The 57,671-nt window shown below is 59.0% G+C and carries 41 protein-coding genes and 1 tRNA gene (2 of these 42 running past the window's edge); 17 read left to right on the top strand and 25 right to left on the bottom strand.

The features are described from left to right. From NE637_RS00915 to NE637_RS00985, 15 genes are all read right to left on the bottom strand, one after another. Window positions 1-439, bottom strand: the start of a protein-coding gene (locus tag NE637_RS00915; protein WP_256267556.1) for an SUMF1/EgtB/PvdO family nonheme iron enzyme. The gene continues 1,277 nt to the left of window position 1, outside the view; only the first 439 of its 1,716 coding nucleotides appear in the window; its start codon is at window positions 437-439; the stop codon falls past the left edge of the window. Next, on the bottom strand, window positions 429-1,688 hold the full coding sequence (locus NE637_RS00920) for an ABC transporter permease (RefSeq protein WP_227118326.1): 1,260 nt from the start codon (window positions 1,686-1,688) through the stop codon (window positions 429-431). Before NE637_RS00920 ends, NE637_RS00915 begins: the two co-directional genes overlap by 11 nt. 2 nt (window positions 1,689-1,690) lie before the next feature. After that, the gene (locus tag NE637_RS00925; protein WP_225529801.1) at window positions 1,691-2,506 is read right to left on the bottom strand and encodes an ABC transporter ATP-binding protein; all 816 of its coding nucleotides are present in this window, start codon (window positions 2,504-2,506) and stop codon (window positions 1,691-1,693) included. A 211-nt stretch (window positions 2,507-2,717) separates the two neighbouring features. Continuing rightward, window positions 2,718-4,697 (bottom strand): vWA domain-containing protein, encoded by a 1,980-nt coding sequence (locus NE637_RS00930; RefSeq protein ID WP_227118327.1) that lies wholly within the window; start codon window positions 4,695-4,697, stop codon window positions 2,718-2,720. 54 nt (window positions 4,698-4,751) lie between these two features. After that, window positions 4,752-5,849 (bottom strand): SEL1-like repeat protein, encoded by a 1,098-nt coding sequence (locus NE637_RS00935; RefSeq protein ID WP_227118328.1) that lies wholly within the window; start codon window positions 5,847-5,849, stop codon window positions 4,752-4,754. Window positions 5,850-5,852: 3 nt separating this feature from the next. Then, a complete protein-coding gene (locus tag NE637_RS00940; protein ID WP_227118329.1) occupies window positions 5,853-8,462 on the bottom strand; it encodes a virulence factor SrfC family protein in 2,610 nt (869 codons plus the stop codon). Window positions 8,463-8,489: 27 nt separating this feature from the next. Beyond that, entirely contained in the window at window positions 8,490-11,639 is a 3,150-nt protein-coding gene (locus NE637_RS00945) for a virulence factor SrfB (RefSeq protein ID WP_227123229.1), read from the bottom strand. 2 nt (window positions 11,640-11,641) lie between these two features. Further along, window positions 11,642-12,997 carry an SrfA family protein gene (locus tag NE637_RS00950; RefSeq protein ID WP_227118331.1) on the bottom strand — a complete coding sequence of 452 codons (1,356 nt, stop codon included), beginning with the start codon at window positions 12,995-12,997 and terminating at the stop codon, window positions 11,642-11,644. Next, window positions 12,994-14,130 carry a S1C family serine protease gene (locus NE637_RS00955; RefSeq protein WP_227118332.1) on the bottom strand — a complete coding sequence of 379 codons (1,137 nt, stop codon included), beginning with the start codon at window positions 14,128-14,130 and terminating at the stop codon, window positions 12,994-12,996. The genes NE637_RS00950 and NE637_RS00955 overlap by 4 nt, the downstream gene beginning before the upstream one ends. A gap of 80 nt (window positions 14,131-14,210) precedes the next feature. Continuing rightward, on the bottom strand, window positions 14,211-15,065 hold the full coding sequence (locus NE637_RS00960; RefSeq protein ID WP_192112080.1) for a YMGG-like glycine zipper-containing protein: 855 nt from the start codon (window positions 15,063-15,065) through the stop codon (window positions 14,211-14,213). 335 nt (window positions 15,066-15,400) lie between these two features. After that, window positions 15,401-15,976: a TetR/AcrR family transcriptional regulator gene (locus tag NE637_RS00965; protein ID WP_192112081.1), complete on the bottom strand. Its 576-nt coding sequence runs from the start codon at window positions 15,974-15,976 to the stop codon at window positions 15,401-15,403. A 268-nt stretch (window positions 15,977-16,244) separates the two neighbouring features. After that, window positions 16,245-18,677: a Lon protease family protein gene (locus NE637_RS00970; protein ID WP_227118333.1), complete on the bottom strand. Its 2,433-nt coding sequence runs from the start codon at window positions 18,675-18,677 to the stop codon at window positions 16,245-16,247. Between the two features lie 9 nt (window positions 18,678-18,686). Beyond that, complete coding sequence (gene hemC / locus NE637_RS00975; protein WP_227118334.1) at window positions 18,687-19,616, bottom strand: hydroxymethylbilane synthase; 930 nt, start codon at window positions 19,614-19,616, stop codon at window positions 18,687-18,689. Window positions 19,617-19,625: 9 nt separating this feature from the next. Then, complete coding sequence (locus NE637_RS00980; RefSeq protein WP_227118335.1) at window positions 19,626-19,859, bottom strand: FmdB family zinc ribbon protein; 234 nt, start codon at window positions 19,857-19,859, stop codon at window positions 19,626-19,628. A 2-nt stretch (window positions 19,860-19,861) separates the two neighbouring features. Further along, window positions 19,862-20,491, bottom strand: a complete 630-nt coding sequence (locus NE637_RS00985) for an SIS domain-containing protein (RefSeq protein WP_192111754.1) — start codon at window positions 20,489-20,491, stop codon at window positions 19,862-19,864. A gap of 117 nt (window positions 20,492-20,608) precedes the next feature. On the opposite strand from NE637_RS00985, the gene NE637_RS00990 reads away from it, so the two are divergent. From NE637_RS00990 to gatB, 3 genes are all read left to right on the top strand, one after another. Further along, window positions 20,609-21,484, top strand: coding sequence for an NAD(+)/NADH kinase (locus NE637_RS00990; protein WP_227118336.1), 876 nt, complete (start codon window positions 20,609-20,611; stop codon window positions 21,482-21,484). After that, window positions 21,481-23,223, top strand: coding sequence for an ARMT1-like domain-containing protein (locus NE637_RS00995; protein WP_192111756.1), 1,743 nt, complete (start codon window positions 21,481-21,483; stop codon window positions 23,221-23,223). Before NE637_RS00990 ends, NE637_RS00995 begins: the two co-directional genes overlap by 4 nt. 125 nt (window positions 23,224-23,348) lie before the next feature. Further along, the gene (gene gatB / locus NE637_RS01000) at window positions 23,349-24,782 is read left to right on the top strand and encodes an Asp-tRNA(Asn)/Glu-tRNA(Gln) amidotransferase subunit GatB (RefSeq protein ID WP_215647646.1); all 1,434 of its coding nucleotides are present in this window, start codon (window positions 23,349-23,351) and stop codon (window positions 24,780-24,782) included. 159 nt (window positions 24,783-24,941) lie between these two features. Here the strand turns inward: gatB and NE637_RS01005 are convergent, their stop codons facing one another. Further along, entirely contained in the window at window positions 24,942-25,895 is a 954-nt protein-coding gene (locus tag NE637_RS01005; protein ID WP_215647645.1) for a hypothetical protein, read from the bottom strand. Between the two features lie 182 nt (window positions 25,896-26,077). On the opposite strand from NE637_RS01005, the gene NE637_RS01010 reads away from it, so the two are divergent. From NE637_RS01010 to ybeY, 3 genes are read left to right on the top strand one after another with little or no spacing between them, the layout of a single operon-like run. Further along, on the top strand, window positions 26,078-27,076 hold the full coding sequence (locus tag NE637_RS01010; protein ID WP_192111759.1) for a PhoH family protein: 999 nt from the start codon (window positions 26,078-26,080) through the stop codon (window positions 27,074-27,076). Between the two features lie 19 nt (window positions 27,077-27,095). Next, window positions 27,096-29,477, top strand: a complete 2,382-nt coding sequence (locus tag NE637_RS01015) for an HD family phosphohydrolase (protein WP_227118337.1) — start codon at window positions 27,096-27,098, stop codon at window positions 29,475-29,477. A gap of 5 nt (window positions 29,478-29,482) precedes the next feature. Beyond that, entirely contained in the window at window positions 29,483-29,944 is a 462-nt protein-coding gene (gene ybeY / locus NE637_RS01020; protein ID WP_192111760.1) for an rRNA maturation RNase YbeY, read from the top strand. Between the two features lie 35 nt (window positions 29,945-29,979). On the opposite strand, the gene NE637_RS01025 is transcribed toward ybeY, so the two are convergent. Beyond that, on the bottom strand, window positions 29,980-31,095 hold the full coding sequence (locus NE637_RS01025) for a tRNA nucleotidyltransferase/poly(A) polymerase-related protein (RefSeq protein WP_215647644.1): 1,116 nt from the start codon (window positions 31,093-31,095) through the stop codon (window positions 29,980-29,982). Between NE637_RS01025 and NE637_RS01030 the strand changes: the two genes are divergently transcribed. The 4 genes from NE637_RS01030 to NE637_RS01045 all read left to right on the top strand — a co-directional run bounded on the left by NE637_RS01030 (window position 31,094) and on the right by NE637_RS01045 (window position 39,910). Next, on the top strand, window positions 31,094-31,912 hold the full coding sequence (locus tag NE637_RS01030; RefSeq protein WP_227118338.1) for a biotin--[acetyl-CoA-carboxylase] ligase: 819 nt from the start codon (window positions 31,094-31,096) through the stop codon (window positions 31,910-31,912). The genes NE637_RS01025 and NE637_RS01030 overlap by 2 nt on opposite strands. Before the next feature lie 133 nt (window positions 31,913-32,045). Beyond that, entirely contained in the window at window positions 32,046-35,747 is a 3,702-nt protein-coding gene (locus NE637_RS01035) for a pyruvate carboxylase (protein ID WP_227118339.1), read from the top strand. Between the two features lie 97 nt (window positions 35,748-35,844). Then, window positions 35,845-39,420 carry a PEP/pyruvate-binding domain-containing protein gene (locus NE637_RS01040; RefSeq protein ID WP_192111764.1) on the top strand — a complete coding sequence of 1,192 codons (3,576 nt, stop codon included), beginning with the start codon at window positions 35,845-35,847 and terminating at the stop codon, window positions 39,418-39,420. Window positions 39,421-39,532: 112 nt separating this feature from the next. Further along, complete coding sequence (locus NE637_RS01045) at window positions 39,533-39,910, top strand: pyrimidine dimer DNA glycosylase/endonuclease V (protein WP_227118340.1); 378 nt, start codon at window positions 39,533-39,535, stop codon at window positions 39,908-39,910. 114 nt (window positions 39,911-40,024) lie between these two features. Here NE637_RS01045 and NE637_RS01050 read toward each other — a convergent pair whose 3' ends face one another. The 5 genes from NE637_RS01050 to NE637_RS01070 all read right to left on the bottom strand — a co-directional run bounded on the left by NE637_RS01050 (window position 40,025) and on the right by NE637_RS01070 (window position 49,527). Beyond that, entirely contained in the window at window positions 40,025-41,179 is a 1,155-nt protein-coding gene (locus tag NE637_RS01050) for an NAD(P)H-dependent flavin oxidoreductase (RefSeq protein WP_192111766.1), read from the bottom strand. 142 nt (window positions 41,180-41,321) lie between these two features. Then, entirely contained in the window at window positions 41,322-44,309 is a 2,988-nt protein-coding gene (locus NE637_RS01055) for a PD-(D/E)XK nuclease family protein (protein ID WP_227118341.1), read from the bottom strand. Further along, entirely contained in the window at window positions 44,306-47,629 is a 3,324-nt protein-coding gene (locus NE637_RS01060) for a UvrD-helicase domain-containing protein (protein WP_227118342.1), read from the bottom strand. Before NE637_RS01060 ends, NE637_RS01055 begins: the two co-directional genes overlap by 4 nt. Before the next feature lie 8 nt (window positions 47,630-47,637). Next, window positions 47,638-48,942 (bottom strand): ATP-dependent 6-phosphofructokinase, encoded by a 1,305-nt coding sequence (locus NE637_RS01065; protein WP_192111769.1) that lies wholly within the window; start codon window positions 48,940-48,942, stop codon window positions 47,638-47,640. Between the two features lie 24 nt (window positions 48,943-48,966). After that, window positions 48,967-49,527 carry an HD domain-containing protein gene (locus tag NE637_RS01070; protein ID WP_227118343.1) on the bottom strand — a complete coding sequence of 187 codons (561 nt, stop codon included), beginning with the start codon at window positions 49,525-49,527 and terminating at the stop codon, window positions 48,967-48,969. A gap of 182 nt (window positions 49,528-49,709) precedes the next feature. Between NE637_RS01070 and NE637_RS01075 the strand changes: the two genes are divergently transcribed. Together NE637_RS01075 and metG are read left to right on the top strand one after the other, a co-directional pair. Continuing rightward, window positions 49,710-50,780 (top strand): PSP1 domain-containing protein, encoded by a 1,071-nt coding sequence (locus NE637_RS01075; protein WP_227118344.1) that lies wholly within the window; start codon window positions 49,710-49,712, stop codon window positions 50,778-50,780. Window positions 50,781-50,803: 23 nt separating this feature from the next. Beyond that, window positions 50,804-52,801 (top strand): methionine--tRNA ligase, encoded by a 1,998-nt coding sequence (metG, locus tag NE637_RS01080; RefSeq protein ID WP_227118345.1) that lies wholly within the window; start codon window positions 50,804-50,806, stop codon window positions 52,799-52,801. A gap of 100 nt (window positions 52,802-52,901) precedes the next feature. On the opposite strand, the gene NE637_RS01085 is transcribed toward metG, so the two are convergent. Beyond that, window positions 52,902-53,093, bottom strand: a complete 192-nt coding sequence (locus NE637_RS01085) for a hypothetical protein (RefSeq protein WP_192111773.1) — start codon at window positions 53,091-53,093, stop codon at window positions 52,902-52,904. 113 nt (window positions 53,094-53,206) lie between these two features. Here NE637_RS01085 and NE637_RS01090 point away from each other — a divergent pair, with 113 nt between their 5' ends. The 5 genes from NE637_RS01090 (at window position 53,207) to NE637_RS01110 (ending at window position 56,287) form a co-directional block, all read left to right on the top strand. Further along, a complete protein-coding gene (locus NE637_RS01090) occupies window positions 53,207-54,004 on the top strand; it encodes an undecaprenyl-diphosphate phosphatase (protein WP_192111774.1) in 798 nt (265 codons plus the stop codon). 66 nt (window positions 54,005-54,070) lie between these two features. After that, window positions 54,071-54,147: transfer RNA gene (locus NE637_RS01095), tRNA-Met, on the top strand. 250 nt (window positions 54,148-54,397) lie between these two features. Continuing rightward, the gene (locus NE637_RS01100) at window positions 54,398-54,799 is read left to right on the top strand and encodes a RidA family protein (RefSeq protein ID WP_227118346.1); all 402 of its coding nucleotides are present in this window, start codon (window positions 54,398-54,400) and stop codon (window positions 54,797-54,799) included. Between the two features lie 139 nt (window positions 54,800-54,938). After that, window positions 54,939-55,139 (top strand): hypothetical protein, encoded by a 201-nt coding sequence (locus NE637_RS01105; RefSeq protein WP_215647636.1) that lies wholly within the window; start codon window positions 54,939-54,941, stop codon window positions 55,137-55,139. A 146-nt stretch (window positions 55,140-55,285) separates the two neighbouring features. Beyond that, a complete protein-coding gene (locus NE637_RS01110; protein ID WP_215647635.1) occupies window positions 55,286-56,287 on the top strand; it encodes a GNAT family N-acetyltransferase in 1,002 nt (333 codons plus the stop codon). A gap of 48 nt (window positions 56,288-56,335) precedes the next feature. On the opposite strand, the gene NE637_RS01115 is transcribed toward NE637_RS01110, so the two are convergent. Both NE637_RS01115 and NE637_RS01120 read right to left on the bottom strand, forming a co-directional pair. Continuing rightward, entirely contained in the window at window positions 56,336-57,163 is an 828-nt protein-coding gene (locus NE637_RS01115) for a class I SAM-dependent methyltransferase (protein WP_227118347.1), read from the bottom strand. A gap of 213 nt (window positions 57,164-57,376) precedes the next feature. Next, window positions 57,377-57,671 carry the 3' portion of a dicarboxylate/amino acid:cation symporter gene (locus NE637_RS01120; RefSeq protein WP_227118348.1) on the bottom strand. Its footprint extends 992 nt past the window's final position, so the window shows 295 of its 1,287 coding nt (coding positions 993-1,287); its start codon lies off the right edge, out of view — the gene reads right to left on this strand; it ends in the stop codon at window positions 57,377-57,379.

The following is a 57,671-nucleotide window of genomic DNA, read 5'->3' on the forward strand; positions in this document are numbered from 1 at the left end:
GCAGGTTGCTGACTTCGTACTTTGCCACAAGGTAAAAGTAGTTCTGCCCCTGCGGAGCCTGTTTGCGCCACGCGGCGGGCAGGTCTTCAAGCGTAAAAGCGCCGGAAAGCGCGGTGTTGTAGCGCCGGTCGTAAAAGGCCCTGTCCTGATGGGCGCTGTCGTCCACACCGGGGCGCATGGGCATATCCCACAGCAGGCCCTTGGCAGGCACTGCCACCAGCTTGAAAACCATGCTCAGGCCGCATGGCATGGGCAGGATGATGTCGTTATCCGCCGGTTTGGGATTATAGGCGTCAGCCGTGCTCACATCGGCCTTGCGGGCCAGAGCAGCCAAAGCGGATTGCGAGGCGCAGGGGGCAAGGAGCAGAGCGCAGCACAGGGCGGCGGCAAAAAACCACTGCATAGGCGCGAGATTGCGGATGCGCAGATCAGATTTCACGGATAACCTCCGAGGGTTCAACGCGGGCAGCCCGCAAGGCAGGGGCAAGGGCGGCCAGCAGGGCAAGCCCGGAAACTGCGGCAAAGGCCAGCACAAAATGCTCCGGCAGCAGAAGGCATACCTGCTCCATGCCGGTAACGCTGGCGCTGAAAAGTTTGTTGATGGCAAAGGCCGCCACCCCGTACACGCCGGAAGCCAGCGCCGTGCCCGCAAGGGCTGTGAGCAACGATTGCACCAGCGGAAACAGCATCAGCTTGCCAGTGGTGAAGCCGTGAAGCCGCAGCAGGCCGAGGACGCGTTCCTTGCGTTTGATGCCAGCCAGAACGCTGCTGGCGGTGGATGCCAGAAAGCCAATGGCCGTTGCCGCACAAATGAGGGCAAATATCAGGTTGAGGGCGCGGGCAAGGGCTGTGACCTGCTCGATTTCTTCCGCATGGGTGTACACATCAAGCTTTTGGGCGGCAAAGGCCTCCCGCAGTGGCATCACATGGTCAAGGCCGCGGGCGTACAGGCGGAATCCGGGGTAGAGGCGCTCGCCCTGAGGGCGGGGTTCGCCTGTCCAGCCGTTCTGCGCTCCCAGTTCGGGCACGGCGCGGCCATCGCGGTAGTCTTCCGTGGCTTCCATGAGGGCCAGCGGCACGTAGGCCACATCCTTCTGTTGGGCCGCCAGAGGCAGCACTGCCGCCACACGCAGGGCCACGCGGGCAGTCTGCACCTTGCCCTGAAAGCGCCGTTCAACCTTTCCATTAAGGGTGTCGCCCTGTTTGAGGTGCAGCTTTTCCGCCGCTGAGGAAGACAGGGTTACGCCAATGGCTTCTGTGTCTGGCGATTGCGGCATGTTTGGCACCGCAGCGCCAAAGCGCTGCAACAGGGGATCGCCCTCGGCTGTTGGCTCCAGCGAGGCCACAAGCACAGAACGCGCATCGCCATTGCCCGCGCTCAGGTCCATGGTGGCGGCAATGGAGCGCGTGCGCGGCAGCACAAAGGCCACATCCGGGTGGGCTGCCAGTTTGGCAAGATATTCTGGCGTGTATCTGCCGCTTATGACGGGGGAAATTTCAAGATTGCGGGGATCGTTGCGCAGGCGCTCGGTGAGGGTTTGCACCACGCCGAATTTTACGCCGTAGAGCACCAGCAGGGGAGTAAGCACCGCTGCCAGCCCGAGCACGGCGCAGGCCGAGAGCAAAAATTCGTGCCAGTAGTCCTTGCAGGCCAGCCGCAGCATGGTTGTCCAGGTATTCGCCGTCATAATCAGGCCGCCCTCCCTGTCCAGTGGAGGATAGACGCGCTACCGCCCTTGTCCTGTTCCACACGTACCGGCGCGAGCACAAAGCCAGCCTGACGCGCCTGCTCAAGGTTGTGCGTGACCATGACCACAGTGATGCTCAACTGGCGCGCCAACTCCGCAAAAAGCCGCAGCACGTTGGCCGCATGGCCGGGATCAAGCGCGGCTGTGGGTTCGTCCGCCAGCACGACAGATGGCCCGTGCGCCAGCGCCGAGGCTATGGCGACCCGCTGGCGTTCACCTACGGAGAGCGTTGCCGGGTAATGCCCCAGTAAATGCCCAATGCCAAGCCGATCAACAATGGTTGTGATGGCCTCCTGCCGCTTGGCAAGGGTGCCAAGGCTCTTGCAGCGAAGCACAATATTTTCGCGCGCGCTCAGGAAGGGCAGCAGACCGCCTGTTTGCAGCACATAGCCAAGGTGGTGCAGGCGCAGCAGGGCCAGGGCGTCGGTGCCGCCGCTACGCCACGCGGCCAGAATATCCGTGGAGGCCCCGGCCTGCGGGCTGAACGCAAAACTGGCGGCGGCACTGGCGGGATGGGGTAGGTCGCCTTGCCCTGATCCGGTGGGTTTGTGCGGCAGGGCAAAGCCCTCAGGCGTCATATCCGGGCTGAGGGCGCAGGCCAGCATATCCAGCGCGGTGCTTTTGCCGCAACCGCTGGGGCCAACCAGAGCCAGCAGACTGCCGCGAGGCACGTCAAGCTGCTCTATGCGCAGGCGAAAGCCCTCGTCACCGGGTCGGGTTTTGCCAATATTACGCAGGCTGAAAACCATGTCGGACATTAAAACTCCCAGCATTACGCGGGCCGCAGGCTCGTGCTGTTGACCGTTTCCTGCCCCGCTGCCGCGCCCGTTTGGGCCAAGATCTTGAAAAATCCTGTTCCCTGCCAGGGAAGGGGCCTATTTATGAAGGAAGCGCACGCTTCTTGGTACTCGACCTGAATAAAAAGGCTAGCTGGCGCAGGCAGGGAACAAAAAAACATAGTGAACAGCCCTAGGGCAGCATGCTCAGCGGCACACGGTAAACCCAGTCGCCGGGGTTAGGCTGACCGAAGCTTTCCCAGTTGGCGCGGTCGCGGTCATATTCCTCATAGCGGGCAAGCCGGGATTTGAGGCGGTTGATAAAGGCCGTCTGCTCGCCCACGCTCATGCGGTACCAGTCTTCCTCGCGCAGCAGCATGACGTCGCTCTTGTAGGGCAGGCCGTCCAGAAATTCTGAAAGCACGCCAAGCTCGGCCAGATTCTTGCCCTGCGTGGGCATGTTGGGGTCGCGGGCCATGCGAGTGGAGGCAGAAAGCACACCCTGGAAAAAGTCGCGCGCGTCAGTCTTTTTTGTGCGCTCGGCATTGTCGATAATGGCCTTGAGCTGGGCGCTCAGGTCGTTGAGCTGGTTCTTGGTCAGCAGCACGGCCACGTCAACGCAGGGTGTCTGCCTGCTTTTGGCAAGCTGGTTCAGATCCATGTCTGCAATCCAGGAATTTACCACGGACGGCGCGGCATTTTCACGCGCCTTGCCAAGGTATTCAAGCTGCATGGCATAGCCGAGGGTCGCTGCCAGATTGGCGGCCTGATCTTCCGCAGAGGCAGTCTGCGGCTTCTCGTCCTTGGGTTTGGTCATGATCTTGCCTTCGGCGGTGTTCTTGACCATATCGAGCATGCCGGTGGCGAGGGTCTTGGTGATGGCGGCAAACTGCTCCGCGCCCTTGGCGGGCGTGGGTGCAGACACAACCAGATAGTTGGAGCGGTTGCCCGAAAGCTTGCTCAGCGCACGGTAGCTCTGCTCCGCATAGGCGTGGTTGGCGTTGCCGCCGGGGCTTTTGAGGTGCAGGGCGGTAATCCAGATGCCCTTTTGCCGGGCAAAGTCGTTGACTTCGCTCGGGCCCATGGCCACTGAGGCGAACTTGTCGCCGCTCTTGAGCGGGCCTGCATCGGTGATCAGCAGGATAAGGCGCGAGGAATAGTCGCCCCAGTTCAGGCCTTCAACGGCCTTGTACACGCCAGCCAGCGAATCCTCGTTGAAATCGTGGCTGGAAACCTTGGCTTCCTGCACTTTTGAGAGCTTGTCTTCAAGGCTTTTGCGGTCTTTTGCCGTGGCAAAATCGCTCACAACCTCGGTGGTGTATTCCAGACCGGGCGTTGCCTTGGTGCTGCTGCGAAAGGCCACAACGGCAAAGCCCACGTTGTCTGTCATGTGGTCTTTTTCAATCTTGTCGTATATCTGCCGAACCACGTTCAGGCTCTGGTCGATATAGGGCTTCATGGAAATGGTGGTGTCGATGACAAGGGCAATGCCGGTCTTGGGCGGGCCGTTCTTGCCGTCCTTGTTCTTGCCGTTGCCGGGGTCTATGGAGGCCACCCGCAGAAACTTGACGCCGTCAAAGGGGTCTTTCATGTCCAGTATGGGCATGAGGTAAAAGCGCTTTTCTGACACTGCGCCCTGCGCGTCCGACGGCTCACTGGCAAGGATGGGCATGGTTTCCGGCGCGGGCTGGTTGCTCTGCCGCAGGCTTGCTGCCTGCGCTTCAAGGGCATCGAGCCTTTTTTCCATGTCTGGCGCGGCGCACAGTTCGTTCAGCCCGGTTTCCGTCTTGAAAAACAGCACAGGATCACGCCCGGTGCGGGGCGTGAACAGCAGGGTGAGCGACTGGTTCCAGTCCGTAGCCTTGGCGGCTTCCATCCAGCCCTCGGGCTGCGCGGTGGAAGCGCCAACCTGAATGTACGCATCCTTGCGGTCATAGACGTACATAACCGTAAAGGGCACCACGCTTTTGCGCACCACTGCGCCATCGGCCTTTGGCTCGGCCAGCAGGGCCGCTCCGGGATGGCTGACCACCCGCTGGAACAGCGTTTTTTTGCCCTGCTGCAACAGGGGCGCGGCAAAAGCGGTGGAAACAGTGCCAGCAAGGCAGACGCCAAGGCCCAGCACCAGCAGGGCTACAAGGCAGCAACGGCGAAACAGGGGCATGCAGTGCATAGTGAACTCCTCGCGGAATACAGCAATTCCAGGTCAAACTGCTCGGGGCCGCGTTTATTGCCAGTTTTGCAGCAGGGAGCGCGCCTCGGCATCACCCTTGGCCTCAAGAGCGCGGGCGTGTTCTTTCAGCGTATCCAGTGCCGCCTTGGCCTGAGGCTGGCCCTTTTGCAGGGCCTGATCGTACCAGCGCTTGGCCTGCGTGAGGTCGGCGGGGATGCTGCCGCGCGGCAGGGTGCTGGCGGGGTCGTAAAACTGACCCACAAGGAACATGGCTTCGGCATCGCCTTTCTGCGCGGCGTCTTCCAGCAGCAAAAATGCGGCGTCGCTTTCTTCCGGCTTGGCGTCGGCCTTGCGCAAAGGCTTTGCCATGGCAAGGCTCACGTCGGGCAGTGCCTGCCCGCGCAACTGTTCGCGCGCCGAGGCCAGGGGAGAAAGCGGCTGCTTGGCGGCATCCGCCCCTTGCTGCCCGGCGTCTCCGGGCTTGGGCTGGGCCTGATCAGCGCTTTGGGGCTTGTCCGCATTCTGCGTCTGCTCAGGGGGCGTGGGCAGGGGGGCTTTTTCCGGCTCGCGCAGCAGGAACCACCACGCGGCAACGCCTGCAGCAATGGCTGCAAGCACGAGCAGGAGCACAAGCCCGGCCTTGCCGCCGGATTTGCCTTCTTCCTTGCTTGCCATTTCAAGCGGAGCTTCCTGCTGCTGGGGCGCTTGCGGCTCCTCAAAAGCCAGAGGCGGCTCCGGCGATTCCAGCACTGGTTCCGGCTCCGGTTCGGGAGCGGGCGGCGCGACAGGCGGGGGAGTTTGCGGAGCGCCAGCGCCCATGCCATGCCCGCCCGCAATGTTGGAATATACGAGCGATTTTACGGCAAGAGCGCAACTGCCCACGCCGCGCAGGCTGATACGGTAGGCATCGAGGTTGTCCACCTCGTCCACCACCGCAGGGCCAACGGCCAGCCGCAGGCTGCCGCCGTCATTGTCCCAGGCATCGGGGGTGAGCAGGGTTTCGCTTTCCTGCCAGCCACGGGGGCCAAGGCATTTGCCGTCAGATGCCCGCAGCAGGGTAAAGCCGGGCTCGCTCACATCACCTGCGTCAAAAATCTCGATGATGCCGTTGCCGGGGCCGCGCCCGGTATCGGCTGAAATGCTGGCGCGCATGATTTATCCTTTGAAGGCCTGCAAAAGTTCGCGCAGGCGGTTGTTCTGTTCAGGGTTGACGCTCTGCTGGCCGTCAAAATCCACATTGGCCATAACGCTATAGGCCATGGCGCGCAGCCAGTCAGTATACCACAGGCGGTCATAGGGCGATTCTTCCTCGCCGATGCGGGGTTCTCCCTTGATTTCCTGCGGTGGGTTAAACAGGGGCACGCTTTTGCCGCCAAAAACAACGGTGCGCCGCGTCTGATCCTTGAAGCGTGGGTCAAAGCCCCACCAGTCCACAAAGGCGTTGATGGCGTCCGCAGCAAGGCTCACCTGCTTCCACACGAGGCGCTCGCGGGCCATATTGCTGAATGCCGAAGAACGGCGCAGCTCAGCCTCCAGATTTTCGCGCAGCTTGCAGCGCGCTGCGGCCTGCACAAGCTCATGGCAGAACTGGTCAAGTTCCTTGGCTGGCAGGCCAAGCTGGCCTCTCACTTCCACATCGTTGCAGAGGTCACGCAGCCGCCCTGTCCAGTGGTCCATGACCATTCCGGCAAAGACCTGGGCGCTGTCCTTTGCTTCCGCATCGGCGGCGTCTGCCGCTGGCGCGGACACGGGAGCGTCGTCGCCAAAGATGTCGCCCAAAATGTCGTTGGCGGAAACACGCGCACCCACAACCTGAGCTGGCGCGGCGGCCTGGCCTTCATCCGGGCTTTGGCGGGCGTTGAGGCAGATTTCGTAGAGGTCAAAGTCGCGTACCTGAAGGCGGCGCAAAAACTCGCCAAAGAGCTGCCTTTCCGCAACCTTGGCCATCTGCGAGACCAGCAGGCGCGAGAGCTGCTCCTTTTGTCTGCGCAGTTCTTCCCTGTCGTCCGTGCGGTAGAAGGGCGCAAGCCCGGTGCGCAGGCGTTCGCATTTTTCGGCAAGGCTGCCGCTGATCTGCTGCCGCTTGAGTTCGGGGTTGCACAGGGGCCGCAGGCTCTGGCGCAGCAGGCCCACGCCGCCGTCGTTGAGCGTCATGGCTGCCTGCCAGGCCCGTTCCGGGTCAGCCACATGCTTCTGCACCAGTGGCGATTGCATGAAGGACTGGCGCACTTCTTCCACAAAGGCCTGCTGTTCCTGCCGGATGCCGGTTTCGCGCCTGTCGGCGTAATCGAAAATGGCTTCGCACAAAAAGTTGGGATTGCGCAGCAAAAAGACATTGTTGAAGGGGTGCGTGCCGTCCCAGTTTTGCGGCCAGTCGTGTACCTGACCAAAAAAGTTCACCAGCGAAGATTCCAGCCGGGTTGTCCAGCGGGTTTCCACAGAGGGCGATCCGGCCTTTTTTTCAAACTCCATGTCCATCTTGGTGAGCACAAAAAAGAGCGCTGGCGCTTTGCTGGCGCGCATTTCAGGCGTTTCGCCGTGGGTGGAGCATATCCATTCATACACGGCCTGCGGCAGATCCTGCACTTCCTGGGTGCTGGGTCCGATGCAGAGCAGCATGCTGGTGAGCTCTTTTTCCTCGCGGTAGCGCTCAAAAAGATAGGCCACCTTGCCGCGCAAAAAGAGTTCCTTGAGCATGTCCTTGCGACTGTCCAGCGCGGTGCGCAGATCGCTGAATTTGTAGCGCGCGCGGTAGCCGGGAAAGTCCAGCAGGTCGGTGTGGTCAAAGAAATCATCGGGCTTTTCACGCATGTAAATGGTGATTTCTGCCGTGAGGGCCGTCACCAGCGCGCGCGGCAGGTCAGCCTTGCGGCCCTCCGCGCCCACAAGGGTCAGCATGTCTGTGGGCGGCTCGTTAAGGCCCTGCAACCGCGCCACGTCAATAATGCTGTTGCTGCGGGGGATGAGCGCGTCAATGGCGCAGCATGCTTCGGCAGCGTTGCCAAGCTGACGCAGGGCCGCGCCAAGCTGAATATACACTGCCTGAAATTCCGGCACGCTGTCCCAGATCAGGCCCACAAGGCGGGCACGGTCTTCCAGCTCCAGACGGGGGGCCAGTTCCATGGCCCGCACCCAGTAGCCGTTCTGGAGCATCTGCACTCTGGGGCGCGAAATGAAGTTTTTGTTCACATAATCGCGCAGCTCTTCCACATCGTCCACGCTCATGCCGCCGGGTACGGGCGCAGACTGGGCGCGGCCCTGGAGGCTCTCCAGCTCCTTGGCGAGGGCCTCGGCATTGGGGGCGTCCTTGTGGTCGCAGTCCGCATAGTACGTATTGGCGAGCACGCGGGCCACGTCAGTTTCTGAAAGCAGACGCAGGCGGATGGGGTAGGCCTCGGTAACACCCTCGGGCGGCGTAGTGGTAAAGCGCGTAACCAGCCCCGTGGATTCCTTGCCGCCCTCGGGGTTGATATCCTTGATGAAATTGAAGGTCTGACCGCAAAAATCGGCCAGAAGCACCTTGTCCGCATCGCTGGCAAGAGCCGAAATAAGGTAGGACTTGCCCGACTGGCTGGGGCCAAACACACCCACGCACATCTTGCGGCGGGCCGCCTGCTCGCACTTGCCGAAAAAGCGGGCCGCATGGCGCAGATCCTTTTGCAGGGCTGCGCGCTCGTTGCCCACAAGCTCGGCATTGTCCTGAAGCCATGCCCCTGCGGAACGCGAAGTTTCCGCCAGTTCGCGGCAGTGCCGCGCTAAATCCATATCCTGCTGCTGCATAACCATCCTCAATTATCCGGCGTCGGTGACAATGCCCGTATCCAGCCAGTAGCCTTCGTCCAGTTTCAGGGTTTGCAGGCGGATTTCAAGATCGCGGCGGTCAACGCTGCGCTCCTGGCAATCCACGATGGAATCAATGCGGAACTCGCCCTCGCTGCGGCGATCCTTGTCCGTCTCGCTGCGGATATCTTCTTCATCCAGAGCATCGGCAACGCTCAGGCTGACCTCAACCCGGTAGGGCAGACGGCCCGAAGCGCGGGAGCGGGCTTCCTCCGTGGCAAAGGTCAGCAGATGGTAGCGGGTGGTGGGCCAGCGCTCGGCATCCAGTTGTCTGTAGCCTATGGAAAGCGGCCCGCTGAAGGCCACGGCGCGGGTTTTGTCCGTACCGTCCTTGCTGTCCACATCCACGGTAAACCAGACCTTGGGACGCTTGAGCTGGCTGTTTATGTCCATCTCGCCAATATAGCGCGCGGTGGACGTAAGCTTGAGCGCGCCGGAATCAAAGGAAAAGCCTTCCAGATGCCCATCGGCCAGCGCACAGAGGATGGCCCCCACCACAACCGTGGTTTTGGGGTCGGTAATGCGGCCCTGCGCATCGGCAAAGGGATACCACGAGCCAGCATGATAGCGCCGCATGGGAATGATCCTGTCTGGCGGTACGGGCAGTTTGGCAAGCACTGTGGCGATAACGCCGTTCCACGAACTGGGCCGCCCGGTGAGCAGCAGCACATCGCAATCGTACATGTGCACCACTTCGCACAGGGCGGAAAGCGTTGAGCCAAGCGTGCTGCGGATGGTTTCTTCCACAGCGGCCTGATTGACGCTGATGGGCACATCAAGAATGTTAAAGTTCTGGATGAAGGATGCGGAGCGCCGCACCATTGCCTTAACATCCCGCAGTGTTGCAGGCTGAGGCCGTGGCGCGAGTGCTGCCGGGCTGAAGCGGGGCGAATCCGCTGCGGGCTTTGCCGCAGATGGTGCGGCGTCCGCCGCCGTGTCTGCCGCAGCATCAGCCGTTTCGCCACTGCCCACCGGGTCAGGCTCAAAAAAGTCGCCCAGTGTACAGTTAAAGACGCTGCCGCGCAGGTCGGGATTTTCGCAGGTTGCCAGCAGCCCCAGGGCAACGGGCACGGCAATCTGCCGCACCAGCCGCACCCTTGTATTGCGGTCTTCCTGCGACATACCGATGGAGTCGCGCCCAAAAAGCTGCCCCAGAAGCGACCTCGGTTCTGCAAGGCCTTCGCGCGCCAGCGCCTGACCAATGGCCGGGATCACATGGTTGGCCACAACCTCGCGAAGCACTTCATCGCCCGCAATGTTGAAGCCGTCCCTGAATTCCGTATGCGGCTTGATGCGCGCGGTGTCGCCCTCGCCGCTGGCAAGTTCGAAGGTGGTGATGGAAAGGTCGGTTGTGCCGCCGCCAATATCAATGGAAGCCATGCGGATGCACGGATGGTTGGCGCAGGCCTCGCGCGGCTTGCCCATGAGGCGGAACAGATGGTGCGCATCTCCGTGCTGCTTGACCGCAAGCTCGTTGTAGAGCAGCACAAGCTGCGAGCAACTGGCTTCGTCCCAGTCGCAGCGCACCTGCGGGCTTTGGCGGTAATCGCCCGTGAGGCTGCGGGTCTGTAGCCGGGGGGCGTACCACTGGCTCCAGCCAAGGGCGTCCCACACCACGCGCACGGCCCACGTGACCCAGCGGCGGAAAATACGTTTTTCCGCAACGGGCATGGCCGTAGGCACCGTAAAAATGAGCCTTCTGAGTCTGCGTGGCAGGTTGGGCAGTTCACGGCGGGCGCGCGTGGCAGGCGAATTGATGGTTACAAGGGCCTGAGTCAGGATTTCGCCCAGCATGAAGAGCATGAGCGACGAACGCGTAAACAGCGATTCAAAAATCGGCTCCGGCTGCTGCTTTTGCAGGGCGGGACTCTTTTTGAACATGGGGTCGTCAAAGCACGAAAGCGGCGTGCCCTGCGGGTTCAACTGGCGTGGAAACAACCCACGGCTGACCATGGGTTCTGACTTGCCGCCAGTGTTGTAGCGCCAGCTCTGCTGCCAGGGGCGTTCGTCCCACAGGTAGCGCTTGGGGCTGGACATGCCTGTCGTGCCCTCTGCGCACACGGCCTGCGTGGCAAGGCGGGCGGCTTCCGGCCCGATGCGCACGGCAGAAGGCCAGGCAAAGGCCGGAGTCTGGCGGCCCGAACGGCGCGAAAGCGCATCGTTGCCAAAGGCCGCATCCACAAATTCCACACGCGTTTCAAAGGGGTCGGAATAGATGTGTTCCGGCTGGCTCAGATCGCGCAGTTCAAGCAGGTAACTGTCGTTGAGATTGGTGATGCGCTGGGGCAGGGTTTCCACCAGAATGCCCGTGGTGCGCGAATTGCCGATATCCAGCACAAGATCCACATCCACAGGAGTGTCGCGGTCGGGATTGATGACCTGAGCCGCCAGATCGTTGAGCGCAAGGCGCACCACGTCAAGCCATGTGAGGTAGGAGGCCAGATGCTCCAGCACGTAGGGGTAGCCATCGTGCCATGCACCGCGCCCTCTGTGCTGCGACTGCTTCCACGCATCATAGAGGCCGTTGAGCCATTCATCCACCCAGGCCGCGTTGAGAAACCACGAATTGTCGCGCACAAGGTGGGCCAGCATGAAATGCCCGTGGGCCGTCACATCCTGAGGCGAAAGGGCATGGTACTGTTCGCCCTGAGCGGGGCGGTTTTCCACATTGGTGTCAAACATGAGCACCACGCGGAGCTGGCCGGGGTGCCTTTCTGACCGCATAACCCGCGCCCGCGCCCAGTTGGAAGGGCCGCATTCAAAGCGCTTGCCGCCGTCCGGCCAGGGCTGGTCGAGCGTGCGCAAAAAGGGAATGGGCAGCCAGTGCCCTTCCCAGGCATCCAGCGCGCGGCGGGCCTCAATGCTGTAGTCCTCATCGCAGGGCAGGCCGCTCAACTGGTCGATAAAGCCGTTTTCCGTTTCTGTCAGGCAGCGCAGATAGTGGGTGTAGCGCGTCTGCTCGTCGGATTCTTTCTTTTTTTCTTCGCGAAAATACCGCCGCAGTCTTTTGACGGCATCTTCGGGTATGGAGAAATCAAGAAACTGCGGGCAGCCGCCGGGAATAATGCTGACCGGCGAAAGGTAACGGGGTATGACATCCATCATTATTTCCTTTTAAAACGGGCATCCCACTTGAGATTGGCCCCGCCAAGCTCTCTGCCCTTGCACTGGGTGGTGTTTTCCTGTCCGGTACATTCAACCTTTTGCGGAACATAGGTGCCGCCACGCGGGCAACGGGCCTGACTGGAATCAAACTGCAACTGGTTGCCCTGAAAGCGCGCCGAAGCCGAACCACTGCACACCTGGCCATTACGCTCGCGCACAAGGCGGCGTCCCTTGCCGCTCTTGTCAAAGCAGTATTCTGCAATGATCGGCTCGTTGGAGGGGTGCGAATACAGGCCGGTTTCGCTTGTCCAGCAGCCTTCAAGGAAGCTCAGATCGTTCTTTTTGGCCGCATCTTCAGGAATGGCAAGGTTGTCATTCTTCTTGGGCGCGGGCTTGGGCGGCTCCTGCGGTTTGGGTTCTTCCTTGGGCAGGGGCTTGGGTTCCTGTTTGGGTTCAGGCTTCGGCTTGGGCTTGGGAGCTTCCGCCACCTTGGGCGGCTCCACGGGCGTTTCGCCAAGGAAGGGTTCCACCACTTCCGGATCGGGCTTGGGTTCTTCCTTCTTTTCCTCAACCTTGGGGGGCGTTACCGGCGGCGCAACAGGCTTGCACAGGGCCGCGCGCTCCTGCAACTGACGCCACAGGAGGGCAAGCTGATCTTCGTTGGCGGCGGCCTTCTGCTTTTCGGCCTCCAGAGCGCTGCGGTCAACGGGCATGCAGCCCGAAGGCAGAGGAGAAGGCAAAAGCCCCAGCGCCGCGCCCAAAAGCCAGAGCAGGAGCAGCAAGAGCAGGAGCGGCAGCAGCCATGGCAGGCACCCGCTGCGCGGCGGCACAGCCACAGGTACAGCAGCTACAGGCGCAGGCGGCTGGGGAGGCGGCAGCACGCCGCCAAGACGGGTGAGATCCTGCGGTTGCGCGCCAACGCTACCGGGGGCAAAACCCCAGTTGATAAGAACAGGGCGGCCATCCACAGACCATATGTCTTCGTCTGCCGGGTGTTGCAGGGCAAGCCGCAGCAACTGGCCCGAAAGGGCCTGCCGCGCCTGCGCGTCTGCAGTGAGGTCGCTGGACAATCCGGCAATATCAGAGGCCAACGTGCCCGCACGGGCGCGCAGGGCCTGCGCATCCTGCTCCGAAAGTTCCGCAAGAGGAACCGCCGGGCCGTTGCCTTCGGCATACCAGTCAACGCTGTTGCCCTCGGCATTGTGCTGCGGCTCGGCGAGCAGGGCGGCATGCTCCGGCCCGAGCTTTTGCAGCAGGATGGATTTCAACTGTTCATAGCAGTCGGTGGCAAATATGCCCTGGCTGGCAAGCGCGCGCATCTGACCGCGCAGACTGACCGCAATGCGGGTACTCATGGCTTGCCTCCGGCGGATTCACTGCTCTGGGCCATGGTGACGGGAACGCCCGCCGAGCGTAAAAACGCTGCCAGGCTTGTGCTGACAATGGCGAGGCTGGATTGTCTGTAGGAGGCATCGTCCAATTTGATAAAGGTGTTGATGCCCACCACATCGCCCTTGTCGTTGACCAGCGGCCCGCCGCTGTTGCCCTGCGAAACTGTGGCCGTGTGCACAATAAGCGGCGGCTTGCGCTCAAGGATAACGCTCACAACGCCCTCAGTGTACACCACTTCGGGTGCTGCGGCTTCATCGCCCTTGAGCAGGGCCGCAAATTTGGGATCGTCAGTAGTGACGGCGCCGGGGAAGCCCCAGGCGCTCACGCGCTCGGTACGGCTTACGCCCGATGCGAACTTGAGCGGCATAACACCCGATGCGCCGTTAACGCCAAGCACGGCAAAATCCTGCCCGTTGTCGTGGGTTACCTGACGCACGGTTGCCTCAAAAGGTCTGCCCAGGGCTTTGTTCACAACGACCGCCTGCGTAGCGTTACCAACCACATGGGCATTCGTAACCACGTAGCCCGGGGCCACAAAAAAGCCGGACCCCATGGAAAGGCCTTCTTCCCGCATGGCAAGCACAAGCACTGTGCCCTGTTCCATCAGCTCGGAAACATTTTTGGGCGTCTGCTGCTGCATGGGAGTGGGCGGCACCTGCGTTTTGGCGTCTGCCGTGGGCGGCAGGGTGGCTGCATCCGCGCGGGCAGAATTGGGACTCGCAGCGCCAGAGCCTGAACCCAAAGGAGGCCACATGACACCCGCAGGCGGGGTGATGAGTCCAAGCCCCTGCTTTACTTCGCAAGGCTCCTTGGCAAGCAGGGCGCGCAATTGCTGCATGAATGTTTCAAGCGCCGCGTTGTGCTCGCGCCACTGCTCTGTCTGCGCGGCAACAGCAGCCTTGGAAGCCTCGGCCTGCTGCCATTCTTTCCAGAACAGCCATGCGGCCAGCAGCAAAAGCCCCAGAAACAGCAACACGCCCCAGAAAAGAGGGCGGCGATACCAGGGCAGGACAACCGTTCCAGCAGGCGCGGCACCTTCGGCAGGAGCGGCGCTTGGCGGTGTTTCAGGCGGTACAGGGTGTTGGCTTTCGTTCATCTATGGCTCCGCGCGGTATTTGCGGCGCAGTAAAAAAGCCGCGCAACCGCCACTGGAGTAGCGGCTGCGCGGCAGCATAGTTATCCCAGCAGGTTATTGACGGTTTCTTCGTAGCTGGACATGCGCGCGTTCACATCGCGGCGCGTGTTTTCAAGATCTTCGCGCGAAGATTTCCACTCCGCGGCCTGCGCGGCAACATTGTTCTGTTCCGGCGTACGCGAAGCGCTGGCCGCAGGGGTGCTCTTGGGCTGAGCAGCAGCGCCCTTTTTGAACTTGGTAGCGCCAGAGCTGGAAGACGAAGCCGCCGCAGTGGTGGGCTGCGCAGAAGTGTACGGTTCGGCCAGAGCCTGCTGATATTCGCTGTCCTTCTTGGCCATGGTGGTGGCGGTATCATTCAGGATAAACGAGGTTTCTTCAAGGCCGCTGCGGATTTCATTATATCTGTCCTGAAATTCCATGCGCGTGATCTGCCCGGCCTTGAACTGCCCGGCGGCAAGCTTGAACTGTTCGTCATAGCACTTGGCCGCAACCTTGGCTGCTGCGGTGGAGCGGTTCATGCTGGCAGCCTCGCTGCCAAGCTGCTGGCTGTACTGGTGCAGGTATGCGGCATCGCGATCCTGAGCTTTGGACTTGCCGTAGACGTTGCCCGCCACAGCGCCCGCAGCGCCGCCTGCCACAGCGCCCGCCACAGCGCCGCTGGCCTTGCCCGTGGCAAGACCGCCAATGAGCGCGCCAAGCAGAGCGCCGCCAACCGCGCCAGCGGCAGTGCTTTTACCCGTGCTGTTTTCGTCCTGCCGCAACTGGTTAACAGGCTGATAGCACTGCGGATAATAATTGACCTTGGTTTTCTGGTCGCCATACTTACTGGTGCAGCCCGAGATCAACAATCCTGCAGCAAGAAAAAGGCACAGGGGTATGCTGGCAAGCCTTTGCATAAAAACCGTCTCCTCAATAAGGGTTGAGTCTACGAGCGCCACGGCATGTCTGCCCAGAGCTCCCGGCAATCCGCACAAAATAATGGAGCGGATAGGACTGTTCACTCGCGATAATGCACCCTGAACATTTTGAATTTACTTCAAAGCGCTGTGGCTCGGCAAGCCCTATTGCTCTGCTGGAGCATCAAGCATGCACAAGATTGCCGCGCAAATGCGGGTCCGGGCGCAGAACGTTCATGTTTTCCATTGCTGCTCAGGCCGACAGGGCAACAAAAGATGCAAAAAAGCCGCCGATCTTTACGACCGACGGCCCGACTGTGTGTTGCAAACAAGCTCTATGCCTTGATGGAGCGGGAAATGAAGTCAAGAACATCTTCGTACAGCGTGGGCATCGCATAGGGGGTCAGCACCCGAGTACGGTTGGAACCGACCATGAGGGAAATGATCACCTGGGCGGTGCTTTTGCTGTCGACCTTCACAATGCTGCCGTCTTCCACGCCCTTGGCGATAACGCGCTCAAGCTCGCTGTGTACCTGCGAAAACATGGAATCCATAATATCGCGGTCGGTCTTGGTTTTCATGTCGCTGTAAGGCGAACAGCGCACAAGTACCAGCCAGTTGGAATCCTTGTCGATCGAAAAGTCAAGGTATGCCTTGCAAAAACGCATGACGCCATCGTAACCACAGGTGGCTTCGGCGGTGGCTGCGCGCAGTCTTACGAGAAAGCGCTCCAGAACATCAAGCCCCGAGGCAAGAAACAGCTTTTCCTTGTTGCCATAGTGGTGGGTCAGCAACCCTAGGGCAACACCTGCTTTGTCGGATATTTTTTTGAATGTGGTTTCCACATACCCGCATTCGCCAAAAAGTTCTTTGGCGGCCTGAAGCAACGCTTCTTTCTTGTTTTTGTTCATCACGGCTTTTGCTGGGTTAGAGTGAGGCATAAGGTTTTTCCTTGCGTTGACCCCATTACACATAAAACCCGTAAAGTCAAGGTATGCGTGAGGTTATTGCTTGTTCTCGTGAGCAGAAAGGCAGTAAACTGTTTGCCTGCCCAACGCGGATTTTTGTAAAAAAACCGCACCCCAAAGCGCCTTTGCGGCAAGTTTGCGCCGCCTTAAGGCAAACTTTCAATATGAAAATACTCAGTGGGTATTATGTCGCTGCCACGGGTAGCGCCCATTATCCCTCTTTGGATTTTCTGGTGCGGCGAAAGGCATTCTGCGCGTAATCGCCCAGACGCTCCAGCCTGCGGTCAACCATGTCGTACAGGCTGTTTTTCGTAAAGCCGCCCTGTTTCAGTCTGCGACCGATTGAAAGACCAGTCAAGAGGGCGAGGGCTTCTTCTATGCGCCGCACAGGGTAAATGGAGAACTGGCCTTTCTCTACAGCTTCAATAACATTGGGCGCGAGCATGAGGTGATCCACGTTGTCAAAGGGCATGATAACCCCTTGCGTGCCCGTGAGGCCCTGGCTGGCGCAAACATTATAAAAGCCCTCGATCTTGCGGGTAACGCCGCCAACGGCCATGATCTGCCCCGTCTGGCTCACAGCCCCGGTAAAAGCCAGATCAAGGCGCACCGGCACGTCGGCAAGGGCCGAGAGCAGGGCGGCCAGTTCCGCGCCAGAGGCGCTGTCGCCCTCAATTCCTGCGTAGCTCTGCTCAAAGTAGAGCGAGCCGGAGAGCACCAGGGGCTTTTTGCGCGCAAAAAGATCCGTGAGGTAGCTCTTCAGGATCATCATGGCCTTGGTGTGGATGGGGCCACCCAGCTCGGCCTCGCGCTCAAGGTCGATGATGCCCTCGTGCCCCACGCCCACAGTACATGAAATCCTGTGCGGCAGACCGAATTCAAAGTCGCCGTGCCACGTGACGGAAAGACCGTTAACCTGACCAATGGCCTGACCCGAGGTCTGCACCTTGATCATGTTGCGGTCGTATTCTTCCATATAGATTTCTTCTACCAGATTGGCCCGGTAGATGCGCGCAGCGTGAGCTTCTTCCAGCACTGGCGCGGTGACCACATCCTGCTTGCGCATGCGTGTCAGGGCCGAAGCCTCGATCATCAGCTCTCGCAGTTCGGGGAAACGCAGAGAAAGGCGGCGCTGGTCTTCGCAGATGTGCGACCCGAGGTCGATGAGCCACGCCAGAGCCGTACGGTCAAAACAGGGGAGTTCTGTTTCCTTGATGATGGTGGCAATGTGCCCGAGGTAGGCGCGCACATTGGCGGCATTGCGCTCTGTGGTGTCGGCCATGTGGGCCTTGATGCGGAAGAGCTTGGAGAACCTGTCGTCATTGACGAGCAGACCTTCGTACAGTTCTTCATCGCCGATCAGCACAACCTTGAGGTTCAGGGGCAGAGGCTCGGGATTGATGCCCTTGGTGCGGATGGGCGTATCCGGGCCTTCGCCGGAATCTTCAATGCGGGCCATATTGGAGCGCAGGGCGCGCAACAGGCCCTCCCAGGCATTGGGATGTTGCAGAAGATCCTCAATATGCAGCACCAGAAAACCACCGTTGGCCTTGTGGATGCTGCCCGCGCGGATAAGGGTGAAATCCGTGACCAGCGCGCCCATTTCAGATTCGCGCTCCACGCAGCCGAGCAGGTTCACGGCTGTGGGGTGGTCTTCCACAATGATGGGGGCGCCATCAAGGCCGCTGTTGTCCACCAGCAGATTAACCTCATAGCGGTAGAGCACAGCCTCCACCGGCGCGCCGTGCGGGTCGCCCAGAGGGCCGCCGTCCCTTTGCAGAAAGGCATCGGTATTTTTAAGGATGTCTTCGCGCAGGGCCGTAAAGTAGGCATCCAGCCCCTTGACCGGGCAGGCCTTGAGCATGCGCTGCTCAATGGGGTTGAAGAAGGTGGTCAGCACCTGGGTCATGGCTTCGCGTTCCAGGCCGCGCTCGTCGTCCTGAAAGCTTTCTTCAGCCTTGTTCAGTTGCCGCATGTAGCCCGACATGGCCTGCACGAGGTTGTCGCCCCGGCTTTTGAGGCTGAGGCGCAGGGTTGTGTCCAGCCTGTCGAACTCTTCCTCGCTCAGGCGCTTGCCTTCCACCAGCGGATACAGGGTCAGGCCGCCGCTTTCGTCCATATCAAGGTTGAATCCCTTGTCTACGGCAACGGAATTCATCTTGCGCAGCAGGCCCATGCGCGCGTTCTGGAAGTTGTCCACAATCTTGGCGCGGCGCTTTACGTAGGTGCTGGCCTCAAAACGGCGCGGCAGCTCATCGCGGATATGCTCGATCAGTTCCTTAAGGTTCTGCTTTAACTTCTTGCCCATGCCTGTGGGCAGGGCAAAAAGGCAGGGCCGGTCAGGATCGGCAAAATTATGCACGTATACCAGATCTTCAGGCGTCTGGGCCTTTTTGGCCTGAGGGCCAAGGTAGCTCAGCAGCATGTGGCTGCGGCCAAGATCGGCCTCGCCAGACAGGTAGACGTTGTAGCCCTGATTTTTGATTTGCAGGGCAAGGTCCAGCGCCTGCATGGCACGGGGCTGGAATGGATTCTGGCGACCGTTGCGCGGCAGCGGGATGTCCCTGCTCGTTTCCCAGGGAATACGGGCAGGATCTAACGTGGCGTGCAGGCGGGACGCGGGCAGGGGAGCGATAGTTGGCATAGGGAATCGTTATTGTTGGTAAAGTTTTTCCAGAATGGCGCGGCCGCCTCTGGCAAGAAGTGTTTCAGCAAGCTCAAGCCCAATCTGGCGGGCCTTGGAGGTATGGCCCCGCTGCGCCTCGCGCAGAATCTGGCTGCCATCAACCTCTGCCACCAGCCCTTCGAGTACGAAGGTCTCGTCATCCTCAAGGCGGGCATGCCCGGCAATGGGCACCTGGCACCCGCCCTCAAGCCCGGCAAGAAAGCCCCGTTCGGCTTCTACGCATACGCGGGTGGGGGTGTCTTCAATCTCTGCAAGCAGGGCAAAAAGATCGTAATCGTCTTCGCGGCATTCAATGCCGATGGCGCCCTGGCCCACAGCGGGCAAAAAGGTCTGCGGATCAAGAGCATGCATGTAGGGCGCGCTCAAGCCCAGGCGGTTCATGCCTGCGGATGCAAGAATAATGGCATCGTACACGCCTTCACGCAGTTTGCGCAGGCGCGTGTCCACATTGCCGCGCAGGCTTTCAATGCGCAGATCGGGGCGCAGGGCCAGCAACTGGGCCTGACGCCGCAGGCTGCTGGTGCCAACGCATGCGCCCTGGGGCAGGGCCGCAAGGTCGGCATACTTGCACGAAAGCATGCAATCCGTAGGCGCTTCGCGCTTGGGAATGCAACCCAGTATGAGCCCGTCGGGCAATTCCATGGGCACGTCCTTGATGCTGTGCACGGCAAGGTCGGCCCGGTTATCAAGCAGGGCTTCTTCAATTTCTTTTACAAAAAGGCCCTTGCCGCCCACCTGGGCCAGGGGAACATCCTGAATGATGTCGCCCTTGGTCTTGATGATGACAAGATCAACGGCCAGTTCCGGGTCAAGCGACTGCAAACGGCTTTTGACGTGTTCTGCCTGCCAGAGGGCCAACTGACTGCCACGGGTAGCGATAACTAAGGATTTACGCATGCCTGCCGCCTAATGTCCGCAGCTCGCGCAGTTGCCGCCAGAACATCCGGCGCAGCCGCCGCCACCGCCAGTTGAAGCAGCGTAATCGCCGCCTTCTGCGCCGTTTTTGCGCCGGGCGCAGCAGGACATGAGCTTCTGGGTATCGTTGGAGCCGCAATACGGGCAAGTGGGCGGGGTTTCGTCAAACACCAGTTCTTCAAAATCCCGACCGCATTTCTGGCAAGAATACTCGTAGATGGGCATGGTCAAACCTCGGTTGTGTGTCGCCCTTGCAAATAGGGGGTCAGTGCGACAGCATTTTCAAAAAGATAGTAATCCGTCAGCCGGCAAAATAGGTGCCCGGCTGCAAGGTGCAGTTCCTGAACAAGCGCGGGTTCAGCCTGCGGCGTTTCAAGAACCATGTCGCTGTATCGGGCCATTTCGCCGCCGTGCCCGCACAGGCACACGGCAAACTGCCCTCCGCGACGTGCTGCCTCAAGAGCGGCGATGATATTGGCGCTGCTGCCGGTGGAAAAAATCGCCACCAGCATGTCGCCTGGCCGCCCCAGAGCTTCAATCTGGCGCGAAAATATCTGGCTGAAATCAAGGTCGCTGCCAATGGCCGTAAGCGAAGTCGCATCGGCAGACAGCGCCAGAGCGGGCAGGGCGGGCCTGTCCATAAAAAACCTGTTCACAAACTCGGCAGCCATGTGCTGGGCCAGAGCAGCACTGCCGCCATTGCCGCAGAGCAGTATTTTGCCGCCGCCCGCAAGGCACGTGGCCGCGCGCAAGGCCGCCTGACGAAGAAAATCTGCCTGCGAGCGAAAAAAATCTTCGCGCAGGCGCGCGCCTTCGCTGGCGTGCTGTTCAATAATATCAAGGGCTGTATCGTGCATGGCGCTCACAATTGCCGAAACGTGACATGGAAGCCTTCTTATTTAAGGCAAAGCCCTGCAACTGACAAGCGCCCTCAGGCTTGCGGTAACAGACTTGATAACGTAACTTGCGCAGGTATGCAAAACGCAACAAGCCGACACATACTTCTGGTTTACAAGGCCCGGCACGAAAAGGCTGCGGCTCTTGCCCAAGAAGCCGCCCAATGGCTGCGCCAAAATGGGCACGACGTTGCGGGTGTGATCTGCGCTGGCACGGACACCCCGGCCTACGCAACTACTCCCCTTGACTTTGTGGTTGTTTTTGGCGGCGACGGTACCATGCTCGGCGTGGCCCGCCGCCTGGTGGGGCGCAATGTGCCTGTGCTGGGCATCAATTTTGGCCGGATCGGTTTTTTGACAGATGCCCAGCCGGAGCAGTGGCGCGAAAAACTCGAAGAATCCCTCACCGGCATGGAACCTGTGCGCTCCTGTATGGCCTTGCAGTGGACGCTCACCCGCAAGGGCGAGCAGATTGCCAGCGGCTGTGCGGTCAACGATGTTGTCCTGAGCCGGGGGTCCTTGTCGCGCCTTGTTCTGTTTGATGTCTATATTGCCGGCGAGCGCCTTGGCTCATTACGCGGCGATGGAATGATCATTGCCACGCCCGTAGGCAGCTCCGGCTACAGTGTTTCCGCTGGCGGCTCGCTGCTGCATCCTTCAATGGAAGCCGTAGCCATCACGCCCATCTGTCCTTTCCTTAATACAATTTCGCCCATGGTTTTCCCCGGCGATACCGAGTGCCGGTTCCAGATTTTGCAGGGTTCCACAGATTGCTACCTTACTGTCGATGGGCAGGAAGGGCAACAGCTGGAGCTGGGCGACACCGTGACCGTCAACGGCTTGCCCGATGCCGTGCATTTTCTTGGCAAAGGAACAACTTTCTTTGAGCGTTTGCGTTCGCGCGGCTTTGCCCTGCAAGGCACTGAATGCATCAGGTGCGGGGAAAACGCATGAGCAACGCGATTTCTGTGGATTCTGTTCGCGAGTTTCATTTTGGGGAGAGTGTCCGCTTTGACGCATGGCTTTACAGCATGCTGATGGACAACAACATAGCCTACGGCATGAACCCCGACATTGTGGCCAGTCAGGAACAGATGGCCTTTATGGTCAGCCTTGCGCGCGATCAGGTGTATTTGCCCTGTTCTGACGATACGTTCAAGCTGTTGTGCCAGCAGACCGCTCCCGAAGAACTTCGCCGCCAGTATAACCGCTCCTGGCGCATCATCATGCGTCTTGTGCGCTCCTTCACGCCCGAAGGCCAGAAACGCAGGCGCATTTTGCAGTTCTGCCGGTTCCGCTTCAAGCAGTATGTTGCCCAGCATACCCTGATACCTTCACGGCTGGTCAAGCGCATGACTGATCTTGTGCTCGCCCAGGGCAACCAGCTGGACGACCCCTGGCGGCAATTGCGCAGAATTTCCACCAAACGCCAGCTTGAAATGCTGGATGAAGCCCCGGTGCGCGACAATCTTGCCGCAGTGCCTGCGGATGCCTTGGCGGCCAATTCCATCGCTTCTGTCAGGCGTATGCTCAACTACGTGGAACTTTCGCGCCTGCTGTGCCTTTCGGCCATGTCCCGCCCCTGGGTGGAGACGCCGCCAGACGCCGAAACCGTGCGTCAGGCCATGGATACCGCGCGCGAAACCTGCGCCCACTTGCGGCACTATTTTGAGGCCAGCGCGGTCAGATCGGGCACGGTGCTTTTTTTGTGCGACGCTGACGGCGGCGTTGTGTTTGATCTGGCTGTTGCCAACAGCCTCATCCGCATGGGGCATAAGGTCATTTTTGCGGTCAAATCAGGCTTTTTCTTTTATTCGCCCACGCTGGAAGACATGGAGATTGACCCCTCCATCCGGCAGATGATCGGCGGCGGCACAGTGCAGCACGAGCCGCGCATGAGCAAGAACGAACTGTTGCGCCACCTGCGCGAGTACCGCCTGATGGTTATTGGCGATGGAACGCGGGAGCGGCTCAATCTGTACAGGGTATCGGTGACGTTCTCCCGCGCGTGGAAGGAAGCCGACCTTATTCTGGGCAAGGGCTGGCGCGTGGCCGATGTGCTCATGGGCAGCAGCCACCAGTATACGAGGGATGTGGTCTGCTACTGGCATGATGATCAGGGCTTTCACATCAAACTGCGCCAGCATGCCGAGAGCGCCCATAAATTCAGCGAGAACGACATTGCCGCCCAGTCGGCAAATATTATCGCAGGCATGCGCGAGGCCCGCATGCAGGGCCGCACGGTCATGTTCTACAGTTGCGTGATCGGCAGCATCCCCGGCGAGACGGGTACCGCTATCGAGATTGTGCGCGCCTTTGTAGACAATCTGCGTAAAAAAATGGATAATATTCTGATAATTAATCCTGCCGAGCATTTTATTGAAGGCATGGACGGCGACGACCTCATGTATATGTGGGAGCAGGTGCAGCGCAGCGGTTTTATTGATGTGTGGCGGTTTCAGACCGTTGAAGACATTGAGGAAAGCTTTGCCCTGCTTGGCCGCAAGGTACCGCCGCAATGGTCGGGCAAGGATTCCACCTTTTCCACCGGCTGCACCAAGGAAATGCGTATCGCGCTGGACGTGCAGGCCAAAAACAGGGAAATGCAGATCATCGGCCCCGACCCTCGGCGGTTTTTCCGCAGGGGAGAGTACGGTGTGGGCAAATATTTCGATGCCAGCATCCCCCATTGATGCTTTTGCGTCAAAATGGGCGGCGGTAACCCGCCGGATGCCAGGTTTTGCGGGCGCTTATGCGCAAAGCGGCGCTTTTGCCGCGCAACTACGGGGTGAACCCCGTTGAGGGAGTAATCTGATCTATGGCCGCCTATGAAGCCGTGATTGGCCTTGAAGTGCATGTGCAACTTGCCACGGCCTCCAAACTGTTCTGTTCCTGCCCCACGACCTTTGGGCAGCCTGCCAACGCCAATGTGTGCGAAGTGTGCTCTGGCATGCCCGGTGCTTTGCCCGTGCCCAACCGTCAGGCTGTTCACTTTGCCGCTCTGGTTGGCCTTGCCACCAATTGCGCCATAAATACCCGTTCCATTTTTGCCCGCAAAAACTATTTTTATCCTGATCTGCCCTCCGGCTATCAGATTTCTCAGTTCGAGCTGCCCATCTGCGAACACGGGCACCTTGAAGTGGACGTGGACGGGCGGCGCAAGCGCGTGGGCATTACGCGCATCCACATGGAAAACGATGCTGGCAAGAACATTCACGCCCAGGGCGAAAACCTGAGCTATGTGGACCTCAACCGCGCGGGCACGCCCCTGGTGGAAATAGTTTCCGAGCCGGATATGCGTTCAGCCGCCGAGGCTGTGGCCTACCTCAAGGCCCTCTACAATATTGTGACCTATCTTGGCGTGTGCGACGGCAACATGGAAGAGGGCAGCTTCAGGTGCGACGCCAACGTCTCGTTGCGCCCTGTGGGAACCGAACCTTTCGGCACCCGCACCGAGTTGAAGAACCTCAACTCCTTCCGCAATGTGCAGCGCGCCATTGAGTATGAAATTGCCCGCCAGCAGGACGTGCTGGACGATGGCGACAAGGTCGTGCAGGAAACCCGCCTGTACGATGCCGTTAAAAATACCACGGCCTCCATGCGCAGCAAGGAAGAAGCGCACGATTACCGCTACTTCCCCGACCCGGACATTCTGCCCGTAGATATTACGGAAGAAGAAATGACCCGCTGGCGCGCCGAAATGCCGGAGCTGCCCCATGTTCGCATGGCCCGTTTTGTGGCTATGGCGGGTCTGCCCGAAGCCGAGGCGGAAGTGCTTGTGCAGAGCAGGGGACTGGCCGACTTTTTTGAAGCAGCAGCCGCCAAGGCCGACCCCAAGAAGGTTGCCAACTTTGTGCTTGGGCCGCTGCTGCGCGAATGCAACGCCCGTGGGCTTTCCGCCGCTGACCCCTCCGCCTGGGCCATGAAGCCCGAGGCTCTGGCAGAACTGGTGCGGCTGGTTGACGGCGGCACCATCAGCGCCAAGATCGCCAACGATATTTTTGGCGACATCTTTGAGCAGGGCGTCATGCCCGAAGCCTACGTGAAGGAAAAAGGCCTTGTGCAGATTTCCGACACCTCGGCGCTTGAAGCCGCCGTGGATGAAGTCATTGCGGCCAATCCCGCAGAGGTGGAGGCCTATCGCGGCGGCAAGACCAAACTGATCAGTTTCTTTGTGGGGCAGATCATGCGCGCCACCAAGGGCAAGGCCAATCCTGCTCTGGTGAACGAACTGCTTGCCAAAAAGCTGTAAACTCTCGTCAGCAAACAAACGCCCAAGCGGGGATTCCGGTCATGCCGGGATCCCCGCTTTTTATACTGTTCAAGACAGGTTGCATTTCGAATTTCAAACGCATAAGGGGCCTCGCGGCCCCTAAGGTGCTGACACATCAGCACAGCATATGCGTAAAAGCTAGACGCTCATGTTCAGGCCAGAAAGCATGGAAAGACTGCTGTCGGAATAACTGCCAAAAGAATTTGTGGCGTTGCCCGAGCCGGACCACCATGCGGCCATGGATTCCACCTCAATGCGCTTGCGCAGGTCAGAAGGCGAAACCTGCAATGACTTGCGCGCGTCATCAAGGCCGGAAAGGGCCTGAATCTGGCCGAACTTTTTGACCAAAGCGGGATTGTTGTCAAAGAACTTCTGCACGGCTGCCTTGGTGGCGGCATCGCTGCTTTCAACCACAATGCTGCCATCAGACTTGGTTTGCAGGGTAAATTTTGCATCGCTGCTCACAGCAAGGCTGCTCATGCCGCTGTTCAGCGTCTGACCGAGTTTGGAATTATCCAGCACGGCCTGAATGGCAGCCTTGTTGGCGCTGTCCGTGCTGCTGGCAGCGGTCAGCTTGCCGCTGCTGTCAACAGTCATGGACACAGAAGTACTGGAACTGACGCCAGCAGCGGTAAGGGACGAACGCAGATCCTTGCCGATGGTCGTGTTGCTCTTAAGCCAGGCCTGCACATTGGCCTGATCCGTGGCATTGGCGCTGGTAGCCGTGAGGGAGCCGTCAGCAGCTAAAGTAAAAGTGACACTTGAAGGATCGGTAACCCCAAGTTTTGACAGGCCATCCTTGACGGCAGTGTTGAATTCATTGTTCAACTGGTCGCGATACTTGGTGATCTGGCTGAACGTGACACGGCTGCCGCTTTCAAGGCCCATGGCGTCCATGGCGTACTTTGTAAGTTCCACCATGCTGGAAAGCTGGCTGGAAATACTATTTCCACTGAGCATCTGGTTCAATGAGCTTGAAGAACTTTTGGAACCCGAAGACGATGAGCTGCCGGAAGTGGAGGTACTCAGCTTCTGGTTCTGCCACTGGTACAGCCCGCTTGTGTAGCTGTTTACACCCGATACGTTGCTCATGATGACTCCTCGGCAGTTTTTTCCCTTTCTGGGGGCTTGGGGTGCCGTACTGCTCATTAATGCATATTCCAGGCCAGCTATATTTTTATTGTGGTTCTGACGGGGTCGGCCCACCCATAAAAAATATACAGGTTCCGAATCCAGTAATGGACAGGCTAACTGAAATAGGCTAGAGAGCGGCTATGGCAGTACATTCCTCCATGCTTGAGACCGTCGAATTCGACGATCCCGCCTTAGCCAATCAGCTATTTGGCCCTCACAATGCGCATCTTGAGCTGTTGGCCGCAGCCAGCGGGGCCTCCATAGGCAGCCGTGGCGCCAGCATTCTTATTGAAAGCCCAGACATGAACACGCGGCAGGTTCTGTGCAATGTTTTTGTGCAGTTGTACGAGCTGCTGCGCGGCGGATTGTCGCTGAGCCAGCAGGATATCGCCCGCAGTTACGAGATGCTGCGCACGGATCCTGGCCTGAATCTGGAAAAAATTTTCAAGGATGCTGTTTTCGTCAACACTCCGCGCAAAACGGTCACAGCACGCAATGTTGCCCAGCGCACCTACCTTGACTTGCTGCGGCGCAATGAGCTTGTTTTTGCGGTTGGGCCGGCCGGTACTGGCAAAACCTATCTCGCTGTCGCCATGGCGCTGTCCATGTTTCAGCAGCACAGGGTTAAACGCATTGTGCTGACGCGCCCGGCGGTGGAAGCGGGCGAACGCCTTGGCTTTCTGCCCGGCGATCTGGCCGACAAGGTCAATCCTTATCTGCGCCCGCTCTATGACGCCCTGCACGACATGATGCCCCAACCCAAGGTGGCGTCCATGCTTGAAGTGGGCTCCATTGAAGTTGCGCCCCTGGCCTTCATGCGCGGGCGCACCCTTAACGATGCCTTTATCATTCTTGACGAAGCGCAGAATACCACGCAGGAACAGATGAAGATGTTCCTCACCCGCATGGGCTTTGGCTCGCGCATGGTTGTAACTGGCGACACCACCCAGATCGACCTGCCCATGCAGCCCGGCGGCCAGCGCCCACGCTCTGGCCTTATCCACGCGCTGAATATCCTTGCCAAAGTTCCAACCATCGCAGTGCATCACTTCACCAAGGCCGACGTAGTGCGGCACCCCTTGGTGGGAGCAATCGTAAACGCCTATGATAATGCAGAAAAAAGCGACACGTCCAGCTAGCATCCTCGCACTCTTTCGCATGTTGCGGGCCCGCCACCATTGTGGTCTGGGGCTTTCGGTACTTGTGCTCACCCTGCTTTTCATCAGCCTGCTTGCAGGGGCCAATTTTGAGGCTGTGCCTCGCGTGTACGTTGCCGGGCAAGTGGCGGATTCTGACGTCATTGCCGACCGCGACATCCTTGTTGAAGATGTGCAGGCCACCAAGGCCCGGCGCAAACAGGTGCAGCTTCTGCAACCGCCGGTCTATGATCTGAGTCTTGAACCCTTTACGGCTTTTCAGAACCGTATTGTGGAGATCATGCGCAGCCTGAACAACGGTATTGATTACCATGTTGGGGTCGAAGGCCCGCTGCACAGGCTGGTGGAAGAACTGACACCCACTGTTGCTGACGAAATCTTGCCGGAACTCGCCCAGCCCGAGGCGCAGACATATCTGCTCAAGGTTCTGCTGCCCCAGATTCGCGACCATATGGCAGAAGGCCTTGTGGGCGACATACGCTCGGCCAGGGTTGACCGTTCTGGCGTTATTGTGCGCAATCTGGATACGAATACAGAAATATTGCGCCCGGATGTGGTCAATCTGCCCGATGTGCAATCGTATCTGGCGGAAATTTCTGCCCAGATACGGCAGGTTTCCACCCTGAACCCGCAGTCGCGGCGCGCCATCAACATTCTGCTTTCCGCAACCATGCCTTCCTCGCTGACGCTGAACCGGGAATCTACCCAAAAGCGCAGCTCTGCCGTCATGTCCATGGTTGAGCCCGTGTATTATCAGATACAGAAGGGTGAAATTGTGTTGCGCAAGGGCGAGAGGGTCAGCCGCGAGCAGCAGATCAAGCTGCAAACGCTTTATAAATCCGCTTCTGACCCCATGCACTGGGATATTGCCGCTGGCGCCTTTTTGTGCTCGCTGGTGCTCTCCATCGGCTTTTTTGTAGCCCCCAGCGGCAAACCCGGCACCCCCCTGCGCTGCAAGGACATGCTGCTCATTTCCTTGCTTCTGCTGCTATTCAGCGCCGGGGCAAAGGCTGTGTACGTGCTTGGCATGCGCATCGACAGTCATTCGTTCATCAATACGCTTGCCGTGGGCTACCCTGTGGCCGGGGCAGTGGGGCTGGTCGCCATGGTTTTTGCGGCCCGGCGCTATTGCACCATGGCCCTGCTGATCTCGTTCTTTACCATGCTCATGTTTCAGGCGCAGTTTTCGCTGTTCCTGCTCCATTTTCTCGGCGGCATGCTGGCCACATGGCTTGTAACCAATGCCCAGAGCCGGCAGGACGTGGTGTGGAGCATTGTGCCGCTGACCATCGGCCAGTCCATCATCTGGTTTGGCGCAACCCTGCTGGCCCAAAGCGCCCCCGGCGTCATGCCCACGCAGTTGCTGGCCGTCTTTATCAACAGCGTGCTTTCGCTCATTCTGCTCTTTGCCGTGAGCCCTGTGCTTGAAATCAGTTTTGGGTACAGTACGCGCTTCCGCCTCATGGAACTTATGAGCCTTGAGCAACCCCTCATGCAGGAGCTCATGGTAACTGTGCCCGGCACCTACCATCACTCCCTTGTGGTCGCCAACATGGTTGAAGCCGGGGCCAAGGCCATTGGCGCCAACAGCCTGTTGTGCAAGGTGGCGGCACTGTATCATGACGTGGGCAAGCTCTCGTATCCCGAATATTTCATTGAAAACCAGTTTGGCGGGCCCAACAAGCACGACAAGCTGGCCCCGTCCATGAGTGCGCTCATCCTGCTTTCGCATGTCAAAAAAGGCACGGAACTGGCCGAGCGGTACAAGCTCGGGCAGGATATTGCCGACATTATCAGTCAGCACCACGGCACAAGGCTGATACGCTTTTTCTACCAGAAGGCCCTGAACCAGGGCGAAAAGCCGCGTGAATCCGATTTCAGCTATGTGGGGCCGCGCCCGCAAACCAAGGAAGCCGCCATCCTCATGCTGGCCGACTCCGTTGAGGCATCCAGCCGCACGCTCAACGATCCTACGCCCGCGCGCATCAAGTCGCACATTGACACCATCATCAAGGGCATCTTCTCGGAAGGGCAGCTGGACGAATCGGAACTGACATTTAAGGATCTGCACTTCCTGAGCGAAAACTTCCAGCGCATTCTGACGGGTATTTTCCATCAGCGCATTGCCTATCCTGACGCCAGAATCAATGACGCCGCCCGGGCTGAAAACAAGCCCAACGGCAAAAACGGCTCTGCCCCCGCAACACATGGTGCAACTGCCCTTACTCCTACCGGGCAGGGCAAACCGTGCGGCGACAAGCCTTGCAACGGAGACAAACCCGCTGCGGCGCAATCGCCCGAAGTCAAAGCCCTGACGAGCCAGCCTGAGAGCGCCAAACAGGCTGGCATACCTGCCATCCCTGAAGAAAAGGGGCAGGCATAGGAATCATGGGCGCTGTCAGGGGTAATCAGCCACAGGCAACCGTGCGCATTTTCTGCCGCTATCCGGCCACAGCATGGATTCTGCCGCTTGACCGCAGGCAGCAGCGCGCTGCCCTTGCGGCCATGCTTGCCGCTGCAGAGCAGGCCAACGTGCCTGTTGTGCCCCCGGCTGTGGAACTGCATCTGGTCGATGATGCCGTCATGAGCGCAGCCAACAGGCGCAGTATGGGCTGTCAGGGGCCTACCAATGTGCTTTCCTTCCCCGGTGGCTGCGACAGCCCCGGCACTCTTCTGTTTTCACTGGATACGCTGCGCAGGGAATGCCTGCTGTACGGGCAGGAGCCGGGCGAACACGCGCTACGCCTGCTGGCCCACGGAATGGCCCACCTGTGCGGGCTTGACCACAGCGAGCAGATGGATGCGGTGAGCGACTATTTTATGGTAGTCGCCGCCGAAGCAGTGGCTTGATGCGCCGAAGTCGCGGTCTGATTGTACAAAATCGGCTAGGCGGCCCGCTTTCTGCTCAGCGCCGCCAGGGCCATGCATTGCATTTCACGCAGCTTGCGGGCTGATTCTTCACCCCGGTTGTGCCACTCTTCAGGCAGACGCACGGCGTTTATGGCCTTCAGGCCGGGGTAGGCCATGCTGCTCACAGGTGAATTGCTGTCGGCATCCGCCAGCTTCCAGAAAGGGCGCGAAAGCCCGAGCTGGTTGACCCGCCACAGCAGGTCACGGCGTGTACCGGTGCGCAGGGTAGCAAACATGCCCGCCTTCATGTGTTCTTCTGCAGCAAGCGCCCCAGCCCTGGCATAGACAGCCGGCAGCCGCAGCCTTTTGGCAAGGGTCAGTGCAAGCGGCACGCCGCGTACTTCGTGCCCATAATGATGGGGCAGCAGGGCAGGGTCAGTGCCAATTTTCCCGAGGTCATGGCACAAGGCCATCCACACGGCCATGGCATCGCCCGCGAGTTCGTCCATCAGTCGCAGGCTGTGCCCCAACACGCTGTTGGCATGCCACTTTACCGGGCCTGCCGGGATGTAACGCGCGCGCTCGTGTTCTTCAAACCAGGGCGACAAACAGTCCCCCTGCGCCAGAACGCGAAAAAATCGCGCCGGGCGCGGCAAGGCCAGAGCCTTGAGCATTTCCTTGGCCACACGCTCCGCCGGAATGGCCGCCAGCAAAGTCTTGGGCGTGGCGCGCATCTGCTCAAAAGCCTCGCGGGCTATGCGCCAGTCGGGCCAGCGGGAAGCAAAGCGCGCCAGACGAAAAATTCTTGTGGGATCATCCGCAAAGGCCGTGGGCGAAGCCGGGCGCATCATTTTGTTGCGCAGGTCGTCAACCGCCTTGGGGTGCATGTGCAGTCGCCCTGCGCTGTCGAGCGCAAGGGCATTGATGGTGAGATCCCGCGCTGCAAGGTCAGACGCCAGGGTGCCGCCCCGGAGGGGCATGCATTCGCGCCCGTGCCACAGGCAGACATTGACGCTTTTACCCACGCAGACCGCATCTGGATGCGCGGCCAAAAAGTCGTCCATGCTTCCTGAAAAGGAAAAGTCCAGCTCCGTGGGCATACGCCCAAGCAAAAGGTCGCGCATTGCGCCGCCGACGAGGTAGAGTTCCATGCCCCCAGTATGTCACAGCCAACCGTTTGAGGGAAGCTCCCCCACTGGCGCTGACAAAAATTTTGTTCCGCGTATCTGGCGCTTTGGCGAGGTAGGCTCCTGCCTTGATACAGCAGCAAACCTTGCGGCGCGCGCCTGGCTTGCCCCGTGGGACAGCGTTCAGGTTGTCAGCCAGACAGCGGGGCGCGGGCAGTTGCGGCGTCAGTGGCATTCGCCTGCGGGCAATGTGTACGCGGCCCTGCGCCTGCCGCTTGTGCCCCCGTTTGACGGCACGGCGGCGGCACCGGCAGTGGGTGCCCTGCTGGCCGAAGCACTGGCAGTGGACGGTTGGCAGGTGCGTTTGAAATGGCCCAATGACCTTGTGCTGTGCACGTCGGAAGCCGAACCGAGAAAACTGGCAGGCATCCTGCTGGAGGAGCGTGGCGGGGTGCTGCTGGCTGGCATTGGCATAAATGTTCGCTGGTCGCCACCGGCGGAGCAGATGAGGGCAGATGCCGCTCTGGAGGCAACCAGCCTTGCCGCCCAGTATAAATCCACCACTTTTGCACCTCCAATGGCCGAAGCCTTGTGGCAAACCCTTGTAAAGCGCATGTTTTCAGCTTATATTAACTGCCACTCTTTTCCCGAGGGGTGGAGAGCCCGTGCGGAGTCTCTTTTGCTCTGGCGCGGCGAGAACGTGGAGCTGCGTGACGATGACCGCATCGTACGCGGCTGGCTGGCGGGCCTAGGAACGTCAGGCGGCCTGTGTCTTAACATCAACGGACGGCTTGAGGAATTCATTTGCGGTAGTCTCCGGTTGAGCCCTGCGCGGGAATGACGCGGGATTATGGTCATTCCGGCATGGTTGGGCCTGGGGGCATCGCCGCCCAATGCGAAGCACGTAAGCGTGTTTTCGCCGTCTAACGCCGGTGCGTGGGCAGAAATGCGCCGGTAGAAAAGGGCTGAAAGGCATGGCCAACAAGACATTCTCGGAAGTTCAGGATTTTTTGAAGGGCAAGGTAATACTGGTAGCTAACCGCGGTATTCCGGCCCGTCGCATTTGTCGTTCCATCCGCGAACGTTTTGACGCGGTAGCGGCAATGACTGCGACTGATGTGGACAAAACGGCCCCTGCGGCCTCAACGGCGCAGGAACTGATGCTGCTCGGGACAGACCCCCGCGCGTATCTGGATATTGACCGCATTATCGACAAAGCCAAACAACGTGGCGTAGTCGGCATTCACCCCGGCTGGGGGTTTGCTTCCGAGGACACGCGCTTTCCGCAGCGCTGCAAAGAGGCGGGCATCACCTTTATCGGCGCTACAGCCGAGGCCATGAACCTGTTGGGCAACAAGGTTCAGGCTCGAGAAGTGGCTCGCAAATTGGGCATTCCTGTTGTGCCCGGCTCTGAAGGAGCCGTGGATATTCCTACCGCCCGCCAGCTTATCAACGAGATCGGGCTGCCCATCATGCTCAAGGCAGAAGGCGGCGGCGGCGGACGCGGTATTTTTGCCATCCATAACGAGGCTGACCTGGAAGACGCCTTTTTCAAGGCTTCCACCATGGCTCAGGCTTCTTTTGGCAATCCGCGCCTGTTTGTGGAAAAGTTCCTTGCCGATGTGCGCCACATTGAAATTCAGGTCATTGCCGACATGTACGGCAACGTGTTCGCCTTTGACGAACGCGATTGCACCGTGCAGCGCAACCACCAGAAGCTCATTGAAATCACGCCTTCGCCCTGGCCGGGCATGACCAAGAACCTGCGCGACAGGCTCAAGGATTATTCCCGCCGCCTGGTGCGCGCCGTGGGCTACCATTCGCTTGCCACGGTCGAATTCCTCGTTACACCCGACGGTACGCCGTATCTTATTGAAGTTAATACCCGTTTGCAGGTTGAACACGGCATCACCGAATGCCGCTACGGCATTGACCTTGTGGAAGAGCAGATCGCCGTGGCCTTTGGCGCGGAACTGCGCTACCGCGAAGAAAGCCAGCGTCCTTCGTACTGGGCCATGCAGGTGCGCATCAACTGCGAAAACCCGCAGGACAACTTCGCCCCCAATTCCGGCCTCATTTCGCGTTATGTGTCGCCCGGCGGCCCCGGCGTGCGCCTTGATTCCAATATCAGCGCAGGCTACGAATTCCCCGCCAACTACGACTCTGCTGGCGCTCTGCTCATTTCGTACGCCACTGACTGGGAAAAGGTGCTTGGCATCACGGAACGCGCCCTGAGCGAATATGTGATCGGCGGCATCAAGACCACCATTCCTTTCTTCCGTCAGGTCATCAAGCACCCCCTGTTCAAGCAGGGCGGCATCAATACCAACTTCATCGCCACGCATCCCGAGCTCATGGTCTATACCGACCTTGCGCCCGAAGGCGAGCGCCTTGCCAAGCTGGTGGCCGAAATTTCGGCCAAGGGCTTCAACCCCTACGTGCAGCTTGGCGAATACCGTTCAAGCTCCACCCCCTGTCTTGGACCCTTTGAACCTGTGCTGCCGCCCATAAGCACGGCTGCGCGCCGCCAGCCTTCGCCCTATCCGCAGGGCGACCGCATGTCCACGCTGGACTATATCCGTGATTCCGGGCTGGTGCACTTTACCGACACCACAACCCGCGACCTCACGCAGTCCAACTCCGGCAACCGCCTGCGCCTTGCCGAAGACAGGCTCATGGGGCCCTACCTTGACAATGCGGGCTTTTTCTCGCTCGAAAACGGCGGCGGGGCGCACTTCCATGTGGCCATGCTGGCCAACATGACCTACCCCTTCACCGAAGCCAAGGAATGGAACCGCTTTGCGCCCAAAACCCTCAAGCAGCTGCTGGTGCGCTCCACCAACGTGCTTGGGTATACGCCGCAGCCGCGCAACCTCATGCTCAAAACAGGCGAAATGATTTGCGACCACTATCAGGTCGTACGTTGCTTCGACTTTTTAAACCATGTGGAAAACATGCGCCCCATTGCCGAAGTGGTCATGGACCGCAAGGACGTTATCTTCCAGCCCGCCATTTCCATGTCGTGGGCCAAGGGCTTTGACGTCAAGCACTACCTGGGCGTTACCGAAGCCATGCTGCGCATGGTGGGCGACATCATGGGCGCAAGCCCCAAGGAAGCCTCGCGCCACATCATTCTGGGCCTCAAGGACATGGCCGGCGTTTGCCCGCCGCGCTTCATGGACGAGCTGGTCAAAGCCCTGCGCAAAGCCTGGCCCGAACTTGTGCTGCACTACCACAGGCACTATACAGATGGCCTGTTCGTGCCCTCGTGCGGCGCTGCGGCCAAGGCCGGTGCGCACATCATCGACGTGGGCCTCGGCTCATCGGTACGTTCTTATGGTCAGGGCGATGTGCTTGCCACCATGGCCTATATTGAAGACGAACTGGGCCTCAAGTGCAACCTTGATAAAAACGCCATCCGCGACGCCAACTTCGTCTGCAAGCAGATCATGCCCTATTACGACCGCTACTGCGCGCCGTACTTCCAGGGCATTGACTATGACGTAACGCGCCACGGCATGCCCGGCGGGGCCACTTCCTCCTCGCAGGAAGGCGCCATGAAGCAGGGGTACATTCACCTGCTGCCCTATATGCTCAAGTTCCTTGAAGGCACCCGCCAGATCGTGCGCTATCACGATGTTACGCCCGGCTCGCAGATCACCTGGAATACGGCGTTTCTGGCCGTTACAGGCGCATGGAAGCGGGGCGGCGAAGACGAAGTGCGCTACCTGCTGGAAGTGCTGGGTCAGGTCACCCGCACCCCCGAAAAAGAGCTTACGGACGAAATGCGCCGCGCGCGCCTGAACATCTATCAGGACTGCAACGACGCCTTCCGTAACCTGCTTCAGGGCAAGTTCGGCAAACTGCCGCTCGGCTTCCCTGCTGACTGGGTCTACCAGAGCGCCTTTGGCTCTGACTGGAAGAGCGCCATGGCGGCCCGCACCGAGGCTTCGCCCCTTGAATCGCTGGCAGAAGTGAACCTTGCAGCCGAAGAAAAGGCCTGCGCCGAAATTCTGAAGCGCAAGCCCAACGATGAAGAGTTCGTGCTGTACCTTAACCATCCGGCAGACGCGCTCAAGACCATCCAGTTCAAGTCCAAGTTCGGCGATCCCAACAACCTGCCTTTGCATGTATGGTTCGAGGGTCTGAAAGTCGGCCAGGATCTGTACTTCAACGACAGCAGCGGCAAGCCCCATCATCTCTTGCTGCTCAGCATCTCCACCCCCAACGATGCGGGCATCTCCATCTGCCGTTATGTGCTCGACTCCGAATTCATGAGCTGCGAGGTTCAGGTTCGGCAGCCTTCGGGCAACGGCGCAAAGAGCACGCTTATGGCCGACACGGCCAACAAGTATCATGTGGCCGCGCCGAGCAACGGCGACTTGTGGGTCATGTATGTGCATCCCGGTGATGTGGTTAAAGCGGGCGAAGAGCTCTTTAACGTTTCCATCATGAAGCAGGAAAAGGCGGTTCTGGCCCCCATTGACGGCATGGTGAAGCGTGTGCTCAAAACCGCCGACTTCAAAGAAAACAAGCAAATGGTTTCGGTCAGAGAAGGTGAGCTTATTGTGGAGCTGGGGCCTGTGCCGCGCGTGTGCGGCAATGAGGCCTGCGGCCAGCCCATTCCTATGGATAACATCGCATTCTGCCCCTATTGCGGTGTGCGCGTAAGTTAATTACTACGCTCACTACTGGAATTTGTGGACAGTTCCTTAATGGCGATATACAATTTCCAAGGTTGTTAAGCTTCTGTTTCCCAAACCGGAGGAAGACATGGCTAAGATTCCCGCCGCCAAACCTGCGCAGAACAAACCCAAGGGCGCAGCGCCCGAGGCAGTTCAGAAAAAACTGGTGCTTGATGGCGCCGAAATTGTGCAGATTGGTCCCGAAGCGGAGTTGCTTGTTGGTGGTAAGAACTACAACACTGCCCTGATCAGTCAGATTCAGGGCATTCAGGCGCCCCATTTTCGCGCCATCTCATCCATTGCCTTTCATCATCTGCTTGATGAAACAAAGGTTAATGGGCGTGTGGTACGCAGCGTGGTGGACCGTGAATACGGGCGCATTGACTGGAACGACCCCGAAATCAACCAGGATCCGGACTTCTTGCAGAAGTTCGTGCGTCAACTCGGCAAGCAGATTCATCAGGCCGCGCTGGCGGAAGGCGAGCAGACCAATACCAAGCTGCGCACCTTTATCAACAATATAGTCGAAGGGTTCGCCACCTCCCCCGAGGGCATCGACCAGTTGCGCAAGCGCTCGGTCATGGTGCAGGCGGCCATTTTGTCTGTTGAAGTGCCGCACGACGTTGCGGAAGCCGTGCGCGGCGCATACCGCGACATCTGCCGCGAAAACGAAGACGACATGACCCCCGTGGCCGTGCGTTCTTCCGCTGCGGGCGAAGACTCGCGCAAGAAGGCCTTTGCCGGTCTGCAGGATACCTACCTGAACATGGTGGGTGAAGACAGAGTGGTGGAAGCCTACCATTGGGACTGCTCCTCCGCCTACAATCTGCGCTCCATGACCTACCGCCGCGAGGCCATCCTTGACGCTCTGGCCAAGGCCGAAGAAACCGGCGACGAGAGCATTGCTGAAAACGCCAAGCTTGAGTGGGCCATCGAGCACACCTCGCTTTCTGTCTGCATGATGCAGATGATCAATCCCGTGATTTCCGGTACGGCCTTTTCTGCCGATACCGCCACGGGTTGCCGCGGCACGGACCGCCGCGAACTGGTCAGCATCGATGCCAGCTACGGCCTCGGCGAGGCTGTGGTGGGCGGCAAGGTGACGCCTGACAAACTTTATGTCTTCCAGCGCGACGACGGTGGCGAAGTAGTCATCCGTCAGATGGGTTGCAAGGACATGAAGATCGTCTATGACGAACGTGGCGGCACCCGCGAAGTGGAAGTGTCCGAGCTTGAGGCTCTGCGCTGGGCGCTTTCGCTCAGCCAGGCCGAACGCGTTGCCCAGGGCGTACGCGCTGTTAGCAAGGCGTACGGTGGCATCATCATGGACACGGAATTCTGCATTGACGCCAACGACAAGCTCTGGTTCGTCCAGGCGCGGCCCGAAACCCGCTGGAACGACGACCTTGAGCTGCACCCCCATACCATCTTCATGCGCCGCCGCGAGGTGGACGCCAAAGCCGCCGCCGAAGCCGAAGTGCTGGTGGAAGGCAACGGCGCTTCACGCGGTGCTGGGCAGGGCACGGTGCGCTTTTTGCGCTCCGCCCTTGAACTGAACAAGATCGCCAAGGGCGATGTGCTTGCCGCCGAACGCACCGACCCGGACATGGTGCCGGGCATGCGCGTAGCCTCGGCCATCATGGCCGACGTGGGCGGTGACACGAGCCACGCGGCCATTACCTCCCGCGAGCTTGGCATTGCCGCTGTTATCGGCATTCAGCGTCTCGACATCCTGCGTGCGCTCGACGGCGCGGAAGTGACCGTTGACGGCACGCGCGGTAAAGTCTACCGCGGCCTTTTGCCCCTGCACCTTGTGGGCGGCGAAATGGATCTCTCCAAGCTGCCCCTTACCAAAACCAAGGTCGGCCTTGTGCTGGCCGATGTGGGTCAGGCGCTGTTCCTCTCCCGTCTGCGCAACTTCCCCCAGTTTGAAGTGGGCCTGCTGCGTGCGGAATTCATGCTTGGCAACATCAGCATCCATCCGCAGGCGCTGGAAGCCTTTGACAACGGCGAGCTTGAAAATGTGGTGCACAGCAAGCTGAAAGAGCTTGAGAACCGCCTTTCCAAGGTGCTGCGCGAGCAGATGGCAGCCGGGCTGATCGTATTCAACTTCAACCTGCGCGAATACGTGGGCGAAGTGACCGGCCTTGCCGCAGAGGTTGAAGCCTTTGCCGAAGCGAGCAAGAGCCTGAATGCGGAAGAAGTGCTGATGCAGCACCGCAAGATGCGCGAACTGGATCACAAGGTTGACCAGCACCTCGAAATGGCCTCGCGCCGCATTGAAGTGCTCAAAACTTCCAATGATCTGTCCGATCATGTGCGCATCATCATGGGCTATGACGACGCTCTGGCCCTGCTGAATCCGGCTGACCCAGAATCCGCCAAACGCGTTGCCGAAATTGAAGCCACGGTTGAAGAACATGTGCGCCGCATCAAGGATCTGCCCGCAGTCACCAAGCTGATGGACAACATCAACCATCTGCGTGAAGAAGTAAGCCTGCGTTCGGGCCTGAAAAAGGAAATGGACGACCTGCGCAACCTGACGGACAAAATTCGCGGCATCATCAAGGCCCGCGGTTTCCGTACCGGCAAGGAGCACTACGTTCAGACCCTGGCCCAGAACCTTGCCCTCTTTGCCATGGCCTTCTACGGCAAGCCCATCACGTACCGCACAACCGACTTCAAGAGCAACGAATACCGCAACCTGCTGGGCGGCAGCCTCTTTGAACATACCGAAGACAACCCCATGCTTGGCTATCGCGGCGTTTCGCGTAATATCCATGACTGGGAAGTTGAAGCCTTCAAGCTGGCCCGCGGCGTATACGGCGGCTCCAACCTGCGCATGATGCTGCCCTTTGTGCGCACTCTGGAAGAAGCCCGCTCCATGCGTAGCTACCTTGAGCAGGTTCACAAGCTCAAGAGCGGTCAGGACGGCCTGAAGATCATCCTCATGTCCGAGCTGCCTTCCAACGCCATTTTGGCCAAGCAGTTCATCACTGAGTTTGACGGCTTCTCCATCGGCTCCAACGACATGACCCAGATGGTGCTGGCGACAGACCGCGACAATTCGCGCCTGTCCCATATCTATGACGAGGAAGATCCGGCGGTTGTCTGGGCTATCCTTGTCAGCATCTTCACCGGCCAGAAGTACGCCAAAAAGGTGGGCTTCTGCGGTCAGGGCGTGTCAAACAGCATCATCCTGCGCGGCCTGGTTGCCATCGCGGGCATCACCTCCGCCTCTGTGGTGCCGGATACCTACTACCAGACCGTGTTTGATATCGCCTCTGTGGAAGGGGAAAACCATTCTGCTGCTGACCTCGGCAAATGGCTTGCCGCGCAACACCACAAGCGCCTTGCCGACCTGATGGAAAAGACCGGCTACGGTCATATCCTCAAGAAGTACAAGGAACCGCAGGATATTCAGGAATGGTACGAGGGCGAGTTGCAGCGTCGGCACGAACAGTTCCGCGATCACCTCGACACGCCCAAGGAAGCCTTCTACCGCGCCGAATTGCAGAGCTTCCGCTCCACCTTCCACAAGCCTGTGATCTACGCCACCTGGAACTGGGACGAAACGGTTGAGGATGCCCTGCATCACTCCGGCTTCCAGAACTTCGAGGAGCAGGCCAAGGCTCTGGAATACTCCCGCACGGTCAACGACTAGCGCAAGCCGGTCAACCGACTGATACACCAAGGCCCGGATCTCAGGATTCGGGCCTTTTCGTATACAGAGCGGGTTAGCTGCAAAAAACTTTTTCTGCTTACAGGAGACGCGTATGCGCATGTGGATGTTGCCCCCGGAAGGCATGTGCCGCAAACATTTGCTGGGCGAACATGTGGAACTGCATATGCTCCTTGGCAGCATGCGGCGCGGCAAAAATATGGATGGCTTTCTTTCCGGCGGATTGGTTGACCCGCAGCTTGTCTTTGCCCGGCATGAGGAACTTGTGGCAGAGATGATCCGGCGTAGATTCAAACACACATCGCCCATTGATGCGAGTGAATGTGCTTCTTTGGCTGCCCGTTATGCAGGCCGCACCTTCATCAACATTGCCGCCAATGCTGCTGAATTGCAGCGCAGGTGCCCAGACTGCGCCCACTTGATGTTAGCGAAAAACACCACAGCGCAATCAGGCACCACAAATGCAAACTGATGCCCATGCGACAATAACATGCGCAACATCGATACGATATTTGACTATCGCGCACAAAAAAAGCCGGGCCTGGAAATCCAGACCCGGCTTTGCATGTTCAGGCAGGGTAGAGCGTTAGCTCTTGATGCTGAAGTTGAGCTTGCTCTGCATGTTCTGCACGCTCTTGCTCAATGTGCTCATGGCATCGTCAAATTCCTTTTGCAGGCTGTCCATGAGTTCATGCACCGAGATAATCTTGTTCACACGGGCCACATTGGCGCCGCAAAAGGCAAAGCCGCGTTCAAGATTGCCCTTCATGGCGTTAATGAGCGCCTGGGCGATGCAGTAGGGCGTTTTTTCCTGTTCGCAGGTGTGTACGCAGTGGAACACGCATTTGAAAGGCTTTTTCTTGCCTTCGCGCGATGCCGTGATGAATTCATTGCCAAGAGCGCGGCCAGGCATGCCCACCGGGCTTTTAATAATGGTGATGTCTTCATCGCGCGCAGAAAGGTAGCTCTGCTTGAAGCGGTCATCGGCATCGCATTCGTGGGTAGCCACAAAGCGGGTGCCCATCTGCACGCCGGAAGCGCCAAGATCGAGGAACTTCATGATGTCTGCGCCGGAGTACACCCCGCCGGCGGCGATAACAGGCACCGCGCGACCGCACTTGTCTTCCATGGCCTTGGCGGCCTCAACCACCTGCGGCACCAGAACTTCAAGCGAATGGTTGGGATCCTGCAATTCTTCGGCCTTGAAACCGAGGTGGCCGCCAGCCTTGGGGCCTTCAACCACAAAGGCGTCAGGCGTGTAACCAAAACGCGAGGCCCATTTTTTGGCGATTACCGTGGCCGCTCGGGCCGAAGAAACAATGGGAACCAGCTTGGTTTTGAATTCTTCCTTCTTTTCTTCGCACACCTGCAAGAGGTGATGCGGCATGTCGAGGGGAAGGCCAGCGCCGGAAAAGATGATGTCCACCTTGTTTTCAACGGCGGTGCGCACCATCTGGCTGAACGTGGTAAGCGCCACCATCAGGTTGACGCCGATAATACCGTTGCTGAGTTCACGTGCTTTCAATATTTCATTGCGCAGGGCGCGCAGATTGGCTGTAAGAGGATCCTTGGCCACATCGGGTTCTTTCATGCCGATCATGGCCCCGGCGATGACGCCGATACCACCCTGATTGGCAACAGCCGACGCAAGCCCGGCAAGCGAAATACCCACGCCCATGCCACCCTGAACTACAGGGATTTTAGCCGTGAGATCACCTATCTTGAGTGCGGGGAAAGACATTGCAAGACCTCCGTCCTGTCCGTAAGCAGCATGCCACTTTGCATCGTTTCGATTACAAACGACATGCCTATGTTTGCCGGGAAGCATAGCTGGTAATTTCACAAGACGCAACAATCATCTTTAATATATGTATTCCGGCCCGTTATCCTGCGCATAGTGACGCATAGGGGCACCAGTCGCAATGGCGGTCCGGACGCGCCGTAAAGGACGGCGCATGGCGCATGTGCAGCAATACAAGAGAAAGCGCCGCGTGGCAGTATCCAATGGCCTCCGCCAGGTCTTCATCCACCAGCCCTCCAAAAAGAGGATACTCCCTGCCAGCGTTGCGCAGCTCAACCAAGGCTGCATCGCCGACCGGGCCAAGGCCGCTGCCCACAGCCATGCTCACATAGCAGGGCAGTTGCAGGCTGGGCAGCCGGGGCCGCAACTCTTCAAACAGGGCATCCATATCTTCAAGCATCTGGGCGTCAGGCTCGTACCCCCCGCCAGTTTGCGTCTGGCGCAGGGCCGCAAAAAGGCTTTCAATACGCCTGAAATAAAGAATGTCGCCCCACAGGCTTCCATCATGTAATTTAAGGCTGCCGGTCTTGTAGTCAAGGATGTGCAGCAGGTCATCCCGCCGGTCAATGCGATCCATTATGCCCGTAAAGGAATATTCGCCGCCTGCCAGTGACAGCGTGGCCTTGAGTTCTTCCTCCAGCGCCACAATGATTGTGCTGTCGGGCTGATTATCCAGAAATCGTTGCAAGCGTACAGGGGCGGCTTCTTCCAGCATGAGGCAACTGTCCGGCGGCAAAATGCGGCGCAGGTCGGCCTTTTCAAGCTCCTCATGAAACCGCGCCAGCATGGTCTCGCGGCTGATATCACCCCGGCGCACCTCTTTATTGAGATACGGTTCGTACAGCGCGTGCAGCGTATCGTGAATGCAGGTGCCCACGGCTGCGGGGTCGTCCCCTTCGTTGACCTCCTGCGGCGGTTGCAGCCTGCAGAGGTATTGCCAGGCAAAGCGCAGTGGGCACTGCTGGTAAACATCCAGCCTTGTGGGCGAAAGCGGTTTTTGGAGCAGGGCCAGCATGGCCTCGTGCAAGGCCTCTGTGCGGGGCAGGCTTTTGGGCGCGGCAGGGGTGCTGCGCACCACGCAACGGGCCATGCCCAACGGCCCCTGACCGGGCACAAGCAGCTCGCCACGGCGTTGTTCTTCTTCCCACAGCAGTTGCTCAACAAAGCGGCTGCGGCTTTTTTTGCCGTCAAAGAGCGCAGAGCGGCTGATCCCCTCCTGCCAGAAAAAGCGCACCTCCTGCGCTCCGGCGCAGAGCCGGTACAACGTGTGGGCTGTCGCCCGTTCGCGCCTGCGGGCATCGGGCAGGCCAAGCACCTGCCGCAATGAATCGGGCAGCAGAGGATCCTGCGCAGGGTTGCCGGGCAGTTTGTCGTCCGTGGCATCCACAATAAGCACCCTGTCAAAGTGCAGCAGGCGCGTTTCAAGCATGCCGAGCACCTGCAAGCCCGTGAGCGGCTCCGCCTCAAAAGGCACGCGCTCCTGCTGCAGCACTTCGCGCACTATGCCGTGCAACACGCTGGTGGGAAAGGGCGTCTGCGCAAGACAATTTTGCCGCAACACAGGGGCCGCATGGCGGGCAAGCCGGTACATGGCCTCCGCATCCAGCGGAAAATGCCGCCACATGTCGCCGCCGTTGCGCAGCAGAAAATCGCAGATATTTTGCAGGCACAGGGCCATGCCCTCGGTGGTGTCCACCTGCCCTGGCTGGCGCACCAGCACATTGAGCGTGGCTTCAAAAAGCTCAAAAAGCGCAGGATGCATGCCCGGGGCGCACTCCCGCGCAACCTCGTCCATATTCACAAACCGCGCTCCGCCGCGGATCATGCCCTCAATGCGGCGCAAGACCTCGCGCAAATAAAGGGGCGTCGCGCTGCCATCATCCACGCGTAGCAGGTTCAGATAGGGGTGCCGCAGGCACTGGAGCAGGTTGCGCCAGTAGTAGCGGCCATCTTCCGTCCTGTTTTCCTGCAATTGCAGCAGGGCCTCAAGCAGTCGGTTAAGGGGCGAACGCTCCAGCGGGTAGCCCATGGAGACGTTGACGTCCTTGTTGGGCAGATGGTGCAGCACAGGCATGAGCAGGGCGCTGTCCGTGAGCACGACCGCCGTGGAAAGCCCGTCAGGAGCGGCTAAATCATTGTTGCTGCCGTTGCCGCTGCCCGGTGCCGCCAGTTCTTCATGCAATGCTTTAAGCTGTGAATGACAGTCGTACCCGGCAAAAAACGATATGCGCGGTTTGTGCGCGGCCTCGGCCTCCGTGGGCTCCACGGCAAGGCGAGCCGTGGCCTTCCAGCGGCGCAGCCACGCGGCCTGAGCCTCGCACGCCCAGTGCGGCGCGGCGCCAAGAGCCAGCGCCGGATCTGCATGCAGGCAAATCTGCCCGCCAGCCTGCCACAGCCTGCGCAGCAGGGCTTCTTCACTGCCGGTGAGCAGCGAAAATCCGGCCATCACAACGGGGCGGTCATCTGCGGGCGTAAAAAAGCGGGGCAGGGCAAGGCCGTCTTCGCTGACGGTAAAGGCGTCCAGTCCCGGCGTCGTCCAGCGGCGGGCCTCCAGCGCGACCACATAGGCCTTGCCTATGCGCCCAAGAGCGCCCAGCAGGGCAGCCGCAGGGCCGGAAACCTCCTGCTCCACATGGCTGAGATCCACAGCAGCCACGCGCTGCCCCAGCATTTCTTCCAGCAGGTTTGAGAGCCGCAAGCCCCAGGGCAGAAAGTGCGCCATGTCCATGCGGGCAAAACGTGCGGCAAGGCCTTCGTCATCCTGCGCGAGACCCATAACGCATTCGTGCAGCAGGGCGACCCTGTCCAGCACGTTGGCCGTGTGGAGAGGGTCAGCGCTGGTTTGCGACCGCCAGGCCGAGATCACATCCGCCAGAGTCATGACCTTGGGCAGCAATCCCTGATAGCCTTCTTCCGCATAGAGCTTGGTAAGGTAACGCCAGGGCCGGTTGTGGGGCACGATCAGCAGGGTTGCGCCCGCCCGCCCCTTGCCGATGCTGGTCAGAAAGGCTTTGAGATCGGGCAGAAAGGGCCGCTGCCAGGGAAAAACAAGAATCGGCGATGCGCTCATGCCTGAGCCTCCGTGGCGGGCAAAAGATCGCTGCAACGCTCGGCAAGGGCCGAAACGCCGTGCGCTTCCACAAGCTGAAACCGCCGTAAATCAAGGTACACCAGCAGGCCGCGCGCACTGCCGGGGGCGCAGTCGTTCCCGGCTTCCAGACAGGCAAGGTAGGTCTGTAGCTGCGCTACATGGTCGGCTTCGGGCTGACCGCTTTTATAATCAAGCACCAGCGGCCCCCATGGCTCATGCACAAGCAAATCCATGCGCAGCAAGTGCCCTTCGGCATCCATGAGCGAATGTTCGGGCCAGCCCGTTTGCAGCCAGCGGGCAGCCTGCGGTTGCGACGCGAACCATTGCAGCGCCGCAGCGGCATTTTCCCGCAATGCGGCCTCGTCCGGCACAGGCAGCGAAAAATGCCCAAGGCCGAAGTTCAGCGCAGCCTGCGCGTCCGCCTGCGGATTGCCCGTTATGTGCAGATGCTCAAGGCACAGGTGCAGAAAGCTGCCCCTGTCTTCTGCGCGAAAGCTGAACCCTGCCAGTGGATTACGAAAAATCTTGAGGCGCGGCAGCCACTGCATGGGCCGCCATGCGGGGTCTGCAAAGCCAGCGGAATCCCCAGCATCCGGGGCCATTGCATTGCCCTGCGCGGTATCCGCAGAAGCAGCGGCTTCCTCGCCTTCCAGGCTTTCCGCAGCCTCTGCCTTGCTGCCCCAGGGGGCTGCGGCAGAAGCCTTCGCGGCTTTAGCAGCCGGGGCGGCATCGTGCGTGGCTGGCTCCTCGCCCACGGTGTAGGGGGCTGTGAACCCGGCCTCTTCCATAAGCATGTCCAGCACATCACTGGTAGAGCCGCGCCCGCCCACGGTGCTTGTGCGCAGCACATAGAGCGCATCGCGTGCGCGTGTAAAGGCCACGTAAAGCAGGTGGACGTTTTCACGGCACTGGCGGGCAAGCTCCTGATGATAGGGCGCGCCTAGATGCTTTCTGTTGCCCACGGCAAGGCGCAGGCCTTCGCGCTCGACCATCACGGTTTCATTGCCCATACGGGCGCGCAGGTCTGTCCACGGCACAATAACCACCGGGGCTTCCAAGCCCTTGGATTTGTGGATGGTCATAACGCGCACGGCATCCATGTTTTCGGGCATGGGCACCTTTTCTTCGCCGCTTTTGGCGCGCCAGTGCTCCAGAAATGTGGGCAGGGTGGCAAGGCCCTTTTCTTCCGCGCTGTGCAGCACTTCCATGAAGCGCCGCAAAAAGGTCTCCGCCTCGGGGTAGCGCCGCTCCACATCCAGCCGGGCAAACCATTCAAGCGTCATGTCATAGGGCGTCATGAGGCCTGACTGACTGTGGAACGGGGCAAGCAGCCTCTGCCAGATTTCTGGCCAGCGCTTTTTGAACCGCTGGAACAGCGGCCCGCCTCTGGATGCCGCGCACCAGCCCGCAATGTCTTCCTGCGCAAGGGCCGCAGCTTCTGGATGCTCCCGAAAGATGCTACCGCACACAAGGCTCATAAAGGCTATGTCGTCCTCAGGATTATCAAGAAAGGAGAGCAGGGCCACGGCCTGCACCACCAGCGGATGCGCGGCAAGCCGCAGGCTGTTTTCTGTAATCACGGGGATATTTTCGCGAATCAGCCTGTCTGCCACAAGGGTGGCCTTGCCGTTGCTGCGTACAAGGATGAGCACATCGGCCCAGGTATGGTGCGGCTCAACATCCTCATGCAACAGGGTGCAGAGGCGTTCAAGCACATCTTCGCCCAGAGCCTCGGCATCCACGGAAAGGATGGTTTCCACGCGCACAAGGCCGCCCTCGCGGGCGTTTTCAGGGCATTGCTGCTCCGTGCCCGCAAAGGCGCGCACAAGGCCCTGAGCGGCCTGCCCGCAGATTTCCGGCGGGGTGCCCGTGGGTAAAAGGGCGGCCATGACCTTTGCGGCCATGTCCGGCTGCCCCAGGGGGCCGAAAATGCCGTTGTTGTGCTGCACTATTTCGCGGCGGCTGCGCCAGTTGTAGGGCAGATTGTCGCGCTGGCCATCGGGTGCGAGGGCTGTGAGTCCCGCATCGTCAAACACGCCATCAAAAAGCTCCGGCTCGCCCCCACGCCAGCCGTAAATGGACTGCTTGACGTCCCCCACCCAGGTGAGGGAGCCGCCGCGCGAGAGCGCTTCTTCCACAAGGGGGCGCAGGGCGTACCACTGCTCGCGGCTGGTATCCTGAAATTCATCCACCAGAAAGTGCGTGAGGCGCGAGCCCATGCGGCACAGGGCTTCGGGCACGCCGTTGTCGCTTTCAAGCACCTGCCGCGCCATGTGCGGAATCAGCAGGCCAGGCAGGCTGCCTTCCTGCCGCTGGTTTTGCACAAAGGCCTGCACAAGGGTGCGCGCCAGCAGGAGCACGGGGGCAAGCCCCACAGCCTGACGCAGCAGTGGAGCGGTATCCACCAGAACCCCGGCGGCGCGGGCAAAGGCCTCGTAGGCTTTTTGCACTTCGTCGCTGACAACGGGCTTTTTCAAAAACAGGTCAGAGGCGCTGGCCTTGCTCAGGTATGCCGAAGTCTTGCACTGCCCGGCGGCAATGGCCTCCACAGCCGCGAGGGCGTTTTTGCTGAAACTGAGTCCGCTTGCAGCCGCAGCAGACAGAAAGATATTGGCATGGGTAACTGCCAAGCTTTCCACTTCGCTCAGCCGCTTGTGCAGGGTTTCTGTGGGCGAAATATCCTCAAAGCGCCCGAGCAGCACGTCATCCAGCAGGCCGCGCAACTGGTTGAGCAGTTTTTCGCCCGCAAGAAAGCCCGTGCTGTTCTCCCGCCAGGCCATGGCCCGATAAACCTCGCGCAGCAGGGATCGCATGGTTTCATCGCCCTGCCATGCGCGTTCAAGCAGTACATCAAGGTAGGGGGTGAGCACTTCTTCGGTGGCAAAGACAGGCTGAAAATCCGGATGCAGATCAAGTTCCAGCGCTGCCGCGCGCACAATGAGGTGCAGCAGGCTGTCGATGGTGCGGATGTTCAGCGCGCCCATATCGCGCATGATCACATCCACCCAGCGGGAGGCCTGCTCGGGCGAAAGCGCAAGCCCGCCCAGGGGCTGCCCGAGGGCCGCGCTCTTGAGTTGCCGGATGACGCGGTCGCGCATTTCGGTTGCAGCGGCATTGGTAAAGGTGATGGCGAGGATGTCGCCCCAGCCGCAGCGGCCGCCCGGCAAAAGCACGCAGGCCGAGGAAGCGGACGCGCTCGCAGGCGGCCCGCTCTGCACCAGCCTTTGCAGAAAACAATGCGTCAATTCATAGGTCTTGCCGGAACCGGCAGAGGCCTTGACCTGTCTGAGATGCTTCATGCTGCCGGTTACGCCGGGGGCAGCATGCCGTGCAGCATGCCCTGACCGGTGGATTCAAGCACAGCCCGCCACAGGTCTGAATAGATGTTGAGCTTGCGGCGCTTGCGGGTCACAAGCTCCAGCGGCAGATGGACGTAACGGTCCTGAATCTTGCCCACCACCATGTCTGTGCGCCCGGCCATGGCGGCATGCACGGCGTACTGGCCCAAAAATCCGCAATAAACCTTGTCATTGGCGTTGGCCGGGATGGAGCGGATGATATAGCTCGGGTCAATATATTTCAGCGAATGCTCAATGCCGCGCGCGCCAAGATAGGAACTGATATTCTTGCGCAGAAGGTCGGCCACGTCGCCAAGCACGGGGTTGCCCGACACATCCTTGGCGGCGTGGTTTTCCATAAGGTGCTGACCAGCGCCCTCGGCTGCCACAATAACGGCATGCCCGCGCGAGCGCAGGCGTTCTTCCAGCGCAGGCAGAAGCCCGCCCTCGCCCTCAAGGGCAAAGGGAGCTTCCGGAATCAGCACAAAGTTCACTTCTTTGAGGGCCAGAGCCGCGCGCGCGGCGATAAAGCCGGATTCGCGCCCCATCAGCTTGACCAGCCCAATGCCGTTGGGCACGCCGCAGGCCTCGGTATGGGCGCATTCAATGGCCTCCGTGGCCTTGAAGGCGGCAGTTTCAAAGCCGAACGACTGGGGAATGAAGTTGATGTCGTTATCAATGGTTTTGGGAATGCCGATGACGGATATCTTGAGCCCGCGCGCCTGCACCTCGCTGCTGATGGCAAGGGCGGCCTTCATGGTGCCGTCGCCGCCAATGACAAAGAGAGCGTTGACGTTGCTGCGTTCAAGGGTATCCACAATTTCCTCGGCAGACTGCGGCCCGCGTGAGGAACCAAGCATGGTGCCGCCAAAACGGTGAATGTCCGCCACGCTTGAAGGCGTAAGCTCAAAGGGGGCATGACCGTACTTGGGAATAAAACCCTCAAGCCCGTAGGCGATGCCCAGAATGGAGGGCACGTTGTAGGCGTGGAAGGCCTCCATCACAATGGCGCGGATGACATCGTTGATGCCGGGGCAAAGCCCGCCGCAGGTCACGATGGCGCACTTGGCTCGGGTGGTGTCGAAGTAGAGTTTTTTGCGCGGGCCAGCGGCCTCGAGGCAGACGCTGAAGGGCGCGTTCACTTCTTCCGACAGTTCTTCATCCACAACAATCTGCACGGTCTTGTTGTCTGCCCAGGTGCGGTAGGGCAGCACAGAATCAAGCTTGCAGGGGCCAAGCGTGCGGATTTCCGTTTGCAGCGAACATTCTTGCATGGTGCAGCCTCGGCTGTTTTGGAGCTATTTGCTTAAACCAAGTTCCGCCGCATGGGCGCGCATGGCTTCGATGGACAGAGCCAGAAAAGCATCAAGCTCAAGCCCGGCCTCGGCGCACTGGCGGATGTTGTCGCGGCACACGCTGGCCGCAAAGGCTTTATCCTTCATCTTTTTCTTTATGCTTTTAACTTCCATGCCTTCCATGCCCGTGGGGCGCATGAGCGCAGCGGCAGAGATAAGCCCGGTGACGGTTTCGCCGCAGCGCAGGGCGTAATCAAAGCGCGAGGCAGGGCCAGCCGCGCCGTTCATTTCCGCATTATGGGCGCGAATGGCAGTGAGGGCTTCGTCCGGCAACTGGCCAGTCAGCATCTCTGCGGTGTCCAGCCCGTGCCGGCTGGCGTTTTCCGCCGTGGCGGGGTAGTCGAGGTCGTGCAAAAGGCCAGTGAGGCCCCAGAGGTCTTCATTTTCGCCAAAATGTTGGGCAAGAGCGCGCATTATGGCCTCGGAGGCCAGGGCATGCTGCAACAGTGAAGGCGGCGTTTTTTGCTCGGCCAGCAGAGCGAGGGCCGATTGACGTTCTATCATGGCAAGTACTCCCTTATGTTTAAAAATGTAAATCAGGCAACCCGGCTTTGCAAGCCGCGCGAGGTGAATGGCCGATGCGCAGCCGTGGCTCGACCCGCAGCCCAGTTGACAGCACGGCATTAATGACGGAAAAGAACCTTTTCGGAATACATATTCCACTACCTTTGCCGAAGCGACAATTTATGCCTATATACGGTCTCCGTTTCAGAACGCTTGGACAAACAAGCTACTATACCGGCCCCTCCGGCTTCAAACGGGGGGATCATGTGCTTATTGAGGCAGAGCAGGGCCAGACCCTCGCCGAAATAGTATCCGGCCCCGCAGAGCATTTGCCCGGACAGATGGAGCAGGAACTGCCCTCCATTTTGCGCCATGCCGGTTCAGAAGACATCCACCGTGGCGAAGCCAACGAGCAGATGGCGCGTGAAGCGCAACAGTTCTGCCGCCAGTGCATCCGCGACCGCAACCTTGATATGAAGCTTGTGGATGTGGAGGTCTTTTTTGACCGCAGCAAGCTCATCTTTTACTTCACTGCGCCTTCCCGCATTGATTTTCGCGATCTGGTCAAAGACCTTGTGCGTGAATACCGCGCGCGCATCGAGCTGCGCCAGATAGGCGTGCGCCACGAAACGCAGATGGTGGGCGCTGTGGGCAACTGCGGCATGGTCTGCTGCTGCCGCAGGTATCTGCGCAAATTTGCGCCCGTGACCATCCGCATGGCAAAAGAGCAGAACCTCTTTCTGAATCCTGCCAAAATTTCGGGCATTTGCGGCCGTTTGCTCTGCTGCCTTTCTTACGAACAGGACAACTACGACCATTTTCACCGCATGTGCCCGCGCCTCGGCAAGAAATACCAGACGGACAAAGGCCCCATGAAGGTTCTGCGGGCCAACATGTTCCGCAATTCCCTTTCTGTGCTGACGGAAAACAACGAGGAAGTCGAACTGAGCCTGGACGACTGGCAGGCGCTTTCGCCCCACAGGCCGGAGGCCCCCCAGGGTGTACAGCCAAAGCAGCCGCCCAAAGGCCCCATGAACGACAACAGCCTGCTTGTGGTTTCCGCCACGCCGGATACTCTTGACTCTCTTGATTTTATGGATGAATTCCGTCAGGACGAGCGCGATACCCAGCCCGAGGAATCCGCCCCCGCCGAATCCGGCGAGCGCGCCCCCGGTGGAGAGGCTCAGGCCGAACCGGGCAAGAATCGCCGCAAACGCCGCCGCAACAAGTCGCAGCGGCCCGACCACGACTAGCAATTAAGCTTACGGAGCCTTGAGTGAACAGCTTTTTCATCACAACGCCCATCTACTACGTCAATGCCAAGCCCCATCTGGGGCATGCCTATACCACTGTGGTTGCCGACGCCATGGCCCGCTACCACAAGCTGATTGGCGAGGACACCATGTTCCTCACCGGCACGGACGAACACGGCGACAAGATTGTTCAGGCGGCGGAAAAACAAGGTCAGACTCCAAAGGAGTTTGTGGACGACATCAGCGCCCGCTTCCGCGCCTTGTGGCCCAAGCTTGACGTTGCCAACGACCGCTTTGTGCGCACCACCGATCCCGAGCACATCAGCGCTGTGCAGGCCTTTTTGCAAAAGGTCTATGACGCGGGCGACATCTATTTTGGCGAGTTCGGCGGGCATTACTGCTACGGCTGTGAACGGTTCTATACCGAAAAAGAGCTGGAAAACGGCCTCTGCCCCCAGCATCTGACCAAGCCGGAATTTATCAGCGAGAAGAACTACTTTTTCCGCATGTCCAAGTATCTGCCCTGGCTCAAGGAGCACATCGAGGCCAATCCTTCGTTTATCCGGCCCGAACGCTATCGCAGCGAAGTGCTGGCCATGCTCGAATCCGGCGCGCTGGAAGACCTGTGCATCTCGCGCCCCAAATCGCGCCTGACCTGGGGCATTGAGCTGCCCTTTGACAAGGATTACGTCTGCTACGTGTGGTTTGATGCGCTACTCAACTACATCAGCGCGCTGAACTGGCCCGAAGGCGAAGACTTTAAAAAGTTCTGGCCCGGCGAACATCTGGTTGCCAAGGATATTCTCAAGCCTCACGCCGTATTCTGGCCCACCATGCTCAAATCTGCGGGCCTGCCGCTGTATGAGCATCTGAATGTGCACGGCTACTGGCTTGTGCGCGACACCAAGATGTCAAAATCGCTTGGCAATGTTGTGGAACCGAGCGACATGGCCCAACGTTTCGGGCCGGACGCCTTCCGCTATTTTCTGCTGCGCGAAATGCACTTTGGTTCTGACGCCAGCTTTAGCGAAGATGCCCTTGTAGGCCGCATCAATGCCGACCTTGCCAACGACCTCGGCAACCTGTTCAGCCGCGTGCTTTCCATGACGGCCAAATATTTCGGCAGCCATGTGCCCATGCCCAAGGCGCTTCAGGAAGACGACAAGGCCATTGCCGACCTGTGCGCCAACTCCATGCGCAACTTTGTGCAGCTTTTTGGCAACGTGCAGTTTGCCCAGGGGCTTGAATCCCTGTGGGAACTCGTGCGCGCCCTGAACAAATACGTGGACACCCAGGCCCCCTGGACGCTCTACAAGCAGGGCAACATGGAGCGCCTCGCAACCGTCATGTACGTCATGCTGGCGGCCATGCGCAAAACCGCGCTCTGCCTCTGGCCCGTCATGCCTGTGGCCTCTGGCAAAATGCTTGCCCAGCTTGGGCAGCCCGTGCAGGAAGGCCAGCCCCCGGTTGCCAATGTGGAAGACGAAATTGCCCATTTTGAAGGCCTTGAACCCGGCATTCAGGTAGCGGAAGGCTCCAACCTGTTCCCGCGTATTGAAGTGAAAAAAGAAGGCGCGGACAGCAAGGAACCCAAGGCCCAAAAGAAGGACAAGCAGGCGGAAAAACCGCAGGAAAAAGCCGCGCCCAAGCAGGCTGCAGCAGAGCAGGGCGGGGCGGATGCGCCTGCAGTCAAACCCAATGTGGAATTCGACCAGTTCAAGGCTCTGGATCTGCGCGTGGGCACAGTCAAAGTGGCGGAAAAGCACCCCAATGCCGACCGTATTCTGCGACTTGAAATTGACTTTGGCGAAGGTGAGCTGCGTCAGATTCTCTCTGGCCTGGCAGAGCACTATGCGCCGGAAGATCTGGTGGGCAAACGCGTGTGCGCAGTGCTGAACCTTGCCCCGCGCAAGATTCGCGGGCTGGTTTCGCACGGCATGGTGCTTACGGCAGGAACCGACAGCGCGCTCGGGCTGCTTGCTGTGGACCGCGACGTGCCTGACGGCAGCGAAATAGCATAATTCTGATGCGGTGAGCGGCGTCGCACCCGTGGTTCAAATGGGCGCGACGTCTGCAACCACCATCAGCAAACGGCAATACAGAACGATGGGCGGAAATGCTCTAGTGGGCCTTGGCCTCTTCTTCGCGGAACAGGCGCTCAAGGGCGGCGGCATCAAGCGGCGTAAGGTTGAAACGCATACCCGCTTCGTCCAGAAGGGCAGACAGGCTCTTGCCGGTATGCAGGGCGCGCTGTTCCGCCAGATAGGCCGCAGCCTTACGCACAAGTTCGCCTTGCGGCATAATGGTTGTCATGGAGATATCCTTTTTTATTCACCCATAGCCGTTGTGCCGTCTTTTGGCAATGCTCTGCCCGCAGGGCGACACATCCCACACTAGGCGACAGGATTTCGCGCCAGAGGGTTTTTATGGATAATCTGTTTACTGCGGTAATTTTGAGCATTGTCGAGGGGCTGACGGAATTCCTGCCTGTTTCCTCATCCGGCCACCTTATTCTGGTTGGCGATCTGCTCAACTTTATGGGCGAAAAGGCCGCCACCTTTGAGGTGGTTATTCAGCTTGGCGCCATCATGGCTGTGGTGGTGCTGTACTGGAAGCGCTTCTGGGGCCTTGTGCGCCCTCAACCCTATGTGCGCTTTGCGGGCATGCGCGGCATCATGCTGCTTATTCTTACATCGCTGCCTGCCAGCGTGCTCGGGCTTTTGCTGCACTCGGCGATCAAGACCTATCTGTTCCGTCCGGAAACTGTGCTCATTGCTCTGGTTGTGGGCGCGGTGATGATGATAGTTGTTGAAAAACGCAAGTTCAAACCTTCGTATATTACGCTGGACGACATGACGCCCAAGCTGGCCCTTGGCATCGGCTGCTTTCAGTGCCTTGCGCTGTGGCCCGGTTTTTCGCGCTCGGCTTCAACAATTATGGGCGGCATGCTGCTTGGCGGCAAGCGCTCGCTGGCGGCGGAGTATTCGTTCATCGCCGCAGTGCCCATCATGGTTGCAGCTACCGGCTACGACATGCTGAAAAGCTGGCACCTGTTCAGCGCTGCGGATATTCCCTTTTTTGCCGTGGGCATGATCGGCTCGTTCCTCTCGGCCCTGCTGGCAGTCAAAGTGTTCATCGCCCTTATGGGCCGCGTGACTCTGGTGCCTTTTGCCGTGTACCGCCTGTTAATCGCACCCTTTATTTACTATTTCATGGTGAACTAAAAAAAATGCTTGCCAAGGGGCGGCAATTTTTATAAATAGATCGTCGCGCTAACGAGGCGCTGACACGGCAAGGTAGCTCAGTTGGTCAGAGCATGCGGTTCATACCCGCAGTGTCGGGGGTTCAAATCCCTCCCTTGCTACCAGAATTTCATACCCGGAAGTCTTACGAGACTTCCGGGTTTTTTTGTTTTTAGGCGCACACTGCTGTTGAGCAGCAGTGTGCGCCTAAGGCAACTCCCCATACTTTTTTTCACTACCGCGACATGATGCTTTCAAAATTTTTGTAATGGTGTTATTCTAAAAGTCCTGCACCACACTCCGTCAGATCAACAATTTGCCGTCTTTCCGCCTATAAAAATGAAAAACAGCACCATTTAAAACAAAGAGAACCCCATGAAGGCCATTATAAGAAAAACACCAAAGAGCATGTATCAGCCTGTTGGAAACTATTCACATACAACCATCATACCCGCTGGCATGGACACCTATGTGTTTTCAGGGCAAATCGGCATCAGGGGTGACGGTTCTTTTCCAACGGCCTTTAACGATGAAGTGCAGCAACTCTTTACAAATATTAAAGTATTGCTCGATACGGAAGGACTGTCCGGACCAGATATTACCAAGGTTAATATCTGGTCCGTGAAAGAAATCGACTGGGATTATTTCGATAACGAGTGGGATAAGCTTTTTGGCAGCACTTACCCATCGATGACTATTGCGTATGTATCGGCATTAGGCCTGCCGGAAATCAGCATAGAAATTGATATCTGGGCTGCAAAGCAACCTCAGGGCTAAGTGCAGCAGGGTGCTCTTCATGAGCAGAAGGGCGCCCTAACCATGGATAGCTGGCATATTGCTCTGGCGAGGGAATTGATAACCTGCACCATACATGGTAATTTATTGAAAGTTCTTCATTGGCTACCTTGGGGGCATTATGAAAGAAAAAACTGTCTACCGCTGCAAGCGCTGTGGTGATGTTTTTTACTGCCCGACTGGCATGCTGGACAAAGCCTTCTTTAACTTTCGGCGGGTTTTCAAGTTATTGTCATGCCCACGATGCGGAAGTACGCTTATACATGAAGAAGAGTACGTGGCTGAAAAAAAGAAACAGGACAATGCTGCAATAGATAAATAGCCTGATCTGGTTATGCACAGGCAGGCAATATTTTTGCCATCCAGCAAAACAGGCTCGCGTTATAACCAATATATACGGCGTTTATGCCTTGTGGTGCGCAAAAGCGTACGGGGCATAAACGCCTTGCCTTTTACTCCGGTGCCGTCATGCAGTTTATACATTTGCCCCACAACGCCAAGCCCGAGCAGTACGCAACGTGGCACAGCGCAGCTCTGCACAGCGCTCAGGCCGACCCTTTCAGTTGTACGCCAGCATGGCAACTTGCCTTTCATGATGCCTTTGGTCCCAAGCGGCGTTTGTTGTTTGCAGAAGCCGACGGCAGTGTTATTGCCCTTGCGGAAGGCCTTGTTTCGCCAGAAGAAATCTACATCACGCCCCTTGAACCCTCGTGGTTCTTTGGCTGCCCGCTGCTGGGCAGCCATGCCCCGCAGCTATTTGCCGACGCCATGCACTTTTTTACCAGAACCTATGCCCCCAGATTTCCCAAGGTTCTTGTGGGCGGCCTTGGCCCTGGCCTGGATTATGTGCAGAACATGCTCAACAAAACAGGCATGCCGCTCCAGGCGCACCTCGTAAAAGCGGGCATTCAGGGATCGGCTTCACTTGCTGGCGGGCTGGACGGCTATCTTTCGCGCCGCTCGGCCAATCTGCGCCGCAACCTGAAACGTTCGGCCAAGAAGGCGCACGAGCTGGGCATCTCTTATGAACGGGTGCTGCCTTCAACGGAAGACGAAGCAAAGGCAGCGTATGCCCGCATGATCGCTGTTGAACGCACAAGCTGGAAGGGGATTGACCACTGCGGCATGGCGGAGCCGGGCATATGCGATTTTTACGCATTTCTGCTCCAGCGGCTCGCGCCGGAAAAGGGTGCGCGCGTCATTTTTGCCCGCCGTGAAGATACGGACGTGGGCTTCATTTTTGGAGGCCTGGCAGGGGATATCTATCGCGGACAGCAGTTCAGCTATGCGCAGGATTGCCATGAGCTTTCACTGGGCAACCTCATGCAGATTGAAAAAATCCGCTGGCTCTGCGAGGAAGGTGTGCAACGTTATGACATGGGGCCTCTTGATGGCCCCAAAATGCAATATAAGACGCACTGGACGGAAACGGCCTTTCCCATCAGGACATGGCTCATAGAAAAGGCCTGAACACCGCCAAAAGGGCAGGGGGCAACAGACCCCGCAGCCCGCATGCCATCACAGGTTAGCGTTCCAGAAAAGCATGGCCACCCGCGAGCTGCCAGTTTCGTGCACCATGCCGTTCTTGCTCATGGCGCACAGTTTGTCTGCCAGGGCGATCTCTTGCACCTCTGTGAGCTGGCCTCTACTGTTAAAATGCCGCGTGTACATCACAATGGCTTCTTCCAGCGGGCATTCAGAATCCCACGTGCGCTCAAGGTATTCCACTTCTGGATAATAACCCTGCAACCACAGGATATTGAAGGCGCAGTAAAGCCCCCGCCGGGTATAGTCGTCGTCATTCGTTGCACCAACAACTGGCGCAAGTTCCCTGCGCACAGAATTATCGCCAGTAACCTGCGTGATAAGGCAGCAGTAGCCCCGCGAGGCCTCTGTCATTTTTTCAAGAGTAACATGGTCATACACGGCAGGAGTGCGCGAGGCGAAAACAAGCTGAAACCGTTTTTGCCAGCCAAGCTGCTTCAGATCCGCAGTATCCCAGTCAAGCACGTGAAAACGGGCGTTTTCCATACCAGCTTGTTGCGCATTTTTATTTGCGTATTCGATCATACCGGGCGCGATATCAAAACCTTCAACCTTGCCAGCCAGTCCCGCAAAAATCAGGGCATGCCTGCCTGGCCCGCAGCCTATGTCCAGCACGGCATCAGCCTTGCCAACCTTGGCGCGCGCTGCAACCTTTGCAACAAGATCGCGACGGTACGCGCTGGAATCTTCCTCGGCCGAATGGGTATTGAACGACTGGGCGCGGCGGCTCCAGAACTCCGCCAGATCTGTGCGATCCGGCTGCCTGTCTGCCCAGAATGCTTCAAATTGTTTTATGTCCATGTTCAAAACCTTTGTTTGCGCGCAATGCTGCGCCGTAGTCCAGCAATGTTTTGCAAGGTTACAAGGAGACGGAGTGGGAATAAAGAAAAATCAGCCCGCTGTTTCTGCGGGCTGACAGGCATCCAGTGGATGTCCTTTGACGAGATAGATGGAGCAGGGGAAAACCCTCTGCCCGGACACGGATTTCAGCCGGGCAGGGGCAGTTTATGAAGGCTAAACAATGGGGACGGGCTGGCCTACCACTTTTTTGCGATCAAGCTCTTCATGCAGCTTTTCCACATCCAGGTTGCCAGTAACCCTTGAAACAAAGATGGTTGCAACACCATTGCCCACAAGGTTTGTGAGCGCGCGGGCTTCAGACATGAAGCGGTCAATGCCGAAGATAACGGCAATGCTCTCTGGCGGTATGCTGCCCACAGAACTCAGCGTTCCGGCCAGCACAATAAAGCCGCCGCCAGTAACTGCAGCCGCCCCCTTGGACGAAATAAGCAGAATACCCAGGAGCACA

The sequence above is a fragment of the Desulfovibrio desulfuricans genome, assembly GCF_024460775.1.
In the GTDB taxonomy this organism is placed as follows: domain Bacteria; phylum Desulfobacterota; class Desulfovibrionia; order Desulfovibrionales; family Desulfovibrionaceae; genus Desulfovibrio; species Desulfovibrio desulfuricans_E.

What these genes read in the sequence shown, in the direction of transcription:
- NE637_RS00920 (WP_227118326.1), bottom strand. Translation starts at nt 1,688, where the DNA reads ATGACGGCGAATACCTGGACAACCATGCTGCGGCTGGCCTGCAAGGAC.
- NE637_RS00925 (WP_225529801.1), bottom strand. Translation starts at nt 2,506, where the DNA reads ATGTCCGACATGGTTTTCAGCCTGCGTAATATTGGCAAAACCCGACCC.
- NE637_RS00930 (WP_227118327.1), bottom strand. Translation starts at nt 4,697, where the DNA reads ATGCACTGCATGCCCCTGTTTCGCCGTTGCTGCCTTGTAGCCCTGCTG.
- NE637_RS00935 (WP_227118328.1), bottom strand. Translation starts at nt 5,849, where the DNA reads ATGCGCGCCAGCATTTCAGCCGATACCGGGCGCGGCCCCGGCAACGGC.
- NE637_RS00940 (WP_227118329.1), bottom strand. Translation starts at nt 8,462, where the DNA reads ATGGATTTAGCGCGGCACTGCCGCGAACTGGCGGAAACTTCGCGTTCC.
- NE637_RS00945 (WP_227123229.1), bottom strand. Translation starts at nt 11,639, where the DNA reads ATGGATGTCATACCCCGTTACCTTTCGCCGGTCAGCATTATTCCCGGC.
- NE637_RS00950 (WP_227118331.1), bottom strand. Translation starts at nt 12,997, where the DNA reads ATGAGTACCCGCATTGCGGTCAGTCTGCGCGGTCAGATGCGCGCGCTT.
- NE637_RS00955 (WP_227118332.1), bottom strand. Translation starts at nt 14,130, where the DNA reads ATGAACGAAAGCCAACACCCTGTACCGCCTGAAACACCGCCAAGCGCC.
- NE637_RS00960 (WP_192112080.1), bottom strand. Translation starts at nt 15,065, where the DNA reads ATGCAAAGGCTTGCCAGCATACCCCTGTGCCTTTTTCTTGCTGCAGGA.
- NE637_RS00965 (WP_192112081.1), bottom strand. Translation starts at nt 15,976, where the DNA reads ATGAACAAAAACAAGAAAGAAGCGTTGCTTCAGGCCGCCAAAGAACTT.
- NE637_RS00970 (WP_227118333.1), bottom strand. Translation starts at nt 18,677, where the DNA reads ATGCCAACTATCGCTCCCCTGCCCGCGTCCCGCCTGCACGCCACGTTA.
- hemC (WP_227118334.1), bottom strand. Translation starts at nt 19,616, where the DNA reads ATGCGTAAATCCTTAGTTATCGCTACCCGTGGCAGTCAGTTGGCCCTC.
- NE637_RS00980 (WP_227118335.1), bottom strand. Translation starts at nt 19,859, where the DNA reads ATGCCCATCTACGAGTATTCTTGCCAGAAATGCGGTCGGGATTTTGAA.
- NE637_RS00985 (WP_192111754.1), bottom strand. Translation starts at nt 20,491, where the DNA reads ATGCACGATACAGCCCTTGATATTATTGAACAGCACGCCAGCGAAGGC.
- NE637_RS00990 (WP_227118336.1), top strand. Translation starts at nt 20,609, where the DNA reads ATGCAAAACGCAACAAGCCGACACATACTTCTGGTTTACAAGGCCCGG.
- NE637_RS00995 (WP_192111756.1), top strand. Translation starts at nt 21,481, where the DNA reads ATGAGCAACGCGATTTCTGTGGATTCTGTTCGCGAGTTTCATTTTGGG.
- gatB (WP_215647646.1), top strand. Translation starts at nt 23,349, where the DNA reads ATGGCCGCCTATGAAGCCGTGATTGGCCTTGAAGTGCATGTGCAACTT.
- NE637_RS01005 (WP_215647645.1), bottom strand. Translation starts at nt 25,895, where the DNA reads ATGAGCAACGTATCGGGTGTAAACAGCTACACAAGCGGGCTGTACCAG.
- NE637_RS01010 (WP_192111759.1), top strand. Translation starts at nt 26,078, where the DNA reads ATGGCAGTACATTCCTCCATGCTTGAGACCGTCGAATTCGACGATCCC.
- NE637_RS01015 (WP_227118337.1), top strand. Translation starts at nt 27,096, where the DNA reads ATGTTGCGGGCCCGCCACCATTGTGGTCTGGGGCTTTCGGTACTTGTG.
- ybeY (WP_192111760.1), top strand. Translation starts at nt 29,483, where the DNA reads ATGGGCGCTGTCAGGGGTAATCAGCCACAGGCAACCGTGCGCATTTTC.
- NE637_RS01030 (WP_227118338.1), top strand. Translation starts at nt 31,094, where the DNA reads ATGCCCCCAGTATGTCACAGCCAACCGTTTGAGGGAAGCTCCCCCACT.
- NE637_RS01025 (WP_215647644.1), bottom strand. Translation starts at nt 31,095, where the DNA reads ATGGAACTCTACCTCGTCGGCGGCGCAATGCGCGACCTTTTGCTTGGG.
- NE637_RS01035 (WP_227118339.1), top strand. Translation starts at nt 32,046, where the DNA reads ATGGCCAACAAGACATTCTCGGAAGTTCAGGATTTTTTGAAGGGCAAG.
- NE637_RS01040 (WP_192111764.1), top strand. Translation starts at nt 35,845, where the DNA reads ATGGCTAAGATTCCCGCCGCCAAACCTGCGCAGAACAAACCCAAGGGC.
- NE637_RS01045 (WP_227118340.1), top strand. Translation starts at nt 39,533, where the DNA reads ATGCGCATGTGGATGTTGCCCCCGGAAGGCATGTGCCGCAAACATTTG.
- NE637_RS01050 (WP_192111766.1), bottom strand. Translation starts at nt 41,179, where the DNA reads ATGTCTTTCCCCGCACTCAAGATAGGTGATCTCACGGCTAAAATCCCT.
- NE637_RS01055 (WP_227118341.1), bottom strand. Translation starts at nt 44,309, where the DNA reads ATGAGCGCATCGCCGATTCTTGTTTTTCCCTGGCAGCGGCCCTTTCTG.
- NE637_RS01060 (WP_227118342.1), bottom strand. Translation starts at nt 47,629, where the DNA reads ATGAAGCATCTCAGACAGGTCAAGGCCTCTGCCGGTTCCGGCAAGACC.
- NE637_RS01065 (WP_192111769.1), bottom strand. Translation starts at nt 48,942, where the DNA reads ATGCAAGAATGTTCGCTGCAAACGGAAATCCGCACGCTTGGCCCCTGC.
- NE637_RS01070 (WP_227118343.1), bottom strand. Translation starts at nt 49,527, where the DNA reads ATGATAGAACGTCAATCGGCCCTCGCTCTGCTGGCCGAGCAAAAAACG.
- NE637_RS01075 (WP_227118344.1), top strand. Translation starts at nt 49,710, where the DNA reads ATGCCTATATACGGTCTCCGTTTCAGAACGCTTGGACAAACAAGCTAC.
- NE637_RS01085 (WP_192111773.1), bottom strand. Translation starts at nt 53,093, where the DNA reads ATGACAACCATTATGCCGCAAGGCGAACTTGTGCGTAAGGCTGCGGCC.
- NE637_RS01090 (WP_192111774.1), top strand. Translation starts at nt 53,207, where the DNA reads ATGGATAATCTGTTTACTGCGGTAATTTTGAGCATTGTCGAGGGGCTG.
- NE637_RS01100 (WP_227118346.1), top strand. Translation starts at nt 54,398, where the DNA reads ATGAAGGCCATTATAAGAAAAACACCAAAGAGCATGTATCAGCCTGTT.
- NE637_RS01105 (WP_215647636.1), top strand. Translation starts at nt 54,939, where the DNA reads ATGAAAGAAAAAACTGTCTACCGCTGCAAGCGCTGTGGTGATGTTTTT.
- NE637_RS01110 (WP_215647635.1), top strand. Translation starts at nt 55,286, where the DNA reads ATGCAGTTTATACATTTGCCCCACAACGCCAAGCCCGAGCAGTACGCA.
- NE637_RS01115 (WP_227118347.1), bottom strand. Translation starts at nt 57,163, where the DNA reads ATGGACATAAAACAATTTGAAGCATTCTGGGCAGACAGGCAGCCGGAT.